At 62.6% G+C, this 57,671-nt stretch carries 53 protein-coding genes, 1 tRNA gene, 1 rRNA gene, 1 pseudogene and 1 riboswitch (1 of these 57 running past the window's edge); of the genes and pseudogenes, 19 read left to right on the top strand and 37 right to left on the bottom strand.

Annotated features, from left to right (window positions below; all coding sequences use genetic code 11):
• The 5 genes from ACFWEM_RS08745 to ACFWEM_RS08725 all read left to right on the top strand — a co-directional run.
• On the top strand, positions 1-133 hold the 3' portion of the coding sequence (locus ACFWEM_RS08745) for a universal stress protein (RefSeq protein WP_378532889.1). Its footprint begins 299 nt before the window's first position; the window shows 133 of its 432 coding nt (coding positions 300-432); its start codon lies off the left edge, out of view; the stop codon is at positions 131-133.
• A gap of 44 nt (positions 134-177) precedes the next feature.
• Positions 178-1,428 carry a saccharopine dehydrogenase family protein gene (locus ACFWEM_RS08740; RefSeq protein ID WP_378532887.1) on the top strand — a complete coding sequence of 417 codons (1,251 nt, stop codon included), beginning with the start codon at positions 178-180 and terminating at the stop codon, positions 1,426-1,428.
• Between the two features lie 152 nt (positions 1,429-1,580).
• Positions 1,581-3,764: a malate synthase G gene (locus ACFWEM_RS08735; RefSeq protein ID WP_378532885.1), complete on the top strand. Its 2,184-nt coding sequence runs from the start codon at positions 1,581-1,583 to the stop codon at positions 3,762-3,764.
• Positions 3,765-3,922: 158 nt separating this feature from the next.
• Positions 3,923-5,617: a substrate-binding domain-containing protein gene (locus ACFWEM_RS08730; protein WP_378532883.1), complete on the top strand. Its 1,695-nt coding sequence runs from the start codon at positions 3,923-3,925 to the stop codon at positions 5,615-5,617.
• On the top strand, positions 5,617-6,765 hold the full coding sequence (locus ACFWEM_RS08725) for a metallophosphoesterase (RefSeq protein WP_378532881.1): 1,149 nt from the start codon (positions 5,617-5,619) through the stop codon (positions 6,763-6,765). Before ACFWEM_RS08730 ends, ACFWEM_RS08725 begins: the two co-directional genes overlap by 1 nt.
• Before the next feature lie 22 nt (positions 6,766-6,787).
• Here the strand turns inward: ACFWEM_RS08725 and gcvP are convergent, their stop codons facing one another.
• From gcvP to ACFWEM_RS08670, 11 genes and pseudogenes are all read right to left on the bottom strand, one after another.
• Complete coding sequence (gene gcvP, locus ACFWEM_RS08720) at positions 6,788-9,646, bottom strand: aminomethyl-transferring glycine dehydrogenase (protein ID WP_378532879.1); 2,859 nt, start codon at positions 9,644-9,646, stop codon at positions 6,788-6,790.
• A 53-nt stretch (positions 9,647-9,699) separates the two neighbouring features.
• Positions 9,700-9,829, bottom strand: a riboswitch (glycine riboswitch).
• 256 nt (positions 9,830-10,085) lie between these two features.
• A pseudogene (locus tag ACFWEM_RS08715) lies at positions 10,086-10,628 on the bottom strand (MerR family transcriptional regulator); the annotation flags it as partial.
• A 347-nt stretch (positions 10,629-10,975) separates the two neighbouring features.
• Positions 10,976-11,449, bottom strand: a complete 474-nt coding sequence (locus tag ACFWEM_RS08710) for a bifunctional nuclease family protein (RefSeq protein WP_003946194.1) — start codon at positions 11,447-11,449, stop codon at positions 10,976-10,978.
• A gap of 93 nt (positions 11,450-11,542) precedes the next feature.
• Positions 11,543-12,280, bottom strand: coding sequence for a MerR family transcriptional regulator (locus ACFWEM_RS08705; protein WP_378532876.1), 738 nt, complete (start codon positions 12,278-12,280; stop codon positions 11,543-11,545).
• Positions 12,280-12,774 (bottom strand): glycogen accumulation regulator GarA, encoded by a 495-nt coding sequence (gene garA, locus ACFWEM_RS08700; RefSeq protein WP_003946166.1) that lies wholly within the window; start codon positions 12,772-12,774, stop codon positions 12,280-12,282. Before garA ends, ACFWEM_RS08705 begins: the two co-directional genes overlap by 1 nt.
• Before the next feature lie 211 nt (positions 12,775-12,985).
• A complete protein-coding gene (gene gcvH, locus ACFWEM_RS08695) occupies positions 12,986-13,390 on the bottom strand; it encodes a glycine cleavage system protein GcvH (protein WP_317552772.1) in 405 nt (134 codons plus the stop codon).
• 44 nt (positions 13,391-13,434) lie between these two features.
• Positions 13,435-14,214, bottom strand: coding sequence for a DUF881 domain-containing protein (locus tag ACFWEM_RS08690; protein WP_378532874.1), 780 nt, complete (start codon positions 14,212-14,214; stop codon positions 13,435-13,437).
• 3 nt (positions 14,215-14,217) lie between these two features.
• Positions 14,218-14,568 carry a small basic family protein gene (locus ACFWEM_RS08685; RefSeq protein ID WP_003946178.1) on the bottom strand — a complete coding sequence of 117 codons (351 nt, stop codon included), beginning with the start codon at positions 14,566-14,568 and terminating at the stop codon, positions 14,218-14,220.
• A 13-nt stretch (positions 14,569-14,581) separates the two neighbouring features.
• A complete protein-coding gene (locus ACFWEM_RS08680; protein ID WP_378532872.1) occupies positions 14,582-15,448 on the bottom strand; it encodes a DUF881 domain-containing protein in 867 nt (288 codons plus the stop codon).
• Positions 15,445-16,044 (bottom strand): CDP-alcohol phosphatidyltransferase family protein, encoded by a 600-nt coding sequence (locus tag ACFWEM_RS08675; protein ID WP_030537518.1) that lies wholly within the window; start codon positions 16,042-16,044, stop codon positions 15,445-15,447. The genes ACFWEM_RS08680 and ACFWEM_RS08675 overlap by 4 nt, the downstream gene beginning before the upstream one ends.
• A 109-nt stretch (positions 16,045-16,153) precedes the next feature.
• Positions 16,154-16,768, bottom strand: a complete 615-nt coding sequence (locus ACFWEM_RS08670) for an NUDIX hydrolase (protein ID WP_378532870.1) — start codon at positions 16,766-16,768, stop codon at positions 16,154-16,156.
• Between the two features lie 139 nt (positions 16,769-16,907).
• Between ACFWEM_RS08670 and ACFWEM_RS08665 the strand changes: the two genes are divergently transcribed.
• On the top strand, positions 16,908-19,043 hold the full coding sequence (locus ACFWEM_RS08665) for a bifunctional lysylphosphatidylglycerol flippase/synthetase MprF (protein WP_378532868.1): 2,136 nt from the start codon (positions 16,908-16,910) through the stop codon (positions 19,041-19,043).
• Between the two features lie 4 nt (positions 19,044-19,047).
• A complete protein-coding gene (locus tag ACFWEM_RS08660) occupies positions 19,048-21,315 on the top strand; it encodes a DUF2254 family protein (protein WP_378532867.1) in 2,268 nt (755 codons plus the stop codon).
• On the opposite strand, the gene ACFWEM_RS08655 is transcribed toward ACFWEM_RS08660, so the two are convergent.
• From ACFWEM_RS08655 to ACFWEM_RS08635, 5 genes are all read right to left on the bottom strand, one after another.
• Positions 21,277-22,566, bottom strand: a complete 1,290-nt coding sequence (locus tag ACFWEM_RS08655; RefSeq protein ID WP_378532865.1) for an alpha/beta hydrolase — start codon at positions 22,564-22,566, stop codon at positions 21,277-21,279. The genes ACFWEM_RS08660 and ACFWEM_RS08655 overlap by 39 nt on opposite strands.
• A 65-nt stretch (positions 22,567-22,631) precedes the next feature.
• Positions 22,632-25,115 carry an aminopeptidase N gene (gene pepN / locus ACFWEM_RS08650; protein ID WP_378532863.1) on the bottom strand — a complete coding sequence of 828 codons (2,484 nt, stop codon included), beginning with the start codon at positions 25,113-25,115 and terminating at the stop codon, positions 22,632-22,634.
• 48 nt (positions 25,116-25,163) lie between these two features.
• Positions 25,164-25,964, bottom strand: a complete 801-nt coding sequence (thiD, locus tag ACFWEM_RS08645) for a bifunctional hydroxymethylpyrimidine kinase/phosphomethylpyrimidine kinase (protein ID WP_378532861.1) — start codon at positions 25,962-25,964, stop codon at positions 25,164-25,166.
• A gap of 93 nt (positions 25,965-26,057) precedes the next feature.
• On the bottom strand, positions 26,058-26,672 hold the full coding sequence (locus ACFWEM_RS08640; RefSeq protein ID WP_378532859.1) for a class F sortase: 615 nt from the start codon (positions 26,670-26,672) through the stop codon (positions 26,058-26,060).
• A complete protein-coding gene (locus ACFWEM_RS08635; RefSeq protein ID WP_378532858.1) occupies positions 26,669-27,397 on the bottom strand; it encodes a hypothetical protein in 729 nt (242 codons plus the stop codon). The genes ACFWEM_RS08640 and ACFWEM_RS08635 overlap by 4 nt, the downstream gene beginning before the upstream one ends.
• Positions 27,398-27,739: 342 nt before the next feature.
• Between ACFWEM_RS08635 and ACFWEM_RS08630 the strand changes: the two genes are divergently transcribed.
• Together ACFWEM_RS08630 and ACFWEM_RS08625 are read left to right on the top strand one after the other, a co-directional pair.
• Positions 27,740-28,183 carry a hypothetical protein gene (locus ACFWEM_RS08630; RefSeq protein WP_378532856.1) on the top strand — a complete coding sequence of 148 codons (444 nt, stop codon included), beginning with the start codon at positions 27,740-27,742 and terminating at the stop codon, positions 28,181-28,183.
• Positions 28,184-28,204: 21 nt separating this feature from the next.
• Positions 28,205-29,026, top strand: coding sequence for a class II glutamine amidotransferase (locus tag ACFWEM_RS08625; protein WP_378532854.1), 822 nt, complete (start codon positions 28,205-28,207; stop codon positions 29,024-29,026).
• 85 nt (positions 29,027-29,111) lie between these two features.
• Here ACFWEM_RS08625 and ACFWEM_RS08620 read toward each other — a convergent pair whose 3' ends face one another.
• Positions 29,112-29,669 carry a QsdR family transcriptional regulator gene (locus ACFWEM_RS08620; protein ID WP_378532852.1) on the bottom strand — a complete coding sequence of 186 codons (558 nt, stop codon included), beginning with the start codon at positions 29,667-29,669 and terminating at the stop codon, positions 29,112-29,114.
• Between the two features lie 275 nt (positions 29,670-29,944).
• On the opposite strand from ACFWEM_RS08620, the gene ACFWEM_RS08615 reads away from it, so the two are divergent.
• The 8 genes from ACFWEM_RS08615 to ACFWEM_RS08580 all read left to right on the top strand — a co-directional run bounded on the left by ACFWEM_RS08615 (position 29,945) and on the right by ACFWEM_RS08580 (position 37,577).
• Complete coding sequence (locus ACFWEM_RS08615) at positions 29,945-30,856, top strand: ABC transporter ATP-binding protein (protein ID WP_378532850.1); 912 nt, start codon at positions 29,945-29,947, stop codon at positions 30,854-30,856.
• Positions 30,856-31,830 (top strand): oligopeptide/dipeptide ABC transporter ATP-binding protein, encoded by a 975-nt coding sequence (locus ACFWEM_RS08610; protein WP_378532848.1) that lies wholly within the window; start codon positions 30,856-30,858, stop codon positions 31,828-31,830. The genes ACFWEM_RS08615 and ACFWEM_RS08610 overlap by 1 nt, the downstream gene beginning before the upstream one ends.
• 130 nt (positions 31,831-31,960) lie before the next feature.
• Positions 31,961-33,493, top strand: a complete 1,533-nt coding sequence (locus ACFWEM_RS08605) for an ABC transporter substrate-binding protein (protein ID WP_378532846.1) — start codon at positions 31,961-31,963, stop codon at positions 33,491-33,493.
• 32 nt (positions 33,494-33,525) lie between these two features.
• Complete coding sequence (locus ACFWEM_RS08600) at positions 33,526-34,536, top strand: ABC transporter permease (protein ID WP_378532844.1); 1,011 nt, start codon at positions 33,526-33,528, stop codon at positions 34,534-34,536.
• Entirely contained in the window at positions 34,533-35,393 is an 861-nt protein-coding gene (locus tag ACFWEM_RS08595) for an ABC transporter permease (RefSeq protein ID WP_378532842.1), read from the top strand. Before ACFWEM_RS08600 ends, ACFWEM_RS08595 begins: the two co-directional genes overlap by 4 nt.
• A 65-nt stretch (positions 35,394-35,458) precedes the next feature.
• Positions 35,459-36,343, top strand: coding sequence for a hypothetical protein (locus ACFWEM_RS08590; RefSeq protein ID WP_378532841.1), 885 nt, complete (start codon positions 35,459-35,461; stop codon positions 36,341-36,343).
• 176 nt (positions 36,344-36,519) lie between these two features.
• Positions 36,520-37,200, top strand: a complete 681-nt coding sequence (locus tag ACFWEM_RS08585) for a hypothetical protein (protein ID WP_378532839.1) — start codon at positions 36,520-36,522, stop codon at positions 37,198-37,200.
• 35 nt (positions 37,201-37,235) lie between these two features.
• A complete protein-coding gene (locus tag ACFWEM_RS08580; RefSeq protein WP_378532837.1) occupies positions 37,236-37,577 on the top strand; it encodes a hypothetical protein in 342 nt (113 codons plus the stop codon).
• Here the strand turns inward: ACFWEM_RS08580 and ACFWEM_RS08575 are convergent, their stop codons facing one another.
• Positions 37,578-38,033, bottom strand: a complete 456-nt coding sequence (locus ACFWEM_RS08575) for a hypothetical protein (protein ID WP_378532835.1) — start codon at positions 38,031-38,033, stop codon at positions 37,578-37,580. It lies immediately after the preceding gene.
• A 338-nt stretch (positions 38,034-38,371) separates the two neighbouring features.
• On the opposite strand from ACFWEM_RS08575, the gene ACFWEM_RS08570 reads away from it, so the two are divergent.
• Positions 38,372-38,797, top strand: a complete 426-nt coding sequence (locus ACFWEM_RS08570; RefSeq protein WP_378532833.1) for a hypothetical protein — start codon at positions 38,372-38,374, stop codon at positions 38,795-38,797.
• Positions 38,798-39,016: 219 nt separating this feature from the next.
• Entirely contained in the window at positions 39,017-39,178 is a 162-nt protein-coding gene (locus ACFWEM_RS08565; protein ID WP_206029197.1) for a hypothetical protein, read from the top strand.
• 62 nt (positions 39,179-39,240) lie between these two features.
• Here ACFWEM_RS08565 and ACFWEM_RS08560 read toward each other — a convergent pair.
• The 19 genes from ACFWEM_RS08560 to rrf all read right to left on the bottom strand — a co-directional run bounded on the left by ACFWEM_RS08560 (position 39,241) and on the right by rrf (position 57,472).
• A tRNA-Pro gene (locus tag ACFWEM_RS08560) sits at positions 39,241-39,314 on the bottom strand.
• A 102-nt stretch (positions 39,315-39,416) separates the two neighbouring features.
• A complete protein-coding gene (der, locus tag ACFWEM_RS08555) occupies positions 39,417-40,844 on the bottom strand; it encodes a ribosome biogenesis GTPase Der (protein ID WP_003946199.1) in 1,428 nt (475 codons plus the stop codon).
• Positions 40,841-41,521, bottom strand: a complete 681-nt coding sequence (gene cmk, locus ACFWEM_RS08550; protein WP_378534491.1) for a (d)CMP kinase — start codon at positions 41,519-41,521, stop codon at positions 40,841-40,843. The genes der and cmk overlap by 4 nt, the downstream gene beginning before the upstream one ends.
• 11 nt (positions 41,522-41,532) lie before the next feature.
• A complete protein-coding gene (locus tag ACFWEM_RS08545) occupies positions 41,533-42,954 on the bottom strand; it encodes a pseudouridine synthase (RefSeq protein ID WP_019748584.1) in 1,422 nt (473 codons plus the stop codon).
• A gap of 77 nt (positions 42,955-43,031) precedes the next feature.
• Positions 43,032-43,760: an SMC-Scp complex subunit ScpB gene (scpB, locus tag ACFWEM_RS08540; protein ID WP_378532832.1), complete on the bottom strand. Its 729-nt coding sequence runs from the start codon at positions 43,758-43,760 to the stop codon at positions 43,032-43,034.
• The gene (locus tag ACFWEM_RS08535) at positions 43,757-44,578 is read right to left on the bottom strand and encodes a ScpA family protein (RefSeq protein ID WP_046379919.1); all 822 of its coding nucleotides are present in this window, start codon (positions 44,576-44,578) and stop codon (positions 43,757-43,759) included. The genes scpB and ACFWEM_RS08535 overlap by 4 nt, the downstream gene beginning before the upstream one ends.
• A 50-nt stretch (positions 44,579-44,628) precedes the next feature.
• On the bottom strand, positions 44,629-45,642 hold the full coding sequence (locus ACFWEM_RS08530; protein ID WP_003946138.1) for a ParA family protein: 1,014 nt from the start codon (positions 45,640-45,642) through the stop codon (positions 44,629-44,631).
• A gap of 143 nt (positions 45,643-45,785) precedes the next feature.
• Positions 45,786-46,709 carry a site-specific tyrosine recombinase XerD gene (gene xerD, locus ACFWEM_RS08525; protein ID WP_230817918.1) on the bottom strand — a complete coding sequence of 308 codons (924 nt, stop codon included), beginning with the start codon at positions 46,707-46,709 and terminating at the stop codon, positions 45,786-45,788.
• Between the two features lies 1 nt (position 46,710).
• Positions 46,711-47,343 carry an NUDIX hydrolase gene (locus tag ACFWEM_RS08520; RefSeq protein ID WP_322002489.1) on the bottom strand — a complete coding sequence of 211 codons (633 nt, stop codon included), beginning with the start codon at positions 47,341-47,343 and terminating at the stop codon, positions 46,711-46,713.
• Positions 47,344-47,349: 6 nt separating this feature from the next.
• Positions 47,350-49,110 carry a CTP synthase gene (locus ACFWEM_RS08515; protein WP_003946139.1) on the bottom strand — a complete coding sequence of 587 codons (1,761 nt, stop codon included), beginning with the start codon at positions 49,108-49,110 and terminating at the stop codon, positions 47,350-47,352.
• A 156-nt stretch (positions 49,111-49,266) separates the two neighbouring features.
• Complete coding sequence (locus ACFWEM_RS08510) at positions 49,267-50,220, bottom strand: copper transporter (RefSeq protein ID WP_378532831.1); 954 nt, start codon at positions 50,218-50,220, stop codon at positions 49,267-49,269.
• Positions 50,217-51,401: a putative cytokinetic ring protein SteA gene (gene steA, locus ACFWEM_RS08505; protein WP_378446107.1), complete on the bottom strand. Its 1,185-nt coding sequence runs from the start codon at positions 51,399-51,401 to the stop codon at positions 50,217-50,219. The genes ACFWEM_RS08510 and steA overlap by 4 nt, the downstream gene beginning before the upstream one ends.
• An 86-nt stretch (positions 51,402-51,487) precedes the next feature.
• Positions 51,488-53,266 carry a DNA repair protein RecN gene (recN, locus tag ACFWEM_RS08500; RefSeq protein WP_003946143.1) on the bottom strand — a complete coding sequence of 593 codons (1,779 nt, stop codon included), beginning with the start codon at positions 53,264-53,266 and terminating at the stop codon, positions 51,488-51,490.
• 2 nt (positions 53,267-53,268) lie between these two features.
• Complete coding sequence (locus ACFWEM_RS08495) at positions 53,269-54,216, bottom strand: NAD kinase (protein ID WP_378446109.1); 948 nt, start codon at positions 54,214-54,216, stop codon at positions 53,269-53,271.
• On the bottom strand, positions 54,213-55,052 hold the full coding sequence (locus ACFWEM_RS08490; RefSeq protein WP_378532830.1) for a TlyA family RNA methyltransferase: 840 nt from the start codon (positions 55,050-55,052) through the stop codon (positions 54,213-54,215). The genes ACFWEM_RS08495 and ACFWEM_RS08490 overlap by 4 nt, the downstream gene beginning before the upstream one ends.
• Position 55,053: 1 nt before the next feature.
• A complete protein-coding gene (locus ACFWEM_RS08485) occupies positions 55,054-55,296 on the bottom strand; it encodes a hypothetical protein (protein WP_378532829.1) in 243 nt (80 codons plus the stop codon).
• A 76-nt stretch (positions 55,297-55,372) separates the two neighbouring features.
• On the bottom strand, positions 55,373-56,356 hold the full coding sequence (locus tag ACFWEM_RS08480) for an HAD-IIA family hydrolase (RefSeq protein WP_378532828.1): 984 nt from the start codon (positions 56,354-56,356) through the stop codon (positions 55,373-55,375).
• A complete protein-coding gene (locus ACFWEM_RS08475; protein WP_317552734.1) occupies positions 56,353-57,294 on the bottom strand; it encodes a hypothetical protein in 942 nt (313 codons plus the stop codon). The genes ACFWEM_RS08480 and ACFWEM_RS08475 overlap by 4 nt, the downstream gene beginning before the upstream one ends.
• A 61-nt stretch (positions 57,295-57,355) precedes the next feature.
• Positions 57,356-57,472 (bottom strand): 5S ribosomal RNA (gene rrf / locus ACFWEM_RS08470).
• Positions 57,473-57,671: the final 199 nt, after the last annotated feature.

Genomic DNA, 57,671 nt, shown 5'->3' with positions numbered 1-57,671 from the left:
CGATCTCCTGATCGTCGGAACGCGCCGGATGTCCCCCATCGGCAAGTTCCTGCTCGAACGCCCACTGCAGCGCCTGTTGCTCGAAGTCGAGGCTCCGATCCTCGTCGTCAAGGAACCCCTCCCCGCCGAGTGACCGCGGTCACATCACTTTCCGGTACTCGTTTGTAGGCTGGCTCCATGACTGGAACCTCGCCCGCCCGAGAACTCGACATCATCGTCTACGGAGCGAGCGGCTTCGTCGGAAAGCTACTCGCCGACTACCTGGTCAAACACGCGCCCGAAGGCACGAAGATCGGCCTCGGCGGCCGCTCACTCGAGAAGTTGGCAGCCACCCGCGCGGATCTGGGTACCGCCGCTGCCGATCTCCCCCTGATCATCGCCGACGCCGACGACGCAACCGAACTGAAGGCACTCGCCCAGCGGACCCGGGTCGTCGCCACCACGGTCGGTCCGTATGCCAAGTACGGCCACGCTCTTGTTCACGAATGCGCTGCCGCCGGAACTCATTACGTCGACCTCACCGGCGAGGTGCTGTTCCACCGCGAAAGCATCGACGCCAACCACGACCTGGCCGTGTCGACGGGTGCCAAAATCGTCCATTCCTGCGGATTCGATTCCATCCCTTCCGATCTCGGAGTTCACGTCCTGCACGAGAAGGTCGCCGCCGACGGCGCCGGCGAGCTCACCGACACCACCCTGGTGGTCACGGCCCTGCGCGGAGGCGTGAGCGGTGGCACGATCGATTCGCTTCGCAACCAGATCGACGTGTCGAAAGACGATGCGCGCCTGCGGAAACTCGCCGCCTCGCCGTACTCGCTGAGCCCCGATCGTGATCGGGAGCCCGAACTCGGACGCCAGAGCGACGTGAGCGTGGTCGACGGCAAGAAGATCGATCCGTCAGTGAAGGGGTGGAAGGCACCGTTCGTGATGGCGTCGTACAACACACGAGTCGTCCGTCGCAGCAATGCGCTCCGAGAGTGGGCGTACGGCAAGAAGTTCAAATACAGCGAGGTGATGAGCGTCGGCTCTTCCGTCGTGTCTCCGGTGATCGCGGGCGGAGTGGCGGTCGGCCTCGGTGCGCTGGTCGCCGGACTCGCCCTTCCCCCGACGCGCTTCCTTCTCGACAAGGTATTGCCTGCTCCCGGAGAGGGCCCGAGCGAGAGCACCCAGAAGAAGGGGCACTTCACGCTCGACGTGTTCACCACGACCACGACCGGCGCTCGATATACATCACGAGTGAAGGCAAAGGGCGACCCGGGATACAGCGCGACGGCGGTGATGCTCGGGGAATCTGCGTTGTCGTTGGCGAAGGACCACAAGGATCTCCCACAGCCCACTGGCGTCCTGACCCCCGCGACAGCGCTCGGCGACGTCCTGGTCGAGCGTCTGCGCAAAGCCGGTTTCGAGATTTCCGCGCGCAAACTCTAGACAGAACGAATTTCACTTGATCGTTTCAGCTCTTCGCGCCCGATTATCGCAGCTCAGGGCGCGGACAGCGGTGGGAATACTCCCAGGTAACATTGATGTTGGTTCATGGCATCCATATGTGGTGCTCCGCTTTCGGAAAAGTGAGGCTATTCATGACTGAGCGCGTTCAGGTCGGCAGTCTTCAGGTTGCCAAGGTTCTCTACGACTTCGTGGTCGAGGAGGCTCTTCCCGGCACCGGTGTAGACGCCGAAACGTTCTGGGCCGGCGCCGACAAGGTCATCACCGAGCTCGCACCGAAGAACCGCGACTTGCTTGCCAAGCGTGACGATCTGCAGGCTCAGATCGATCAGTGGCATCGCGATCACGCCGGCGCTCCCATCGACGCCGCCGCATACAAGGCGTTCCTGCAGGAAATCGGCTACCTCCTGCCGACGCCTTCCGAGTTCTCGGTCACCACCACGAACGTCGACACGGAGATCACCTCCACGGCCGGCCCGCAGTTGGTCGTCCCGATCCTCAACGCGCGCTTCGCACTCAACGCGTCCAACGCCCGCTGGGGTTCGTTGTACGACGCGCTGTACGGCACCAACGCCATCTCGGAGGAGAACGGCGCCGAGAAGGGTTCCGGCTACAACAAGGTCCGCGGCGACAAGGTCATCGCCTGGGCGCGTGAATTCCTCGACGCCGCAGCACCTCTCGCGTCGGGATCGCACGCAGATTCAACCAAGTACATTGTCGACGGCAGCGAACTGAAGATCACGTTGGCAGACGGCAGCGTCACCACGCTCGCCCAGCCGGAGAAGTTCGTCGGCTACCTCGGCGAGAAGGACGCACCGACGAGCATCCTGCTGCTCAACAACGGATTGCACGCCGAGATCCAGATCGACGCCTCGTCCCCGATCGGCAGCACCGACGCCGCCGGCGTCAAGGACGTCGTTCTCGAATCCGCCGTCACCACCATCATGGACTTCGAGGACTCGGTCGCCGCTGTCGACGCCGACGACAAGGTTGTCGGTTACCGAAACTGGTTGGGCCTCAACCGCGGTGACCTGTCCGAGGAGATCAAGAAGGGCGCCAAGTCCTTCACTCGTACGCTCAACGGCGACCGTAAGTACACCGCCGTCGACGGCAGCGAACTCAGCCTGCACGGTCGTTCACTTCTGTTCGTCCGCAACGTCGGTCACCTCATGACCAACCCCGCGATCCTCGACGCCGACGGCAACGAGGTTCCCGAGGGCATTCTCGACGCTTTGATCACCAGCACCTGCGCAGTCCACGGCCTGTCGATCAGTGACACCAACGGCCCGCTCGACAACAGCCGCACCGGCTCGATCTACATCGTCAAGCCCAAGCAGCACGGTCCCGAGGAAGTTGCCTTCACCACCGAACTGTTCGGCCGCGTCGAGCAGGTCCTCGGCCTTCCGGAGAACACGCTCAAGGTCGGCATCATGGACGAGGAGCGTCGTACGACGGTCAACCTCGCTGCCTGCATCAAGGAAGCCGTCGACCGCGTGGTGTTCATCAACACCGGCTTCCTCGACCGCACCGGCGACGAGATCCACACCTCCATGGAAGCCGGCGCGATGGTGCGCAAGGCCGAGATGAAGAAGCAGAAGTGGATCGGCGCCTACGAAGACTGGAACGTCGACACAGGACTGGCCTGCGGTCTGCAGGGCAAGGCTCAGATCGGCAAGGGCATGTGGGCCATGACCGAGCTGATGGCTGACATGCTAGAGCAGAAGATCGGCCACCCCAAGGCCGGCGCCAACACCGCGTGGGTCCCTTCGCCGACCGGCGCAACGCTGCACGCGACGCATTACCACCGCGTCGACGTGTTCGCTGTTCAGGACGGACTGAAGGGTAAGCCGCGCGCGAGCGTCGACGACATCCTGACCATCCCGCTCGCTCCCAGCACCGACTGGACGGACGCGGAGAAGAAGGAAGAGCTCGACAACAACTGCCAGTCCATCCTCGGTTACGTCGTCCGCTGGATCGACGCCGGCGTCGGCTGCTCCAAGGTTCCCGACATCCACGACGTCGCGCTCATGGAGGACCGCGCCACGCTGCGCATCTCGAGCCAGCTGCTCGCCAACTGGCTGCGTCACGGCATCGTCAGCGAAACCGACGTCGTGACTGCGCTCGAGCGCATGGCACCGGTTGTCGACCGTCAGAACGAGGGCGACGCCGAGTACCGCAACATGGCACCTGATTTCGATTCCAACATCGCTTTCCAGGCCGCCAAGGAACTCATCCTGGAAGGCGCGAAGCAGCCCAGCGGATACACGGAGCCGATCCTGCATCGCCGTCGCCGTGAGTACAAGGCTGCCAACGCCTGATTTCACCTCCCTGAACTCGAAGCTGAACCCGAACAGCCTCGGCACCGCTCCGGTGTCGAGGCTGTTCGCGTAGGCCCCGAAGATTCGTCACTAGACTGGCCGAGGACACAAGTCCGTTCAAGAGACATTCTTCGAGTGACCGAGTTAGGGCAAGGTACGTGGGCGAACATCGCGGCGGGTCAGGCGCCAGAGGTATCAGCAAGGGGCCGATTCTCGTCGTCGTGCTGATCGCCTTGATCGTGGCGGGCTTCTTCGGGTGGAAGGCCCTCAGCAACCGGATCGACGATCAGGGGCAGCAGGCAGCGGGCACGTGCGTCGAAGGTAACAAGACACTCGACGTCACTGCGGATCCCTCCATCGCACCGCAAGTCGAGGAATTGGGCAAGCGGTACACCCAGACCTCGCCGGTGGTACGCGATCACTGCATCGCCGTCGCGGTACACGGTGCACCGTCCTCGTCCGTCTCGACGGCACTCGAGGCTGGCCCGGCGGCAGCCTGGGACGACGCGGCCCTGGGACCGCGTCCCTCGCTGTGGATCCCGACGAGTTCGTTCGAGCTCACGCCGTTGGCCGGCAAGGCGGTGATCAACGGTGATCCTCGCTCGCTTGCGAGTTCCCCGATCGTTCTGGCCGTCAGCCCCGAGACCGCGGCAGCATTGAACAGCGCGGCGTCGGCGTGGAAATCGCTGCCATCGGATGTGACACTCGCCCTGCCGGTCGGTAGTACCGAAACCTCCATGGCGGCACAGGCAATCGCCGCCGACGTCGCCGATGCGGGTACCGGTCCGGTCACGACGGATCAGGCAAAGTCCGCTCAGGTCAACAGTGCGCTCAGTGCGCGTGCTTTGCAGTTCCAATCCTTGCCTGCTCCTCCCGCATCCACCGCCGAAGCCCTCGGAGCCTTGAGCGCCGGAACACCGGATTCGGTGAAAGCCGTTCCGGCAACGGAACAGTCGATAGCGCAGAGCGCGAACCCGGCGATGACGACGTACTCCCCCGCCGGCGCAACGCCCGTCGCAGACTACCCGGCGGTCATCACCTCGGGGAGCGGGATCGACGAAACCGCGTCGCGCGCAGCGGCGCAGTTCGCCGATTTCATGCGTGAGTCCAGCCAGTCACAGCTGTTCGTGGGCGCCGGTTTCCGGGTCGAGGGTCAAGAACTTCCCGATCTCGGCGCGGTGTCCGCAGCCAAGATCTCGTCCACGTTGACACCGGCTTCCGCCGAAACCGCAGCGGCACTCGGCGACATCGTCGCCAACCCGGTCTCTCCGCGTAGTGCCACCATCCTGATGGACACGTCGGAGTCGATGGGCACCGACGACGGTGGCACTACCCGCTTGGCGAACGTTGCCGCGGCGGTGAACACCCAATTGGGTCGCAGCCCTGACGCTTCGGACATCGGCCTTCGCGAGTTCAGCACGGGCACCGACGGAAAACCGTCCGAGCGCATCCTGGTTCCGGGCGGTTCACTGTCCGAGCCGAATCGGCGTGCCACGATCACCGATTTCCTCAACGGGCTTCGGGCCGGCGGAAAGACATCCAAGTACCCGGCGCTTGCCAGCTCCTACAAAGCCGCCGTGGACGGTTTCGACGCGGGGCGAGTCAACTCGGTGCTGCTGATCACCTCGAGTACGCCTGACGAATCCACCACGACGCGGGCCGAACTGCTCAGCGCGATCGCCGCTGCGGGCAATCCGTCGCGTCCGGTGCAGGTCGACGTGATCGTCGTCGGTGCAGGCAACGACGTCTCCACGCTCCAAGACGTGTCGGACAGGACGGGCGGAACTTTGGTTCGCGTCGATTCGACGTCCGACCCGGCACTCGCCGCCGCAGTGACAAAGATGCTGTCCTGATGGGGCGCGTTGCGGTTTTCGCGGTTCTCCTCGCTCTTCTGACGTGGTTCCTGCACCGCAGGCTCGTTCGTGCCACGGGCATGCCGAGACGATGGGCTCGCCTGACAGACACTGCGCTCGTCATCTTGGCGGTCTCGACGGTCATCGGGGTCGGCAGCGGCGAAGTCTTCCCGACCTCGTGGGCGCGACCTGTCGGATTCCTCGGATGGGTCTGGCTGGCCTCCTGGCTGTACCTGATTCCAGGACTGCTCGTGATCGGTCTGTTCGCCGGGATCAGTAGTCTGCGTGCACGCCGAACGGACACAACCGCCGAGGTCGACCCGTCCAAGCGTCGTACGTTGCAGTTGGCCACAGCGGCAGTCACTCTCGCGGCGTTGGGCACCGCCGGGTACGGCGTCTACGAGGCGTCGAACCCGAAGGTCTCCCGAATTCGGGTGCCCCTGGCACGCCTGCCCGAGGGCTTCAACGGATACCGGATCGCCCTGATCACCGACCTGCACGTGGGTCCGGCCCGCGGGGTCGACTTCACTCGTAAGGTGGTCGAGATCGTCAACGCACAGAACGTCGATCTGATTGCGATCGGCGGGGACCTCGTGGACGGCACCGTCGCGAAAGTTGCACCCGATCTTGCTCCGCTCGCCGATCTTCGGGCGCCGGACGGAATCTTCGGGGTCAGCGGCAACCACGAGTTCTACGCCGACGACGGCGGCAAGTGGCTCGACGTCTGGGAAACCTTGGGGATCACCACGCTTCGCAACGGCCGCGCCTCGATCCAGCATGACGGCGACACCATCGACGTCGTGGGCATCCACGACTACACCTCACCGGCCCCGTACGAGCCGAATCTGACAGCCGCCCTCGCGGGCCGCGATCCGAATACGTTCGCCTTGCTTCTCGCGCACGAACCCCGCCAGGCGATCGAAGCGTCCGAGATGGGTATCGATCTGCAACTGTCCGGGCACACCCACGGCGGGCAGATGTGGCCGCTGCGCTATCTCGTTCCGTTGCAGCAGCCGTCAGTGCAGGGTTTGGACAAGGTCGGAAACACCGTGCTGTACACGACGCGTGGCGCCGGGGCCTGGGGCCCTCCGGTACGCGTCGGCGCACCGCCGGAGATCACCGTTCTCGAACTCGTACGCGAGAGGTGATGATCTCCGGCGGGCACACGCCTTAGTTGCCCGCGAACGCTTCGATCGGCGGGCAGGAGCAGACCAGGTTTCGGTCGCCGTGTGCACCGTCGATACGACGCACGGACGGCCACACCTTGGGGCGAGCCTTGCCACGCGGGAAGACTGCGATCTCACGCGAGTACGGGTGATCCCACTGCGCTGCAATGCTTCCGGCGGTGTGGGGAGCACCGCGAAGCGGGTTGTCCTCCACCGTCCACTCGCCGGCGCCGACGCGATCGATCTCGCCGCGAATGGCGATCATCGCTTCGCAGAACTCGTCGATCTCTTCGAGGTTCTCGCTCTCGGTGGGCTCGACCATCAGTGTGCCGACCACGGGGAAGCTCATGGTCGGGGCATGGAATCCGTAGTCGGCCAGACGCTTTGCCACGTCGTCGACGGTGACGCCGGTGTCCTTGGTCAACCCGCGCAGATCGAGGATGCACTCGTGCGCGACCATGCCGTTCTCACCGGTGTAGAGAACCGGGAAGTACTCGTCGAGTCGACGCGCGATGTAGTTTGCCGACGCGATGGCTGTCAGGCTGGCGCGGCGCAGGCCCGCAGCTCCCATCATCCGGATGTAGGTCCAGGTGATGGGCAGGATGGACGCACTGCCGTACGGCGCTGCCGAGATCGTGCCTCCACCACCGAGTTCGGGGGCCATCGGATGTCCGGGCAGGAACGGCGTCAGGTGTGAACGCACACCGATCGGGCCGACGCCTGGTCCGCCGCCGCCGTGCGGGATGCAGAAGGTCTTGTGCAGGTTCAGGTGGCTGACGTCGCCGCCGAAACGTCCCGGACGAGCAAGGCCGACAAGCGCATTGAGGTTCGCGCCGTCGACGTACACCTGGCCGCCAGCGTCGTGTACCGCTGCGCAGATGTCGGAGATCTCGTGCTCGTAGACACCGTGCGTGGACGGGTAGGTGATCATGATCGCGGCGAGACGCTCGGCGTGATCGGCGATCTTCGCACGCAGATCGTCGACGTCGACGTCACCGTTGGGACGGCACGCGACAACCTCGACGCGCATCCCGGCCATGACAGCCGAAGCCGCGTTGGTGCCATGAGCACTCGAGGGAATCAGGCAGGTGTCGCGGTGATCGTCGCCGCGGCTGAGGTGGTAGTTGCGGATGGCGAGCAGACCCGCGTACTCCCCCTGGCTGCCGGCGTTGGGCTGGAGGCTCACGTTGTCATAGCCGGTGACCGCGACCAGCCAGTCTTCGAGATCTTTGATGATCTTCAGCAGACCGGGCGCATCCGACGTCGGCGCGAACGGGTGGATCGCGTTGAACGCGGGCCAGGTGATGGATTCCATCTCGGCGGTCGCGTTGAGCTTCATGGTGCACGAACCCAGCGGGATCATGCTGCGATCGAGCGCAATATCCTTGTCGGACAACGCGCGCAGGTAACGGAGCATTGCCGTTTCCGTACGGTAACGGGTGAAAGCTTCGTGCTGCAGGTAGTCGGAGATGCGCTCCTGAGCAGCGGGAACCGAGTTGCCCTCTGCTTCGATGGCGACAACGGCGTCTTCGATGCCGAACGCGTCGAGCACTGCGAGAACGTGATCGGCGGTGGTGGCCTCGTCGCAGGAGATGCCGACGTGATCGGCGTCGACCAGACGCAGGTTGATCCCGGATTCCTTGGCCGCAGCGACAACGTCGGCCGCCTTGCCCGGAACCTGAGCGAGCACGGTGTCGAAGAACGAATCGTGGACAACGGTCACGCCGCCTTCGCGCAGGCCGTTTGCCAACGCGTGTGCGCGGGCAGCGACGCGCAACGCAATCGCCTTGAGCCCCTCGGCGCCGTGGTAGCTCGCGTACATCGCAGCGAGGATGGCGAGGAGCACCTGAGCGGTACAGATGTTGGACGTCGCCTTCTCGCGGCGAATGTGCTGCTCACGAGTCTGCAGCGCGAGGCGGTATGCCTTGTCTCCGTCGGCGTCGATCGAGACACCGACCAAGCGGCCGGGTAGCTGACGCGCATGCTTGGAGTGCACGGCCAGGTAACCGGCGTGCGGTCCGCCGTACCCCATGGGAACGCCGAAACGCTGGGTGGTGCCGAAGCACGCGTCCGCACCGAGTTCGCCCGGCGAGGTGATGAGCGTCATCGCAAGGAGGTCGGCGCCGACGGCAACAAGTGCGCCGCGCTCATGAGCTTCCGCGATGATCGAGGTGTAGTCGACGACCCGTCCCGAGGCTCCGGGAATCTGGGCGATGACGCCGAAGAAGTCACCTTCGGGAAGACCAGCGGTGAGGTCTGCGGAGACGATCTCGATGCCGAGCGGCTCGGCGCGAGTCTCGATGACGGCGAGGGTCTGCGGGTACAGATCGGCGTCGACGACGAATCGCGGGGACTTGCTGCGGTTCGCGCGGCGCAGGAGCGTCATGGCTTCGGCGGCTGCGGTGGCCTCGTCGAGCATCGACGAGTTGGCCAATTCCATGCCGGAGAGATCGGCGACCATGGTCTGGAAGTTGAGGAGGGCTTCGAGGCGGCCCTGGCTGATCTCCGGCTGGTACGGGGTGTACGCGGTGTACCAGGCCGGGTTCTCGATGATGTTGCGCAACAACACAGGCGGCGTCAACGTGTCGAAGTATCCGAGGCCGATCATCGACGTCGCGACGGTGTTCTGGGCGGCGAGAGCGGTCAGTTCGGCGAGTGCCTCGTGCTCTCCGACCGGCAGCGGAAGAGCGTCGAGACCGGCAGCGATGCCGTCCGGTGCAGCGTCGAGGATGACGGAAGGAACGGCCTTGGTTGCCAGTTCGTCGAGTGAATCGACCCCGACAAGTTCGAGGATGCGCGCGAGTTCCGCGGCGTTCGGACCGACATGGCGGTCGGCAAATATACGGCTTGCAGCGTCGATCACGACAACTCCCAGACAGATCGGAGGATCAGGACACACACCGACCTGCGGTGTGTTCCTCCCCCTCTGTCGCATGCTCGATTCCCGAGCGCCTGAGAGATTCGGTAGTGACCCGCCAAACGACGGAAGCCACAGCCTTTCCCCGTCGGCGGGTGGGTTTTCCCACCGCTTTCCAGAGGCGTCGGAGCCCGTACGGTCCTTGGTGCCTGAGAGATTGACGGGGAGGTATTGCTCCTTCGGCGCCCTGATCCCGCTCACCACTGGCCTTTGAAACAAACGCTGCAACAAACGCTGCAACAAACACTGCAGCAAAGACTGCAACAAAGACTAGTTCGGTGAATCGGTATCCGAGGCTCTCCCGTACGCCGGCGACGCAGGCCCAGTCTAGTAGACCGAGGCGCCTACCTGCACCGTGGCATCCTCCAAAGAGATGTGACGTACGTTATCCGGTTTTGCGGCTGGCGCGATTCTTGCGTCGTGAGGCCAACTCGTCTTCCGGGTTGGGGTCACTTTCACCGCCGTCGGCGCGCTCGGCCGGGAAGTCGGCGATGGTTCCGGTGAGTTCACGCATGGCGCCACTGACCGCGATGCCGAACACACCCTGCCCACCTTGAAGAAGGTCGACGACCTCTTCGGGAGACGTGCATTCGTAGACGGTGGTGCCGTCGGAGAAGAGCGTGATGTTGGCAAGATCGCGCACGCCGCGCTTGCGCAGGTGATCGACGGCAACGCGGATGTTCTGCAGTGAGATTCCGGTGTCGAGCAGACGCTTCACGATCTTGAGGACGAGGATGTCCTTGAAGGAGTACAGACGCTGACTACCGGATCCGGCAGCGCCGCGGATGGACGGCACGACCAACGACGTCCGTGCCCAGTAATCGAGCTGGCGATAAGTGATCCCGGCAATCTGGCAAGCGCTGGGTACTCGGTATCCGACCAGGTCGTCGGGGATGGAATCGTCCGGGAACAGGCCCGGCTGCAGCTCTTCGGAAGACATTTCTGCAGTCGGATCGGCACTACCGGTTATGTCCGTTCCGCGCTCATTCGACTGTTCTTCCACTGCCGTCTCCCTCTCGCTTCGCCATCATGTAACCAACCTGTGCTATCAGCAGTCACGAGAATCCCGTGCCGACCGAACTTTCAGATGTGAATCCAAGGCAGGTAATTCCATGAGTGGACTTACCCAGAGTACGCCTCGATCGACAAGGCGAGAAGATCTCCACCGCACGCAACGGTAGGACCAGGAGGGTGCGCGGTCAACGCAACACGCCGACCGAGACTCAACCTCTACTTGAGAGTTGAAGACTAAAGTCCGTAACCAGTCAAAACAGGCTAGCCATCAGTCGCTTTGAAATCGTCCGGCGAGATGGTGTCGAGGAATTCCTTGAACTTCTCGACCTCGTCTTCGCGCTCGTCGGGAATGACGAGACCGGCTTCGGCGAGAACGGCCTCCGACGCGAAGATCGGAACGCCGATGCGCAAGGCCAACGCAATCGAATCCGACGGACGTGCCGACACGGTGGTCTGCTCGTCGAAGACCAGATCCGCGTAGAACGTGCCCTCTTGCAGGTCCACGATCCGCACTTCCTTCAGACTCCGACCGAAGGATTCGATCAGAATCTTGATCAGGTCGTGAGTCAGCGGACGCGCCGGCTCAACTCCCTGTTGTTCGAGAACAATCGCGGTAGCTTCGGTTTGCCCGATCCAGATCGGCAGGTACCGATCGCCGTCGGACTCCCGCAGCAACAGGACCGGCTGATTCTGAGGCTGCTCGACACGAACTCCGATCACACGCATTTCGCCCATCGAGCTTGCCTCCAACCTGACGTGATCCAGTAGACCGACTCCGATGCGGTCGTACTGAAATTCTATTCGAGTGAGCCCCGCTGATCGAGGAACTCAGCGATCGAGACTTCCCCAAACCGCCGATTTGACCAGACACGTGTGCAAAGTCAGTGACAGGGCAGCCAGTTCCCGGACCATTTCCTCGGCGCGATCACGCGCTCCGGCGTCACGACCTTTGGCAACCGGTCCGGCGATTTGAGTCACCAGTCCCGCTTCGCGGTCAGCAGCCAACTTGAACGCCCGCAGATGGCGGACCTCCAAGCCGTACTCGGACATCGCTTTCGCGGTGCGCGCCAATGTCACGGCGTCCTCGTCGAAGAAGCCCGCCGCGCCGGGAACGACCAAACCGGTGCGGATCAGATCGGTCAGAAACCGATCGTCGATGTCGGCGCGCGCGAGAAGATCCTGACGACCGACTCGAACTTCACGGTCGACACGGAAAGCTTCCGGCGAGACATCGCCCGAAGCAATCGACAGGACGCGGGCACGACGAGGCGGAGGAACTTCCGCACTCACCGTCGCCGCGCCGCTGTCGATCGCTTCGAGTTGTTCTTTGATCACTTTGAGCGGCAGGTACTGATCGCGTTGAGCGGTCAGCACGAAGCGAAGACGCTCGCAGTCCTCCACGGAGAATCTGCGGTATCCCGACGGTGTCCGTTGCGGGCTGATCAAGCCCTCGGACTCGAGGAAACGGATCTTCGAAATCGTCACGTCGGGAAAATCTGGACGCAACCGATCCAGCACGGAACCAATCGACATTCCGGGCTGGCTCTGCTGCCGCACTGCCGTCATTAGCTACCCGCACCTGCTGACGACTCGCCGACCTGCGAACCGCCGGCACGAGGGCCGGTGAGGAACACCAGACGGAACTTGCCGATCTGAACCTCGTCACCGTTCGCGAGAACTGCCGAATCGACAGGCTCACGGTTGACGTAGGTGCCGTTGAGGCTTCCGACGTCGACGACGTGGAAATCTGCATCTTCCTGACGGAACTCGGCGTGACGACGGCTGACGGTCACGTCGTCGAGGAAGATGTCGCTGTCCGGGTGCCGACCTGCCGACGTCGTCGGCTGATCGAGCAAGAAGCGGGATCCTGCATTCGGTCCCCGCTTGACCACCAGAAGTGCGGCTCCGGCGGGAAGACCTTCCACGCCCGAAACCGGCTGCTCGGCGGCCGGTGCTGCAGAGGAGGTGTTGTCGAGCTCATTGAGGAAGTCCGCACGGAAAACCGAAGTGGTCTCCGCCGGCGACTCCCCATAGCCCGCGTCGTTACCGTTCTCGCTCACTGTTTCTCCTCCTGGGTCAATCATCCAGATCATGAATCACTGGACTACGCAGTGCACTTTCTTCACGAGCATCTTTCACAGTCACGTTCGATACGGCCCTGCGCCCCGACTCGGCACATGCGTACCTAACGACCGTACCCTGCGCAGACCGCCGTGTGCAGCGAGACAGGCCGCGACACAACACGAGTTGGCCGGTCCACGCGTAGGTTTTCTACTCGGACGTCAGTCCGTTGTACGCCTCCGCGTCCAGAGTTGCCGCGAGTGCGGCATCGAGTGTGGCTTCGTCGGCAACCTCGAGCTCGACCAACCAACCCTTGTCGTACGGATCGGTGTTGACGAGGTCAGGCTGTCCGTCCAATTCACCGTTGGCTGCAAGAACTTTCGCAGTGAACGGAGCAAAGATGTCGGAGACGCTCTTGGTCGACTCGACCTCACCGAGCGATTCACCGGCGGTCACGTCTTCGTCGACAGCGGGAAGCTGGACGAACACGACGTCACCGAGCTGCGACTGAGCAAAGTCGGTGATACCGACTCGAACTGAGGTCGGGCCGGTCCGCTTCACCCACTCGTGCTCCGCGGTGTAGCGCAGATCGGTAGGTGTATCGAGCTCACTCACAGTGGCTTCCTTTCACAGGCCGTCCGAAAGTCGGACGCAAAAGATCAATTTCCAGGTTGAGCGTATTGGCGCGGATTCAATTGTCGCAAGACGGAGATCGTGACCTGCTGCGATTGCTCGACCGAGGAAGTTCCGCCGTTGCGTGCGACGTTGTCGAAGACGCCTCCGGGGATGTTCAACGCTGCTGCCAACGTCGGCGGATCCCCGATCGCGGTCACAGTGTACGGCTGCTCGATCCGGGTTCCGTCCAATTCGATTTCGCCGCCGCGCCCACTCACCCACGAGTTCACGCCGATACGAATGGGTTCGCCGCTAGCACCTGCGATCGAGATGGCTTCGGCACCGGCAGCACGCAATTCCTGGATGAGATCGAGAATCACTTCGGAGCCGACGCCGCCCGCCGGATCTGTCAGGGTCATCGTCACGCCCGGTCCGGTCGCAGGAGCGGTCCCCACTTGAATGGAGAGCGAAGTCAGCCGCGCCCGCGCCTCGTCCAACGCTGCTCCGGTGTTGCCGCCGGCTTCCAAAGTGGCAAGCGATTCCTGAAGATTGGCAACTTCCTGCCTCAGCGCGGCTTCGCGCCGATTCAAGTTGTCGAGAACGACCAGCAGGTCGGCAGGGCGCGCGGCGTCGAGTGAATCTCCGGCCACGGTGCTACGTACCTGTGTGGCAATCGCGACACCGAGCACACCCAGGAGCACGGCCGCGAGGATGGCGAAGACGACGTTGGTGCGATGTTTCGACGGTGAACGCAGCTCGTGCCGACCTTCACTCGCGGTGGTGACGGGTGGTTCTTCGGGTTCGGTCGTGGAGTGATCCGCCATGACTCACGCTCCGAACAGTCGGCGTCGCAATGCCGCTGCGTTGCCGAAGATCCGGATACCCAGCACGACGACGATCGCCGTCGAGAGTTGAGTACCCACACCCAACTGATCACCGAGCCAGACGATCAACGACGCGACGAGCACGTTGAAGACGAAGGAGACCACAAACACCTTCGCGTCGAAGATCTCGTCGAGATACGCGCGTAGTCCGCCGAAGACGGCGTCGAGTGCCGCAACGACCGCGATCGGAAGATACGGCTGGATCACGTCGGGCACCTGCGGGCTGAAAACTACGCCCAGGACGATGCCGACGACCAGTGCTGCGAGTCCGTACAGGGCGGAACCGGCCTTCATCGAACTCCTTCTGTCACTTGGGTTCTGTGGGTTCTGTTGCCACCCGGACGGCGCGCGGCGTCGCGGGTGGCAGTGTCAACGAATCGTCTTCGGCCACCGCGAAACCGACTCCGTACAGTTGCGAGACGCTCGACATTCTCCCGTAGGCATCGCTGACGACGAACTCTCGCTGCAGTGCACGCGTGTCGCCGATCGCCTCGACGCGGTACGGCGAGAAGACAGGTTGGTTGTCGACGAGCATCGCGCCGCCGGCCTGACGGATGGTCACCGTCGGCCCGATTCGCACGCCGCCGACGGCAATTGCCTCCGCGCCTCCCGCCCACAGCGCGTTGACGACGGTTTGCAGATCTCGATCGAGGACGACGGTCTTGCCGCCGACGCTCCGCTGCGACGCGTCCGAGAGGTTCGGGCGTCCGGCCGGGTCCGTCAGCGTCACCACCAGTCCCTCACCGTGGACAGCGTCCGCCCCGGCACCGGATTCGACCGCGCGCAGTTGGTCGAGGACGGCGCTGCCGCGTGCATCGCCTTCGAGCGCCACGCCGCGGGCCGCGTCGACGTCGCCGCCGAGCGAATCACGGGAGGCAGCCAGCGAATCGATTCGATCCTCCGCGTCACGGACCTTGGCCACTAGTTCGCTTCGAACTTCTTCGGTGCCGGTCACCTGCTTTGTCGCCTGAACTGCGGAGACCGTGACGATGAACCCGATCAACAGTGCGCCGAGGGCCAGCCACGGCCCGGTCTTCGAGGACGTGTTCTTGGTGTGCTCGTGTTGGCGTTCGAATGCAGTTGCTTCGTAACCCGGGTCGAGATGTTCGGTCATGAGCGACCGAAGCAGCGACGGTACCGGGTTACGACGGACGTCCTCCCCGGTCGACTTCATCGGGGCACGACCTCGTGCGTTCGCGCCACGTCGACGGCCTTGAGCACGTAGATCGCTGCAGTCCACACGTACAGGACGGTTCCCCAGATCAGGAAAGCGAAACCGAAGGCATGGGTGAACGGTCCGATGGCCCAGTCTCCGTGCCCGGCAAGGATCAGCGGCAGCGCGAACATCAGCAGGAAGGTCGCGGCTTTACCGAGATAGACGACCTCGGGTGGCGGCAGGCCACGTCTGCGGTAGATCGGCAGCGTCAACGCGAGCAGAAGGTCTCGGCCGATGAGTATCGCCGCAACCCACCAGGGAATGAAATCGCGGGCGACGAAGGTGACCAGCGTCGTCACGACGTAGAGGCGATCGACCAGCGGGTCGAGTAGCGCTCCCAGACGCGAGGTCTGTCCGAGCACCCTGGCCAGCTTGCCGTCGAGCCAGTCGGTGAACCCGCTGAGCATCAGCAGCGCTAACGCCCACCCGTCCGAGTGTGTGACGAGCAGCAGGTAGGCGAACAGCGGAAGGGCGAGTAGACGCACGATACTGAGCACGTTGGGAACAGTGAGAATCCGATCCGTGGGGATCGGTTCTTGTTCGCCAGAGTTCACTGCACACACCTCGCGTCGTTCGATTGCCGTGCGGTCAGCTTTCCACAGCGGGGCGCACTATTCGCCGAGGCACCGAAGCCCGAACGACCCCGAGCGTGTCGAGCTGCACTCATCGCCAGGCGAACACCGGCTGTTCGAGGTTGTCGATGCGGGTGTGCCGGCCGTTCAACACCTCGCGGAACTGATAGATGACAGCTCCGGTCGGCGCATGGATCAGGCTCGTTCGGAACGGCCACTGGATCACCGGGTTCGGTGATTCCTCGATGGTGACGAATCGCGAGTCCACGTCGAGCTCCTCCGACGTTACGGCGTACACCTGGGCCACCTCGTCCGGATTGGGTACCAGTCCCCCGACGTCCTCGCCGGACCAGACGACAAAAGGACGGATCACGAATCCCGAACGGGTGACGTAGTCGTCGAGCCGGCCGATGATGTTCGACTCGGGAACTTCGACGCCCAACTCCTCGGACAGTTCCCGAAGCGCTGCTTGTTCGGACGTCTCACCCGGATCGACGCTTCCGCCTGGCAACGCGAACTGACCGGGGTGAGCTCGCATCTTGCTGGGCCGCTTGGTTACCGGAAACACCGGTGTCCCGTCCGCGTTCCGCATGACGACGATGACCACCGACGCAGAACGCCTTCCGTCCAATTCGACCGATCGAGGTTCGAAAGCGGCAAGTGAAGCGACAACGTGGTCCCGATTCAGTAAATCTCCGTTCACCATGGCTCGACAGTAGCGCCATGAGTCCGAGACCCCCAGTCAGTCTGCTCCATTTTGACCGCTTCGCCTGATTATCGGTCGGTATTCCTGTCATGCTGAACTGGCAGAATCCACCGTGCGGCATGGCGAGAAGAGAACCTCGATGGCTGAGCAGTCCCAGACCCCCACCCCGCAGACCGAGGAGAGCGCACCGGGTGCGCCGAATCGGGCCTCTCGCTTTGCTTCCGACGCACTGAGCGTCCTGCGGCGCGTGCCGTTCACTTCGATCGTCGTCCTCACCATCACCGTCGTCGGGATTGCGACCGGCGCTTTGTGGAATCACGTCCGCACCTACTCGTGGTTCGACGACATCGCCTACGGAGTCCCTGCCTTGCAGGAAGGCAAGTGGTGGACACTAGTCACGGGGTGGTTCTTCGGATTGACGCCCGGTCAGTATGTTTCGATCATCATCGTTTTCGCCTTCGCGGTCGGTTGGTGCGAATGGCGCCTGGGAACCAAGAACGCGGCCATCGTCACGATCAGCGGTCAGTTGGCGGGTGAACTGGGTGCATCGCTCCTCCTCTGGGCGGGCAGCCACACCGACTGGGATTGGGCCCGCAACCTCGCCACCCACCGCGACGTCGGTGTGACCACCGCAATCATCGCCGCTCTCGCCGCAACCACGGCAACACTCCGCTCGCCCTGGCGAATGCGAGTGCGCGCCATTCTGTGTGCGTACATTGCGATCGCGTTCCTCTTCGAAGGCCGCCTCGCCGACGTGCAGCACCTCATCGCGGTCGCGATATTCCTGCCGGTGGGCGAGAAGTTCTTCGGCGACGGAGAGCGCGGGTTCATCCCCCGAACGCGACGCGAGATCCGCCTGCTCGGATTCATCGGTCTGCTCCTGATCGGCGTGGTCGAGATCGCCGTCTGGCTGTTCCCCGGAAGCGGACCGTTCGGGCCGACGGAAGCCGAAACCGGTTCCGGCTGGACCGCATTGGTCGACGTGATCATCGTTGCACTGATCGCGGATCAGTTGCGACGAGGACGCCGCTGGGCCTGGTGGGTTGCCGTCGTGTTCGGTTCACTGACGGTTTTGGCCACCGCCCTCGTCCTCGGTTCGGTCATCTTCTTCGACTACGAGAGCGCCGGCGCCGTCACGGTCGGAACCGCGCTGCTCTGGCTTCTCGAACTCATCTTGTTGATCAAGGGCCGTCACGCTTTTCACGTACCGATGCGGCGCAAGATTCGAGGCGGGCCGTTGTCCGGGAACGATCCGCGCGCCGCCGCTCGGGAACTGCTCAAGCAGCACGGCGGCGGAACCATGTCGTGGATGACGACGTGGGACGGCAACAATTACTTCTTCGGCGAGTCGGGTGACAGCGTCGTTGCATTCCAACGGCACGTCGGCGTCGTCGTAGTCCTGGCCGATCCGATCGCGAGCCCCGACCGACTTGCCGCAGCGGTAGACGAATTCACGACGATGTCCGAGGCCAACGGCCTCACCCCCTGCTTGTTCTCCGTGGGGAAGGAGACAGCCGATGCCGCCGCCCGGCGCGGCTGGCGCACCGTTCAGGTCGCCGAGGACACGATCGTCGACCTGCCGGAATTGCAGTTCACCGGCAAGTCTTGGCAGGACATCCGCTCGGCGCTCAACAAGGCCAAGAAGGACGAGATCACCTTTCGGATGACAACACTGGCCGACGAGCCGTTCTCCGTGCTGGCTCAGGTGCGCGCCATCTCCGAGGAATGGGTGGGCGACAAGGGACTACCCGAGATGGGGTTCACCCTCGGAAGCGTCGAGGAGGCGCTCGATCGCGACGTCCGGGTCGGTTTGGCCGTCGACCCGACCGGCAGCATTCACGGCGTCACCTCGTGGTTGCCGGTGTACGGCGAAGGCGGAGTGGTCCAGGGTTGGACACTGGACGTCATGCGTCGACGCCCCGACGGGTTCCGCCCGGTGGTCGAGTTCCTCATCGCATCGTCGGCCCTCGAATTCAAAGAACAAGGTGCCCAATTCGTCTCACTGTCCGGAGCACCACTCGCCCGCAGCGACGACGGCGCCGACGCCGCATCCATGGACCGCCTGCTCGACATGCTCGGAGCCGCGATGGAACCGCTCTACGGCTTCCGGTCTCTTCACGCGTTCAAGAAGAAGTTCAAGCCGAGGTACGAACCCGTTTTCCTGTGCTTCCGCGACGAGGCCGACCTGCCTCGGATCGGAATCGCACTGACGCGTGCCTACCTGCCCGACGCGACGGCTCCTCAGCTGATCAAGCTCGCCACCAGCAAGAGTTGACTCCGTGCGGTCCTGGTTCGAGCACACAGTCGTCGACACCGGCAGGCTCCCACTGTTCTTCCTCCTACTCGCCTTTGTCCTGACGTTCCTGTTCATCCGCTTCAGCGTCCGAATGATCCGGGCCGAGGTCTCGTGGTGGCCCGGCAATGTCACGCCCGGTGGAATGCACATCCACCACATGGTTTTCGGCTTGATGATGATGCTCGTGTCCGGCTTCGCCTTCATCGCTCTGGCCGACTATCACACCCCGATCGCCAACTGTGTTCTCGCGTCGGTCTTCGGTATCGGCAGCGCGTTGGTCCTCGACGAGTACGCACTCGTGCTGCATCTGCGCGATGTCTACTGGGCCGAGGAAGGTCGCTCATCCATCGACGCGGTGTTCGTTGCCATCGCGATCTCGTTCCTTTTCCTTCTCGGAGTCCACCCCATAGGGTTCGCGGGAGAGTTCGACCCGTACGAGCAAGACCGCAGCCTGGCGACGTTGATCAGCGTTGTCGTCGCGATCGTGATCCAACTCGGACTCGCCGTGATCACGTTGATGAAGGGCAAACTCTGGACCGGCCTGATCGGGCTGTTCTTCACCCCACTTCTGTTGGTCGGAGCAATTCGGTTGAGTCGCCCGGGTGCGCCGTGGGCTCGCTCGCGATACCGCGACAAGCCGGCCAAGATGAGCCGGGCAGTCGCCCGTGAACAGCGCTATCGCGAGCCGATGATTCACGCGAAGATCTACGTTCAGGAAACGGTGTCGGGAAGTTTCGGTTCCACTCCCCCGCCCCCACCACCGCTCCCCGTCGTCGACACCACAACCCCCACGTCGAAGGTCGGATTGTCGCGACGGCTCTCGGACATGATCCGCTGGCGCCGAACTCGCCGACGACTACGAACAGTCCCCGTCTGGCGCCTCCCCGTGATCCTCGTTGTCCTGTCCGTCGTCACCGCGAACATCCTCGTGGGGATCGACGGAGATCTCGTCAGCAACGGCGACGTCGGTACCATTTCCGAGGGCGTCGACGCCGGGGCGACTGCGACGTTGCTCAGCGTCATCGCCGGCGGGATGATCACTCTCACCGGTCTGGTGTTCACCGCCATCACTCTCGCCATGCAGTTCGGTGCCTCGCAGATTTCGGTGCGGGTCGTCCCGATGCTCGCGCAGCAGCGAGTGATGCGGTGGTCGATCGGCATGTTTCTGGCGACGTTCGTATTCTCCCTGATCATCGCGCTCGATCTGGCGCTTGATTCGGAAAATTCTTCTCCGACCATCTCCACGGCGATCGCACTACTTCTGGCGTTGGCCAGTGCGATCCTGTTCATCGCGTTGGTGGCGAAAGTCGGGTCGATTCTCAATTCCAGTCGGTTACTGCGTTGGATAGCGGCCCAGGGTCGCAGCGCGACAATCCGCGCCTATCCGTTGTACGAGGACTTACCCTCCGGCGCACCGAAACCCAGTCAGCCGCTCCCCCTCCCCCAACCGCGCGAGTCCGCAAACTCCGAGAACACCGACGCACTGGTGATTCGCCTGCGCCACCTCTCACCCGACGGCCGGATTCTGCTGGCGATCGATCTCGCACGACTGCAGCGGTTGGCCAGCCGCTGGGACGTCTCGGTCGAGGTCGTCCCCAGCATCGGCGAGTTCGTCGCCCAGAACGCGCCCCTCTTCGAGGTTCGCGGCCCGTCGCTGAAGGTTCGTCCGGACACATTGATGTCGTGCCTGATCTTCGGCGACACGCACAGCCCGGTCGTCAGCCCCGGTGCAGCGCTGCAGTCGATCGTGGACATCGCACTCAAGGCGCTCTCACCTGCCATCAACGATCCGGGCCGAGCCGTCCAGGCGCTCGATCACATCGAGGATCTTCTCGTCCTGCTAGCCCCGAGAGTCCGCTTCGACACATCAACCTCGGATCTCACACTGATTCGGGGGCAGCAACGCACGTGGGCTGACTACGTGTCGGTCGCCACCGACGAGATCCGCCACTTCAGCACCAATTCCGCACAGGTCCAGCGGCGTCTACGCGCGGTATTCGCCACCCTGCTGGCGGCCTGCCCGCCGGACCAGCACCCGCCACTACTCGAGCGCGTCGACGCGCTCGATGCGCAGTTGACCCGTGAATGGACCGGTGCGCTCGACCTTCGGCTCGCGAGTGTGGCAGATCCGCAGGGATTGGGTTCCGAAGCCGGGGCAACCGGACGAATTCACCCGCTGATCATCGGATCCTCGGAACTTCCGGACGATCGTTCACCCGGGCAGACCGAGTCGCGTTCCCAGCCAACCTAATTGACTCGCCAAACCGGCAGACCACACCTGGAAGCTGTGTCCACCGTCGACCTCGGCGTACTGGACGTCCATTCCTGCAGCCTTGGCTGCTTCGTAGAGCGTCTGCAGCCCTGGGCGGTAGTCGTTGTCCTGCTTACCGACGACAAACACTCCGGCGCTGTCGGGAAACTTCTTCTCCCGGAGCAGATCCTGCGGATTCACTGCCACGAACGCGGCTTCGTTGCCGCCGAACGCGGCATCGACCGTCTGCTTCCGGTCACCGAGGGTGGGCTCGATCTGACCGGACAGGTCCAGGAAAGTCGGATACACGGCGGGGAAGTTCGTCGCCATCTGGAATGCGCAGGTTCCGCCGTAGGAAAGGCCCCCGATAGCCCACTTCCTCGGGTCGGGATCCACCTGCAGGTTCGCGCGGACCCAGTCGGGAACATCACGCGATAGGTACGTCGCGACGTTTCCGAGTTGGGAATCGACGCAGAGCGGGTTCGCCAGTTCCGATCCGGTCCCGTCAGCTACGACGACGACGGGAGCCAAGCCCGAATGCGCAGCGGCGTAGGCGTCCATCGTCTGGACGAGGCGGCCACCCTGCAGCCAGTCCTCGGGCGCGCCTGGTTGACCGGCAAGCAGTACCAACACCGGCAACTCCGGTCGCGGGTTGGTGAAATACGCGGGCGGTAGGTAGATCTCGGCGTCACGGGCGCTGAATCCGGAAACCGTCCCCGCAATCGTGACCGTGCTGACCTTGCCGGCCGACGGCATGTCCGCCGGCGCCTTCCATTGCGATACCGGAACTGCGCCGTCCTTGCCGTCGTCCAAGTCTGCAAGCGAGACCTGCTCCGCGTCCGAGAGTCCCAGCGCTGTTCCCACAGTCGGGTACGACTGGAACTGCAGATTCACGTGAGCCGCGCTCGACACGACCACCAGCAGTACGGAGACCACGGTGAGCACGCGGCCGTCGATTCGCGTCGCGGCAAAGGTCCTCGAAACACCCAGCAGCACACCCAGAATGCCCAGCCCGATCCACACGTAGACCGGACGGGCAATCGGATCCGGGAACGGATGCCACACCTTCTCGATCAGCCAGTACAGCACCAGGGTTATCCCGATTGCCGCGACGATGCAGACGGGAATCGAAATCAGGACGTGACGCCTCGACCTCGAAAACATGAGCCACAGTAGTGCCAGAATTCCGAGCACCGTCACCACGGGTGGGACGGGGCCCGTGACCAGCGACAGATCCGTGATCTTGTGCACGTCGTCTCCCGTCGCAGCCCTGCCTAGACAATATCCAAGAACAGGACATTTCGGAGCTGATGGCCTCAGATCACCGCGTTCGACGCCTGTGCACGCAGATCCCGGGCCAGGTGATCTCGCCGCTCGAGAACCAGCCTCCGCAGCGACGCGGGCGCACCTTCATTGGCCTGGATCCAGGCATCGACCGCAGAAGTATCTTCGGCTGCCGGAAAGAGCCCGTTCACCAACCGTCGCGCAATCTCGATGCTGCGTTCCGACCACCACTTCCCCAGAGACGAGAAGTACTCGTCCGCATATCCCTCGATCAGTGACGCGTCCGTGCCCGAACGGAATCCGGCGATCGTCGCATCCAGGCGGTCGTTCGAGAGTGCGACATCGGTGGTCGCCGACGCCCAGGCAGCCTCCTTGGTCGCGGCATCGGGAATCGACGCCACAGCGCGGACGTACGCCGTTCGACCCGCCGACGTGCTGTCCTTGCTCAGCTCACCGTCGAAGTCGCTCACACTCGCATGGCCGGTCGCGGACAGGGCGATCCACAATGCCCACCGCAGATCAGGATCGAGAGCCAGTCCGACCGGCCCCGGGCAGGTGCCGTCGAGTATCGACCGCAACTCGTCGGCGCGAGCATCGTTGACCGCTGCAGCGGCCGACAGAGCCCGTGCCCAGGCCAGCTGTCTTCCGGACTCCGGTTCGGCTTCGAACACCGCCTTCCAGGTCGTTTCCAACCAGCCTGCACTTACATTGGGCCGCAAGCTTTTCGGAACGTAGTGAAGAACCGCGTATTGGGCATCGGTCAGGATCGAGCTGAGAATTGCAAGATCTGTCTCAGCGGGAGCGAATCGTTCCACCATGTCGAGGTACCGGAACACCGAGAGCTGCGCATCACGCACCGAGTTCCACAGCGACGACCAGATCACCCCGCGCGCAAGCGGATCGCTCACACGGTCCAGGGATGCCTCGACCGTGGACAGAGATTCCGCGTCCAATCGCACCTTCGCGTACGTGAGGTCTTCGTCGTTGAGCAGTGTGAGCGCTCCGGGCGGAAGATTGACAGACGTCCGGGATTCGGTGATGTCGAGTTCGACGCGTTCGGTGCGAACAAGATCTCCGGACTCGTTGTAGTCGTAGATTCCGACTGCGAGCCGATGCGGCCTCGGGTCCGTCTGGACCACATCGGTTCCGTCGAGCGACAGCGTGGACACCCCGGTGGTCTGCAACCAGATTCGGGCCCATTCGCGCACATCGCGCCCGGAAGTCTCCGCGAGCACATCGAGCAGATCGACCAGCGTGGTGTTCCCGTACGCGTGAGCCTTGAAGTACCGGCGTGCCGCTTCGAAGAACGCGTCACGCCCGACGAACGCCACAAGTTGTTTGAGGACACTGGCACCCTTGGCATAGGTGATTCCGTCGAAGTTCAGCTTCGCGGCTTCGAGATCGACGATGTCGGCGACGATGGGATGCGTGGTCGGCAGCTGATCTTGGAGGTACGCCCACGCCTTCCGCTTGATGGCAAAGGCGACCCAGGCATCGGTGAAGCGAGTGGCTTCGGCGCTGACCAGCGATCCCATGAAATCGGCGAAAGATTCCTTGAGCCACAGGTCGTCCCACCAGACCATGGTCACGAGATCGCCGAACCACATGTGCGCCATTTCGTGCAGGATCGTGTTCGCGCGACGCTGATGCTGCTCGTCGGTTGCGGTGCCGCGGAACACGTATGCCTCGGTGAAGGTCACCAGTCCCGGGTTCTCCATGGCGCCGAGGTTGTACTCGGGGACAAAGATCTGGTCGTACTTGCCGAACGGATACGGATAGTCGAAGTGCTCGGCGTAGAAGTCCAACCCCTGACGGGTGATGTCGAAAACGTTGTCTGCATCGAGGTGTGGAGCCAACGACGCCCGGCACAAAGCGCCCAACTCGACAGTGAGTTCGCCGCGACTCCACGACGAGGCCACACGGTGATACGGCCCGGCCGCGATCGCGGTGATGTAGGTCGAGATCGGCAGCGTCGGGGCGAAAGTGACGCGTTGTGCACCGTCCACGGAGAGGGTCTGGGTCGCGGGCTGATTCGACAGGACTTCCCAGCCGTCAGGTGCTGTCACCTCGAACGTGAAGGGCACCTTGAGGTCCGGCTGCTCGAAGCAGGCGAAAACACGTCTGGCGTCGGCGGGCTCGTACTGCGTGTACAGATACGTCTGATCGTCGGCGTCGTCGACGAATCGGTGCAGCCCTTCGCCGGAACGGCTGTAGTGGCCGTGAGCTGCCACGCGAACGACGTTCGATCCGCCGAGTCCGCGCAGCACAATCCGGGATCCGTCGTACTCCACCGGAATCGACGCACCGTCGACCTCTACGGAATCGACTGCAGCACCGATGAAGTCGAGCCACGTGGACTCCGCCGACGACGTCAGATCAATTGTCGCGACGGTCGAAAAGGTCTTCGACGCGGAGTCCGCCGCCGATCGCAGATCCAACTCCACCCGGTACCCGGTGACGTCAATGATTCGAGATCGTTCGGCGACTTCGCTTCGATTCAGGTTCGCAGTACTCACGCACTCGATCCTGCCAGGCCGCGCACGGCGATGTGAGCCGCAGTGTGTCTATCCCTTGAACGCGCCCTGCCAGACGGTGTCGAACGGCGTGTGTGCCGAGACGCGGCCTTCGATGCCCGCCGTGACGAACTTCTTCGCCAGAGCGACGGCTTCTCCCACGTCGGCGCCCTTTGCCAGTTCGGCGGTCACCGCGGCGGCCAGCGTGCAACCGGCGCCCGAGACGCGCTCTTCGCCGACCTTGGGGGCAGAGAGAACCGTCACGTCGGTCCCGTCGAACAACACGTCGACAGCGTCGCCACCGGCGAGTTCGACCCCGCCCTTTGCGAGCACGTACTTGGGTCCCAGGTCATGGATACGACGTGCGGCATCGATGAGGTCGTCGACGCTCTCGATGCTGTCCATTCCGGCGAGGGTGCGTGCCTCGAAGAGGTTGGGTGTGACGACAGTGGCGAGCGGCAGGATCGAATCACGAAGTGCCGTATCGGTATCGAGAGCCGCACCGGGCTCCTGGCCCTTGCAGATCAGGACCGGGTCGAGGACGACGTGGCGCCAGGGCTGCCGACGCAATCCCTCTGCCACAACCTCGATGGTGGCGGGCGTGCCCAACATGCCGATCTTGACGACGTCCAGATCGTGAGCCGCAGTGGCAGCCTCGATCTGATCAGCGATCACGTCAGGAGCGATGGGCACGAAGCGATGACCCCAGTTGTTCTTGGGATCGAACGAGACGATGCACGTGGTGGTCGCTACGCCGTAGACGTCCAATGCCTGGAACGTCTTCAGGTCGACCTGCAGGCCGGCACCGCCAGTCGCTTCGGACCCAGCGATGACATAGGCGAGGTCAACCACAGCACAATCTCCTTCTTCGGACTTTCGAAACGCGCGTGGATGGCCACGAACGCGGGGCCCAGTTTATCAACCGGCCCGACGTCGAGTTTTCGCCTATGCGGCCACCGGGGTCCCCCACGCGACGTCGTTGTCCTCGTACCCGAACGGCGGACCGACGAATTCGCCACCACAGGTGATCAGAGCGATGGTCTCGGGTCCGTCGAGAGTGTTCAATCGCTCGACCGGCAGCTCGCCGTCCTTGCCGTAGTGATCGACCGCATCGATGCGGTAGTTCCAGACCTGTCCCCCGGCGCCCGTCACGGTCACGATCGAGCCGATGTCCAAGGTGGAGAACTTCTTCCCGAAACCGTCGCCTTGATAGATATCGTTGATGTGGCCGGTGATCACCACGGTGCCCGCGCCGGAGCCGGGAAAGGCCGAGTCCGCCCACCATCCGATCTCGTTGACGTCCTCGGGCGGAACGAGCGAGCCGTCCGTCGTCGTTTTGATCGGCAGGATGTCAGCGGTGCTGTCGCCTATGCGCAGCGTGCTCGGGACATCCGGACTGTCGACTGAGGCGCGAACTGCCGGCGGCAAATCTTCCTGGCCGGTCGCGAGGACTCGAGTCGGCGAGTTCCCGTCGTCGGAACATCCGCCGACCAGGAACATCGTTGCCACTGCCGCAGCGACGCATGTCCGACGGATCACAGATCCGTGTGTCGCTGTCACGGACGAGAAGTCGGGCCGGACGGGACCTGGGAAATCGGAACGCGGTTTCCGACGTCGCGACCGGGAAGCGCGCCTCCGTTGTCCCCGACGCCCCCGCCGGAACCGTTGTCGCCGTCACCACCGCCGTTCCCGCCACCACCTGGGCCTGGACCGGGGCCGGGGCCGGGACATTCACCTCCCGGATCGGTAGTGTCGCCGCTCAAAACGATCTTGACCGCAGAGAGGTTGACTGTCCGATTCTGGGCTACCTGACCCGGAGTGGCGACATCGAAGGCGAGCTTGGCACGTACGGGGATGACCGAACCGTCGTCAGCGTCGGTGACCGTTGACCCTGACCGGCCGAGATCTTGGGTCAACGTCATTCTGGAGATCAAATCCTGATCTCCGGTCAAGCCGGCGCCGTCGATCCGAAGCGTGCCTCGGACGGGACTTCCGTGGGCTCTGATCGTCACCGACGCGCGAAACTCGAGGATGTCTCCGGGCACGGTTCGCCATGCCTCGATCGAGTTGATTTTCGTTCCCGGTGAACCAGTCGAGATGTCGTACCAACCGTCGATCACGGCCGGATCGAGTGACATCGAATTTTCGTTGATTTCCGAGTTGCACGCGCGGGTGAGCGCGACGGGGGCAGCCGATCCCACCGCGGGGAGTGCTGTCGACACAACGGTCGCCAAGACGAAGGCCGTCGCGGTGATGCCCGCGGTACGCCTGCCGAAGATCGTCATTCTCTCGCTACTCTTTTCCGCGGACCGTAGCTTCCGGTCAATTCAGTCAAAATACCAGTACAGCTGGACAAATAGGTCGAATTCCGTGCCGAATTATTCTTGTTTTCTGTGAACTTCGGTTACGAGCAATTCCTCCGCACACGCGTTCCGGCAAGGGATACATCGCATCCACAGGGGCCAGAAGTTACATTTCACCCGCACGTCGGAGCAGGACGCACTGATTTCTCACCGCATTGGACAGGTATTTCCGTTTCATAGCGGTCAGCCGGTGGAACAACGATCACTACAACGAGCGTGCCGGGCACGTGTCCGGTCGCCCCCACCGAATCAAGGGAAACCGTCATGTCGGATACAACGTCAGTCAAGCAGGGTTTCGCGGTAGGAACATCGATCGGGGCAGCCGTCATCTTGGTGACGGTCGGCATCGTGCAGTTCTTCCAGGGACTCGCTGCCGTCGCCGAAAACGAAGTGTTCGTAGTCGGGATCGACTACGTCTATCAATTCGACCTGACGACGTGGGGTTGGATCCATCTCGTGCTGGGCGCGCTCGTCGCTCTCGTCGGGCTCGCACTGTTCACCGGAGCGGCCTGGGCGCGAGTGTCGGCCGTCGTGATCTGCGCGATCTCGATCATCGCGAACTTTTTGTGGCTGCCGTACTACCCCTGGTGGTCGACTCTCATCATCGCGCTGAACATCGTCGTGATCTGGGCGGTGTCGACGTGGAAGCCAAGCCATTCGACAAACGCCGCGGCGCACACATCGTCAACGCCGACTCGATCTGCTTGAGTTGAAAGTATGTGCAGGTGGATGGCGTATTCGGGAGAACCGATACTCGCCCATGACTTGCTGTTCCGACCACAGCACTCGCTGATCGACCAGAGCCTGCATTCTCAACTCGGGGCCACGACGACAAATGGCGACGGCTTCGGAATCGGCTGGTACGGGGAAGGCCCACAACCGGCAGTGTTCAAGAGCATCGAACCCGCGTGGAACGACTCGAACCTGCGCGAAGTCACCTCTCAACTGCGGACCCCTCTGCTGTTCGCTCACATCCGCGCCTCGACGGGAACTGCAGTGCTGCGCAGCAACTGTCACCCGTTCCGGCACCGGCAATGGTTGTGGATGCACAACGGTTCACTACACGGATTCCACGACATGAAACGGGAATTGGTGACTGCCATTGATCCGTCGCTCTTTCCGGATCTCGAAGGATCGACGGACTCGGAAACTCTGTTCTTCCTCGCGCTGACGTTCGGCCTGACCGACGATCCGTTCGAAGGTGTCGCGAGGGCCGTCGGATTCGTCGAGCACACGGCTCGCTCTCAGGGAATCGACAATCCGGTTCAGATGACCGTCGCGACGTCGGATGGCATCTCCACCTGGATCTTTCGCTATTCCAGCGAGCACCAGTCGAGGTCGTTGTTCTTCTCCACCGAGATTTCCACGCTGCGCAAGCTCCATCCAGAGGTGGAAGCACTGCACCATCTGAGCGAGGAGACCCGAATCGTCGTCTCCGAGCCTCTGCGCGACCTTCCTGGCGCCTGGAACGAGGTTCCCGAATCCGCCGCAGGCGTCATCCGGCCCGGACGGGACGAGATGCGGACCTTTGTGCCGATCCCACCAGCCTGAGTGGGTCATGCAACCAAGCATAGCTGTGAAATAGCTTGCATTCGAAGCGCTTTCACGAAAACTGAGAAAACGGAAACTCGGCACACTAGTCACGCGAGAGGATGAGCCGGAAAGCCAAGCGAGCCTTCTCCGTATCCGGAGTGCCACCGGTGAGCAAATCGTTGTAGATGAACGACTCACCCACGCGAACCAGCAGATATGCCATGTCCTCGACGGGCAGGTCGGGCCGAATCTGCTCTGGTATTTCAGCCTCGATCAGCCTTCGCACGGATTCGACCATCGTGCCCTGAATCGGCCCCAGTCCAGTTGTGAGTATGCACAACGCCTTTTGCGGTTCGCGAGTCAAATACGTCCGGAAGAATTCGGTCTCGATTGTCGCCCGTGCATGGTAAGTGAGGACGTCGACAACCCTTGACGCTCCGCTTCCACTGCACTCCTCGAGGCCCATCCGCCATGTTCGGCGCGCCAGCGAATCGAGCACGTCACCGGTAATTGTGTCGCGATTCCCTGCACGCCGGAACAACGTGGTCCGATCCACCCCCAACTCGGTAGCCAAAGCGTTCACATCGAGCGGTTTTCCGGCTGCGAACTGTCGGCGGGCAGCACTCAACGCTTCCGCGCGGATGTCACGTGTCTCGGCCATGGAGTGAATGTATCGCTGACGACGTGCTGGTCGGTAGCCGGAGAGGATCAGCCGGCGCCATCGACGGCAATCGTTGCAACATTCATTGACTTTGTTGCAGGTGAGTGTTTATGGTTCCCCGGTACGTGATTCCAGTCACAACAGTTCAGTTGTTTACGGAGGAATGCGATGAACGATCACACGTGGACGACCCGACGATGAGCCCACTTCTGCAAGTACGAGACCTCACGGTTGACATTGGGACAGAATCGATTTCGAACAGACTCCTCGACCGAGTGAGCTTCGAGTTGGGGCCGGGCGAAATCACCGGCCTCGTAGGCGAGAGCGGGAGCGGAAAGACACTGACCGGACTCGCTCTGCTCGGTCTCTTGCCCCGTACGGCAACAACCAGCGGAAGCATCCGTTTCGAAGGACAGGAACTTGTGGGTCTGCCCGCCGCCGAGTTGAGGAAAATACGCGGTCGCGACGTCAGTATGGTCTTCCAGGACCCGAGCTCGGCTCTCAATCCCTCCGTCAGCATCGGTCGCCAGATCGTCGATGTGTTGAAGGCCCACCGCGACATCACGAAAGTCGATGCGGAGGACGTAGCTACAGATCTTCTCCACCAGGTCGGTCTGGCCGACCCGAGCAGAACCTTGAAGTCGTACGGGTACGAGCTTTCTGGCGGGATGTGTCAGCGGGTGATGATCGCGATGGCCCTGGCATGCGGTCCGAAGTTGCTGATCGCGGACGAACCGACAACAGCGCTCGACGTCACCATCCAAGCTCAGATCGTCGATCTCCTTCGAGAACTGGCCGAACAGCGCGATCTTGCCGTGTTGCTGATCAGTCACGACCTCGCGGTTGTCGCCGAGGTCGCGGATCGAGTCATCACCATGTTTCGCGGCGAGATCGTCGACGTCGCGCCGCGAGACGTGCTGCTTCGCCAGCCCGCGCATCCCTACACGTTCAGCCTTCTCGAGGCCGCACGCTCGACATTCGAAGAAATCTCCTCCCAATCACCCAAGGCGCGAGGCGATTTCACGACCAAAGCCCTTGCTCACAGCGTCGGTTGCCGATACGTCGCCCGGTGCAACTACTCCGAGGAACTCTGCATATCCGATCATCCACTTCTGATCGGGTCATCGGAATCGGCAACAAGATGTCACCGCAGTTCCGACCTCGAGTTACTCGGACTGGTGAGCTGATGAGCAACACCGACATCATCGTCGATGTTCGGAATCTGGCCGTCGAGTACGGAAGAGGCCGAAAAACTCTTCGAGCAGTCGATGACGTCAGCTTCTCGGTGCAGAGGGGTGAAACCCTTGCAATCATCGGCGAATCAGGGTCAGGAAAGTCGTCGACAGCTCACGCCCTCGCGGGTCTGGTGGCTACGGCCGCAGGCTCCATCACGATGAATCTCGACGACCCGGCGTTCGGGAAGGGCGGATCTTCCCATCTCATTTTTCAAAACCCTACGTCGGCCTTGAACAATCGGATGACCTCATGGGCTTGCGTAGCTGAGCCGATGGTGCCAGGGCGTCTGCGCATCCCACAGTCCTTGCGGCCGAAAGCCGTCGAGCTGTTGCGTCGGGTCGGTCTCGGCGCCGAGCTTGCCGACCGCCTCCCGACCCAGCTCTCCGGCGGCCAACGCCAACGCGTGACCATCGCTCGTGCACTTGCCTCCAAGGCGCCACTGATCCTCTGCGACGAACCTGTTGCCTCCCTGGATGTTTCGCTTCAGGAAGAGGTGCTGCAACTTCTTGCCGATCTCCGAGAAGAACATGACCTCACGTACATCTTCATTTCGCACGATTTGGGTTCGGTGGCCCGAATCGCCGATCGCGTCGCGGTGATGTACCTCGGCCGAATCGTCGAGATCGGACCGGTTGCCACGGTCCTGAGGACTCCATCTCACCCCTACACGCAGGCACTTCTCGCCGCGGCCCCGCACATCGAACTCGAGCGGCGCAGTCGTCGGAAAGCATTGGTGCGGGGCGAGTTACCCGACCCACGGAATCCACCCTCGGGCTGTCGATTCCGCACCCGCTGCCCGTTTGCGATGGAGCGCTGTGCGTCGGAAGCGCCGTCACTTCGCGCGGCCTCGAATTCCGCACACAGCTCCGCCTGCCATCTATCGTCCCCGGCCACATCGACCGGAATCTCCAACCCGCCGCGGTAAATGCGTGCCGCGTCAGTCTCCCCATTCCGAGAAGACCAAAGCGAAAGTCCACCATATGAATCGACGTCTGTCTTTGCGATCCCGATATCCGATCACACGCTTCCAGAATCATGGGAAAAGTGACCCGCGTGTGCTGGTAGCTGCCGTCGCACTTTCTGCTCTCGTGCTCAGCGGCTGTTCGAGCAGCGCCACCGGTACCGCCGGCAGTACCGGACCTGCCGATCCGAACGCCGAACTCAAGGTCGCGACATCGCACGTTCCAGCTTCACTCGACCCGTGTGCGGGAAACATCGGATACGACATCGACTACTTACAGTTGATGTATGCACCACTGATCGATGCTGAACCTGCCACCCAGAAACTGCGGCCCGGAATCGCCAGCGAGTGGGGTTTCTCCGGACCGGACAACCTCACGTTCGAGATGACGTTGCAGAACGGCTTGACCTTTCACGACGGTACAACTCTCGATGCAGCAGCAGTCAAGGCAAGCATGGAACACTGTTTGAGTCTCGGAATCGTTTCCGTCCCGACGATCAAGAGCATCGAAGCAACGTCCCCAGATCACATCACGATCTCGTTGAGTTCACCTACCTCCGGCTTACCAGGCTGGCTCAACGGCAGATTGGGAATGGTGGTCTCCCCCACTGCGCTGGCAGCAACAGGGGCAGACTTCGCCAACAAGCCTGTAGGCGCAGGGCCGTACACATTCACCAGCGCAGTCCCGAACAGTTCATACACATTCAGTCGATTCGACGACTACAAACCGGCGGGTCCACCCAGCCCTCAGCTCGCCAAGATCCAGATCCAGGTGATCTCCAATCCCACAGCGCTGACAAATGCCCTGACATCGAACGCTGCGGATTTTGCATACGGGCTCACACCGTCGAGTGCTCCGATCCTCGAACGCAACCCCAACCTGAACGTCAGTCACGACCCGAGACTCGGAGTTGCGCTCGTCGTGATCAACAACAAGAACCCCGTGGTCAACGATGTCCGCGTTCGTCTGGCGATGCAATACGCGCTCGACCGCAAGGCAATTGCGCGAGCCGCACTGGACAGCACGGAAGGAACTGCGGCGTTCGGTCAATATCCTCCCGGTTCGCAGTTCTACGACGAGCAAACCGAAGACGCATGGCCGTACGACCCGGAGAAGGCCAAATCGCTGCTAGCGGAGGCGGGGTATCCGAACGGGGTCACCGTGCGCGGACTAGCAGGCAACCTACCGCCGTACTCGACCAACGCGGTCCTTGTCGGAGAACAATGGGAGAAGGTCGGCATCAAGGTCGACTTCGTCGAAATGAGTGGACCTCAGGCGATTACGGAGTTCGTCGCACACAACAGCGCGGACGTCTTCAGCGTGGGATGGCCCACGCGAGCATCCGCACCGCTCAATTTCGAAGCCTCTCTGGGTTCGCGATCGTACTTCCGGCAAAATTCCGTCCCCAACGAGGAGTTGGAGAAGCTAATCGCACTGCTGAACAACACGTATGACGAAACCGCTCAGCTCGACATCGTCAAACAGATCAATCAAGTCGTGATCAAGTCCGCTGAGTACGTACCGTTGTACTTCACTCCCGACGTGGTCGCTTACACGAAGAACGTCCACGGGGCCGTTCCTGCTCTGAACGGATCCCCCAATCTCACATACCTCTCGAAGTCATGACAGCGACCGTCGTATCACACGAGAATTCGGTGATGCCCGAACCTGAGAGCGTTCCGACTCGAAACTCTCACCGATCGCCCGTCAATCCATATATACGGATGATCGCCGTCCGGTTCGCGCAAATCATTCCGACCGCGGTTATCGCCAGTTTCATAACCTTTGCCCTTATCCGGATAATCCCCGGTGGACCAGCCGAGGCACTTCTCGGTCCGAACGGCAGCGATGAAGCGATCGCGGCACTCAACGAGCGCCTCGGATTGAATCAACCTCTGCTGGTCCAGTACTGGAACTGGGTGGTGTCGGCTCTGCACGGAGATCTGGGAACGTCGCTACAGAACAGCGCCCCCGTCGGCCCACAGATCCTTGCGCGGCTGCCGGCGAGCGCCGAGCTCGTTGTACTCGCACTGTTACTCTCCACCGTCGTCGCCATACCGCTCGGTGTGTGGACCGCGACGCGGCAGGGACGACGCAGCGATGGCCTGACCCGCACGGTTTCAGGGATCGGACTCGCGGTGCCGGACTTCTTCCTCGCTATCGTGCTGGTCGATGTCTTTGCCCTCGGCTTGGGAGTTCTACCGGTGCTCGGCTGGGTTACTCCGGGCGACGGTGTGATCGACAATCTGAGCCATCTCGTCCTACCTGCAACGGCACTCGCTGCCGGCGCAGCATCGATTGCGGTCCGGCAGACCAGGGCCGCGATGATCGAGACGCTGTCCGGTGACTACGTGCGAACCGCGCGTGCGATGGGTATCGACGAGCGGAAGATCGTGTGGCGCTACGCGCTACGAAACATCGTTCCCACCATTGTCACAGTCTATGGATTGCTCGCCGTGGCGATGCTGGGTGCGACGGTCATCCTCGAGCAGATCTTCGTGCTACCGGGCCTCGGCAGCGCTTTGGTCATCGCGATCGACACGCGAGATTATCCGATGCTTCAAGGCATCGTGTTGCTGTTCGTCGTGATCGTGCTTCTCGTGAACATCCTGGTCGACGTCGTCAACAACATGATCAGCCCGCAATTGAGAAAGGGAACGATCTCGTGAGCCAACTCGTAGTGACCAGTGCAGGCGAATCTCGTTCCAAGTGGCCTCGTTACCGACTGACGCCCGGATTATGGCTCAGCTACTGCTTTCTCGGAACGCTGATAGCGGCGTCCGTCTTGGCCTCGTTCGTGGCTCCGCACAGTCCGACCGATCAGAACCTGACCAACACGTTCGCCGGTCCGAGTGCACAGCACCTGCTTGGCACTGACGGCTTCGGTCGTGACGTGCTCAGTCGATTAATCTGGGGAGGACGCTCCGCCTTCTTCGGCGTCGCGATCGCTGTCGCTGTCAGTCTGCTGTTGGGAATTCCGTGGGGGTTGATCGCCGGATACTGGCCACGCTGGATCGGCGCGTCACTCCTCCGGGTGGCGGACGCATTGCTGGCATTCCCAGGTTTGGTTCTCGCAGTGGCTATTACCGGTGTTCTGGGGCCGAGCCTGATCACGTCGATGTCAGCGCTCGGAGTCGTCTATGCACCCACAATTGCAAGAATTCTGGCTGCCGGGGTCAGCGAAACGAGGAACCGAGACTTCGTTCTGAGCGCGCGACTCTCAGGATGCCCGCCGCACGTAGTGCTCCTGCGTCATCTTCTTCCGCACGCAATCGGGCCGGTTGTCGTTCAGGTGACCGTGCTCACCGGCCTGACTTTTCTCGCGCAGGCGGCACTCTCATTCCTGGGGTTGGGAATACAGCCCCCCACTCCGAGTTGGGGCGGTGACTTATCCGATGCGTACCTGCACATCTTGAGTGCACCACAACAGATTCTCCCCTCCGGCATTCTGATTTCATTGGTCGTCCTGGCCGTCTACCGAGTGGGTGATGCCGTCCGGGACCGCATGTATGTCAGAGGGAGATAGCCGGCGTAGAACAACCATCCGACTCTACTGTTCGAAGACCACACCACCAGCATGAAGGATTATCGATGACCTCGATCGCACCAGAAACCGCGCGCCGCGTCTTCCGTGGAGCCGAACCGATACACGGCATGATCTACTTCACCCCTTTCGGCGCGGAAGCCTATGCTGCACTGGGCTTTACGCATCCTCGAATGGGGTACTTCGCTTCGCGGTCCGCACCCATGGGTGCAGTAGCGGCAGAAGTCACCATCGCTACCTTCTTCAACTTCAACCCCGAACTGGTACACGCGGTCCTGCCGAATGCCTGGACGATCGCCACCCACGAACAGATCTTGGCCGCTCGACTCGACGCTGTCGACCGTTCGCTGCGCAAGGCATGGGGAGAACATGTCGACGGCGCCGAGGTTCGAGAAGCCGCCGAACTCGCACGTCGAGCAGCGGAGCGCGCATGCAACAGACCGCAAGGTCGGCCGCTGTTCGGTGGACACGCATCCCTACCGTGGCCAGAAGAGCCCCATCTCGTGTTGTGGCATGCCCAATCCTTGCTCCGGGAATATCGCGGTGATTCTCATGTCGCCCTACTTCACACCGAAGGGCTCAACGGTGTCGAAGCGCTGGTAGTTCACGCCGCAACCGGTGATGTTCCTGCTGCTGCTCTGCAAATGAGCCGGGCATGGGACAACGATCAGTGGGCGGAAGGCGTCGAAAGTGTGCGGGCGCGTGGATGGCTCGAAGACGGCCCCGAGCTTCACCTGAACGAGGTGGGTCGCGATCGCCGGCAGAGGGTTGAGCATCAGACCGATGTGCTGGGGTCGTACCCGTACGAGGCGATCGGAGAGACCGGATGCAGTCGACTGATCGAAATCTCGGAACGTCTCTCCGGTGAAGTGATCGATGCAGATCTCGGATTTCCGGCAGCACTGGCAGCACGTCGCCGATTGCGTGCGTGACAGCAGGTCGTGAGTGTCGGACGTGGCTGGTGGTGATACGACGAGGGTGTCACCACCAGCCCCTTCACACGATTGTCGCCGAAGTCGGCTGCGCCCCGAATCTGCACAGTGAGAAGGCATCCGGATGAGACTGCCGTTGGGCCGAATTCGCGCTCCGTTTAGGTGATGATGGCTTGATGTGGAAACAGACATTCGGGTTTGCTTTGTTCGGGGCGGCCGTTGCCTTGGTCGCCGCGTCGCTGACACAGGGGTCTTCACAGGCATCGGCCACGATCACCCTCTTTTCGGGTGGCACGACAATCTCGGGCTTCGCGGGTGAACCGCAATGGAACTGGCCGATAGAGGCTGCGGTGATCGGCGCCCTTCTGGGCGCGCTGACCGGGTTCGTGCTCCTCCTCGCGGGCGTGCGAATCTCCGGAGGCCAGGACAATCGAATGGTCCGAACTGTGGTGGCAGGCCTCGCAGGCGTCGCGCTTGGGCTGACGCCCCTGTTGGTCTTGATCGGCATGGCATTCACCGGGTCGGTTGATATGGGATGGTCCCCGCTCCTGGTCTACGCCGTCAGCGGTCTTCTGGCCTATGGCCTTTCGGTCGCCGCCGTGTTCGGAGTTCTTCGCGCTGCCGGGGATCGACTTACTGTTCGCACCACACGAGCGGTGGCGGTGATACTTCCGGTAGGGGCGTTGGCGGCGACTGCTGCAGGCGTCGGTACTGCGTGGAAGCTGGGCTTCTCCACCGCCGCTCCCACCTGGATTGCAGTCGTACTGCTGGTGGTGCTCGTATTGGCCGTGACGTTCGTTGCGGCCCGGGCGTGGGCTCTACGGATGCAGCCTCACGACTTACCAGAAGTCGTATAAGCAGTGGACCGGTTGATTCCGACGGGCGCATCGAGATGAGGGGCGAGCGAATCTTCGCGGGACTCGTCGTCGGCCTTCTGCTCGGGCTGTTCGGCTATCTGCCGTTGGTACTCCTGTGGCAACACTTCGCAGATTTCCCGCAGCCGCAGCTTTATCCGAACCGTTCGTTCACGTCGTTCGGCCCCAACCCCCCACCGCTCACCTACTGGATAAGTTGGGCGGCGCCTGCCGCCGTGTTCGTCATTCTCGGACTTATGACTATTCCCAGCCGCATCGGCAGGCAATTCGCGTTGCCATTGGTGCTCGCGTTCCTTTCTGTGGCGGCAATGGTGGCGTGGTTCTGGATCTCGATGGAACTGTTCTTCAGCCCCGACTGATCACTCACTCGATCGCGTATTGCGAAGCCCGCCGCGAGCACGCGCAGTGGCGCGCTTGTTCTGCAAGGCGATCCCCTGATGCACCGCAGCAAGTACCAATGCCAGCACTGCCGCAGGGAGACTCCCCACCATCGACAGCAGAGACGGCATACCAGAGCTGAAAGCGGTAAAGAAACCCACCACTGCAGCACAAAGCATTGTCGCCGAGACGATCCAGGAAACGAATGGTCGCGGGATCACGGCTGGAATGACGCACACGGCCACCGGTAAGGCGAGCACCAAGAAGAGCTCTCGTCCGAAATAGTCATGAATCGAGCGGTAACAATCAGCAGAACTGAGCGGGCCGAGGCCTATTTCGCAATCGGTGATCTCATACAGCGGCCACTGTGCCGTCGCGGATCCTAGAATCCCGGTGGCAACCGCCAATACAACCCACGCGATCCGAATCCCCGTCATACGAAGAGATCATGCCAGTAACGAACATTGCGCTCCGGAGCAGAAAGCGATTACAACTCGAAAGAGGCGGAGATTACCTCTCGCGGTGGGACCGTTCTCAACGCGAGCGGCACACCATGTTCGACGTGCTCAACTCACGGGCTGGGTATCGAGCTTGATCGGAGCATCTGCCATCGTCGACAACTATTGGGAGACAGCACCTCTCTTGAGTGCGGGTATCGCAGTCGCTGTACTCGGAGTAGTTAACGGCCTGCCGAGTTTGATTGTCACCCTTATGCACAATCGACGTTCGCAAAAGGCTTGAAGTTTTCGACCACGTTTTGTGGAAGGGTGCTTGCATGGCAACACAACCGCATGGCCAGTCGATAACCCCGGCGTGGAAAGTATTCACGGCCATCGTTTTTGCAGGTGTTGTGGGCGCTGCCGTGACGTACTTCCGAGACGGGTCCACTTTGGCGATTATTGGCGGGATGGTCATCCTCGCGATTGGTCTGCCGCTTACTGTCTGGTCTATCCTGCGAATGCTGCGTGAGAATCGAGGACATCGCCTTCATTGGTGGAGAACACCGCCGGTCAATCCAAGGAACGTCGACCTGTCTCGTGCCGTCGGCATTCCGACTACAATTTTCGGTGCATTGACCATCTGGCTGAATACAGCAGGTTCGGCGCCCTGGTGGGTGGCAGCAATCTTTACCGCCATTCTGATCGCGCTCTTCGGAGCAATCGTTGCCGTCCACAATATTCGCCTCAGTCAGCGAACCTGAGCTAGCCTTCCGCCCATGCCGGTTTCTGCGGATGCTCGCGAGCGCCTTCGGTCTTACTTGGATCCAGATGACGAGATCCGGTACGTATTTCCAGCGGACGTTCTGATGAGCGCGAAACCGAGTGTGTTTGTCGTGATAAGCCGAAAGGCGATCACCGTCTTCTCGACGAGCTTTCGATCCAGAAAAGTGCCGAGGTCGATCCTCACCCAGTTTCCGAGAATGACCGTCCTCGGCCCGGTCGATACTGCGTCCACGCCGCACTTCACTGCGGCGGGCATAACGTACGAGATCGACGAAGAATATGTTGCAGTCGTGAACGCTGCCGACGCGGAGATCACGTCACCGCAGGACTTCCCGCGCGATCCGTTGCCGAACCTCTGAAGGCACAAACAAAAAAGGCAGTTTCTCATTTCTGAGAAACTGCCTTTTTGATCTAACTTCGGTCGGGCTGACAGGATTTGAACCTGCGACCACTTGACCCCCAGTCAAGTGCGCTACCAAGCTGCGCCACAGCCCGTCCCACGCCCTTGTTTCGGGCGCTTGGAAAGATTACATCAGGGACGGGCCGAAGTACCAATCGGCTGGTCAGAGCCGTTTCAGTACCGAATTGGACGCAGAATCAGCGGCCCTTGCGGTCACGCTTCTCGCGCACTCGGACGGATACGCGGATCGGGCTACCGTCGAAGTTGAACTCTTCACGCAGACGCCGCTCGATGAAGCGGCGGTAGCCGGCCTCGAGGAAGCCAGTGGTGAAGAGAACGAATGTCGGCGGGCGCGTGCTTGCCTGCGTCGCGAACATGATGCGAGGCAGGCGACCACCACGCATCGGCGGCGGTGTTGCTGCCACAACTTCCTTGAGCCAGGTGTTCAGGCGACCCGTGGGGATGCGCTTGTCCCAGGACTCCAGAGCCGTGTCGAGCGCAGGCACGAGCTTCGCCACTGCGCGACCGGTGTGGGCGGAGATGTTGACTCGCTGAGCCCACGGAACGCGGACCAGATCGCGGTCCACTTCCTTGTCCAGCATGAGTCGACGGTCCTCGTCCACGAGGTCCCACTTGTTGAATGCGATCACCAATGCACGACCCGTGTCGGCCACCATGCTCAGAACACGCAGGTCCTGCTCGGTGATCGGCTCGTGCGCGTCGATCAGCAGGATCGCGACCTCAGCGGCCTCGATCGCACTCTTCGTGCGCAGCGACGCATAGAACTCGGCACCGCTGGCATGGCTGACACGCTTGCGCAGACCAGCCGTGTCGACGAAACGCCAAGGGCGCCCGCCGAGTTCGACGATGGAGTCGACCGGGTCGACGGTGGTGCCGGCAACATTGTGCACGACGGACCGCTCGTCACCGGACAGCTTGTTGAGCAAGCTGGACTTTCCGACATTCGGCTTTCCGACGAGAGCAACACGACGCGGACCGCCGCCGGGGATACCTTCACGCGGGGTTTCCGGCAGCTTCTCGAGAACCTCGTCGAGCAGGTCGCCGGTACCGCGGCCGTGCGTCGCACTCACGGAGTACGGCTGACCAAGGCCCAAGGACCACAGCGCTGCAACCTCGGACTCGGTGCGTCCGTCGTCCACCTTGTTGGCAACGAGGATGACCGGAGTCTTCGAGCGGCGAAGCACGCGAGCGACAGCTTCGTCCGTCGCCGTAGCGCCGACAACAGCGTCGACGACCAGGAGAATGGCGTCAGCCGTTCCCATGGCCAACTCGGCCTGCCGGGCAACGGCCTGCTGAAGACCCTTTGCGTCGGGCTCCCATCCGCCGGTGTCCTGGACGAGGAAGCGTCGTCCGGCCCAGTTCGCCTCGTAGGAGACGCGGTCACGGGTAACGCCGGGGATGTCTTCGACTACCGCTTCACGACGGCCGATGATGCGGTTGACGAGCGTCGACTTGCCGACGTTCGGTCGACCGACAACAGCCAAGGTCGGGACGGCAATGTGCGCTTCGCCTTCGCCGTCCGCTTCGAGATCGGCGTAATCCCACTCCGATTCCTCGGACCAAGTTCCGTCACCGGCATATTCGGTTACCAGATCGTCGCTCACTGCACTGCTCCAGTTCTGTCGCTGACCACCAACAGCAACTTGGCGATCACATCTTCAATTCCCAATTCGCTCGTATCCACCAGAATGGAGTCGTCGGCAGGGCGCAACGGCGACACTGCCCGAGTCGAATCGAGATGGTCACGGCGCTGCACATCAGCCAGCACCGCTTCGTAATTGTCTTCACGGCCTTGGCCGACGTTCTGCGTATTGCGCCGTGCCGCACGGGTTTCCGCCGATGCGGTCAAGAAGATCTTGACGTCTGCATCGGGGAGTACGACGGTTCCGATGTCGCGACCTTCCACGACGATCCGGTCTGCGCTTGCCGCCAACTCACGCTGAGTGGCGACCAGCAGGTCGCGAACCTCGGGTACGGCCGACACTGCGGAGACAGCCTTGGTTACCGCGTCGCCGCGGATCTCCTCGCTGACGTCCGTGCCGTCGAGATGCACCTGCTCGCTGCTCGGATCGGTACCGATGGACCACGGCAACGCCGCAACGGCGGCCGTGATCGCGGCGGAATCCGCCAGATCGATTCCCTGACGCAGCACGTGCAGGGTCGCGATCCGGTAGATGGCTCCGGTGTCGAGGTAGCGAGCACCCAAACGCTGCGCCAACGCGCGAGAGACGCTGGACTTGCCGGTTCCGGACGGTCCGTCCATCGCGACTACCAGCGGCATGGACGAATCGGTCACAGGCCGACCGCCTCGTACAGTCCACCGACCTCGCTACGTCCGAGGACGCGCTGCGTTCCCGGACGCTGATCGCCGAGAGCGACAACTCCGACGTTGGTGCGAACCAGACGGACAACGGGGTGACCGACGGCATCGAGGAGACGACGCACGATGTGCTTGCGACCCTCGTGCAGAACCAGCTTGACGAGCGTCTTGCCCTCGTTGATCTCGAGCACTGTGAACGCGTCCACCTTGGCCGGACCGTCGTCGAGGGTGACACCGTCGCGCAACTGCTTGCCGGTGCTGCGCTCGACAACGCCGTGAACCGTGGCGAGGTACGTCTTCGGAACCTCGAACGACGGGTGCATCAGGCGGTGAGCCAGATCGCCGTCGTTGGTGAAGAGGAGCAAGCCTTCGGTGTCGGCGTCGAGACGGCCGACGTGGAAGAGTCGCTGACCCGACTGAACGCGCTCGGAGACGATGTCACCGACGCACGGACGACCGAGATCGTCGGACATGGTGCACTGCCAGCCACGCGGCTTGTTCATCGCGAGGTAGACGAGGTCCTTCTGCACGACGACGCGGACGCCGTCGACACGAACCACTGCGTTCTCGGGGTCGACACGCAGACCCTGCTCGACCACGATGCGGCCGTCGACCTCGACGCGACCCTGGTCGATCAGTTCTTCAGCTGCACGGCGTGATGCGACGCCGGCCTGAGCCAGTACCTTCTGCAAGCGGACGCCGTCGCCCTTCGGCGGGCCGTCGTGCTTGGTGATCTCGGCGTGCTGATGACGTGCCGGTTTGGCGTTGGACACCAACGGGTTCTGCGAGACGACGCGCTGCGGCTTCTCGGTCTTCGGCTTGCCACGCTTGTTGGTCGCCGGCGGTGTGGGAGCTGCCGGGCGCTTGCGCGGAGGTCCGTCGAACTTGGATCCACGAGGTGCGTTCGACCATGCGCCGCCGCGAGGAGCGTCGGGGCGTGCGCCGCGCTGATCGTCACTACGACGGTCGGCGCCACCGCGCGGTGCCCGACGGGCGTCTACGTGGGGAGTACGGCGGTCGTCGCTGCGCGGTCCGCGGCGATCGTCCGTGCGCGGGCCGCGCCGATCGTCGTTGTAACCACCACGGCGGTCGTCGGTGCGTGCGGGGCGGCGATCGTCACTGCGCGGCGGGCGACGGTCATCACTGCGCGGCGGGCGACGGTCATCATTGAATCCACCGCGACGGTCGTCCGTGCGGGGACGGTCGGATCCGGCGTTGCGGTCGTATCCGGAGGTACTGCGGGAAGTGTTGCTGCGTCCACCACGGGGCGCTTCGCTACGTGCGCCGCGGGGGGCGTCACTGCGTCCACCACGAGGTGCATCGCTGCGTGCGCCGCGGTTGTCGCGGGAGTTGTTACGGTCCGGTGTGCCATCTCGGCGAGCGGGATTGTTCACTTTTTTCCTGTCAGTTTTCTACTGTTTCCCGAGCGTGGTCGGGTCTTTCTCGGTGCTGACGACCGCCGGAATTCCCGTCAGTCGTCGACTTCGGTGTCCACTACGTCAGCGGGCACGTCTGCCTTGTTCATTCTCGCAAATCGCGGATCGGATTCCAGGCTTTCGCTGATGTCGTCGATGAGATCGACATCAGGCAAGAGCGGGGCCAACTCCGGGAGCTCGCTCAGCGAGGCCAGGCCGAGCCGTTCGAGGAACAGTTCGGTCGTGGAGTACCGTGTCGCGTTGGTTTCCGGGTCAGGCCCGGCTTCCGCGATCAGTCCGCGGGCAAGGAGGGTGCGTACCACCCCGTCCACGTTGACGCCTCGTACCGCACTGATCCGCGCACGAGTCAACGGTTGACGGTATGCGACTACGGCCAAAGTTTCCAATGCCGCCCTGGTCAATTTGGTGCGTGCGCCGTCCAATAGCAGCTTTTCCACATACGGGGCAAACTCTTGTCGCGTGTACAGACGCCATCCGTCGCCCGCGTAGCGCAGGTCCATTCCGCTGCCGCGAGCGGTCAATGCGGCCGACATCAACGTCAGACGTTGTTCGACGCGCTCCGGTGCGGTACCGGTGACAGATGCGAGTTGGTTCACTTCGGCCGGTGAGTCCACGACGAGCAGAAGCGACTCCAGCACTGCGTCGAGTTGATCGTCGTCGAGGTCGAAATCGGGGGCAGAATCTTCGGAAACCGCAGCGTCGTCAGTAGGCTCGATCATCTCGTCTAGCTGCGAAGATTCCGATTCCGTCGGCTCGGCGTTCATCCGTAGTCCTCCTCTGTGACCGGCGCGGCCGGATCGTCTCCGGTCCAACTCACCATCAGCGGTCCGAGGGCTTCGGGTTGCTCGAACACGATGACCTGCCGGCGATACAGCTCGAGCAACGCGAGAAATCTCGCGACTATCTCGACGGTGATCTCACACTCGGCAACGAGGTCCCCGAAGGGTGTCCACTCCCCTATGCCTCGCTCGCGCAGCAACTCGAGAATTCGCTCGGCCTGCTCGGGTATCGAGATATTGGACACATGGAGGTGATCGAGGCCCACCGTCGGCACCGGACGCGGTGTGAACACCGTCGCCGCGATCTCCGCAAAGCGCTGAGGGTCGACGCCCAACAACACCTCGGGCAGGAGTTCGGTGAACTGATCCTCGACGGCAACCGACCGCGGATAGCGCCGCAGTGCGGCTTCCTCCAACTCACCGAACAGCGCCGCAACTTGTTTGTACGCCCGGTACTGCAGCAGTCGCGCGAAGAGAAGGTCGCGGGCTTCGAGAAGCGCCAGATCCTCGGCGTCCTCGACCTGCCCGGCGGGCAACAGCCTTGCGGCTTTCAGGTCCAGAAGCGTGGCCGCGACGACCAGAAACTCTGTCGTCTGATCGAGACCCATCGCACTGCCGAGTTCCTTGGTGTACGCGATGAAATCGTCCGTGACGGTGTGCAGGGCGACTTCGGTGACATCGAGTTGTCGTTGATTGATCAGGTTCAACAGCAGATCGAACGGGCCTTCGAAGTTTCTGAGAGTGACTCGGAAACCGGCAGCCTTGGCTGCGGTCTGAGCGTCGGTCGGCACGTTCGGGTCGATCGAATCCGGCTCGACTTCGACCGAATCTTCTTGCGATGCAATCAGTTCCACTAACGACCAGACCGGTGAATGACCTCGCGGGCCAATGCTCGATATGCCTCGGCCCCAGCCGATTTTGGCGCCCACGTCGTGATCGGCTCACCGGCGACGCTGGTTTCGGGGAATCGAACGGTGCGGTTGATCACCGTGTCGTAGACGACGTCGCCGAACACCTCGACGACGCGCGCCATCACCTCACGGGCGTGCAGGGTCCGAGCGTCGAACATCGTGACGACGATGCCGGCCAACTCGAGCTTCGGATTGAGACGGTCGTGCACCTTTTCGACGGTGTCGTTGAGGAGTGCCAGGCCGCGCAGGCTGAAGTACTCGCATTCCATCGGAATGATGACCGAATCGGCGCAGGCCAGCGCATTCACGGTGAGCAGGCCAAGCGACGGCTGGCAGTCGATGAGCACGTAGTCGTACCGATCGAGAACAGGGTGCAACACGCGCCCCAAGGTCTGCTCACGCCCGACCTCGGTGACCAATTGGATCTCGGCGGCCGAAAGGTCGATGTTGCTGGGGAGCAGGTCGAGGCCGTCTACCCGAGTGCGCATCAACACATCGTCGATGGACACACGTGGTTCGACCAGAAGGTTATGGACGGTCAGTTCCAGGTCATGATGCTGAACGCCCAGTCCGGCAGACAACGCGCCTTGGGGGTCAAGATCCACCAGGAGCACTCGACGACCGTATTCAGCCAACGATGCACCCAGGTTGATGGTCGACGTCGTCTTGCCGACGCCGCCCTTCTGGTTGCACATCGCGATGATCATCGCGGGCCCGTGGTGCGCCAACGGTGTCGGTTGGGGTACCTCGCGGACCGGGCGGCCTGTCGGGCCGAGTTCTTCCGCGGAAACGGTGAGGGTTTCCGCAGGTGGAGAGGCTACTGGCGTCGTATCTATTTCGAACATCGCCTCTGGTTCGGAGGGTACAGCTGGTGCTGATTCGTTCACGCGCTCGAAGAGTTGGGCATTGACATGCGGCGGCGCGGACTCCGCCGCTGGTGGCTGCGATGTCGACACGGTCCGATGCTCCCCTACTCTTTCGGCGGTTGCTCTCGGCGCCGGCAAACCCCCGAAACTGCGGTGGAGGCCGCTCGCGCTCCTTGAACGCTACCGCTTACATCACCGAATGGTCTCGCAGACACGCATGAGCCAACCAACCCCTAACGGGCACGCGGGTGTGCCTGAGCCCACACTTCGCGCAACGCGGTGACGGTGACCAGTGTGTAGATCTGCGTGGTGGTTACCGAAGCGTGGCCAAGGAGTTCCTGCACGACACGTACGTCCGCGCCGCCGTCCAGCAGGTGTGTGGCAAACGAGTGCCTGAGCGTGTGGGGTGAGACGTCCGCCTTGATTCCCGCCGACGCCGCCGCATCCTGAAGAATCTGCCACGCGCTTTGACGCGACAGGCGGCCCCCGCGGGCGTTGAGAAACAGGGCAGGAACACCGCGTGTCGCCAGGCTGGGGCGCCCACGGACGAGATACGCGTCTACGGCGGCGATCGCAGGCCTGCCGACGGGGACGATCCGTTGCTTTCCGCCCTTGCCTTTGAGGAGCACGGAACGGGTTTCGGTATCGATGTCGTCGACGTCCAGATCGATCGCCTCGGTGATTCGCGCTCCGGTCGAGTACAGGAGCTCGAGCAGAGCGCGATCCCGCAGGTCGCGGGGCCCGTCACCGGCCGCACCGCCACCCGAAGCGTCCAGCAGGGCGATCACGTCGTCGAGAGGCAGGGCCTTGGGCAGCTTGCGTCCGGGCGTCGGCGGCTTGACCGTTCGGGCCACGTCAACGCTGACCAGACCTTCGGCGGCGGAAAACTTGTGGAATCCGCGAACCGCGATCAGGGTGCGTGCTGCCGAACTGGCCGCCAATGGTACGACGCCGGCCTCGGAGTCACCGAGCCGCAGATGTGTCACGAATTCGGTGACGTCGTTTTCCGTCACGCCCGCGACGTCGTCGATGCCGCGTCCGTTCAGGTACTCCGCGTACCGATTCAGGTCACGGCGATACGAAAGTAGAGTGTTGCGCGCCGATCCTCGCTCGACCGCTAGATGGTCGAGATACGAGTCCACCTGTCGGGCAAGCACTTCAGGCTCGCGACTTGCGTTCTCCGAATGCGCGCGGACGATCGGGCCACGGTGCGTCGGCGGGGCGCAGCGGCTTTCCCGTCGCACGTGCGGTGGCGATCGCGAGAATGCCCGATACCGCTGTGGCATTGACGATGTCGCCGCGTAGCGCCATGTCGACGGCGTCGGCGAGCGGAACCCGCGAAATCTCGAGATCGGCTTCTTCGTGTTCGGGATCGTCGCGCTTCACCTCGTGCAGCCCTTCGGCGAGGAAGACGCGAACCGCCTCGTCCGTGAACCCGGGTGAGAGAGCGACATCGACCAGCACCGACCATCGATCGGCGCCGAGTCCGGTTTCTTCGCCCAGTTCGCGCGCTGCCGCCTCGACCGGGCTCTCCCCCGGAGCGTCGAGCAGACCGGCAGGGATTTCCCACAACCGGTGCCCGAGCGGGTGACGGTACTGGTGAATCAGCACAAGATTGTCGCGCTCGTCCAGTGCCACGACGGCAACGGCGCCGTGATGCTCGACGACTTCCCGATCGGCACGCTGACCACCAGGCATCGCAACGGTGTCGACACGCAACGCGATGATCGCGCCCGTGTAGACCGTCTTGGAGCCGAGGGTGTCGAATTCGTGCCGACCGGGATCGCTCATGTGTGGCTAGACCTTTTCCACGTTCTCGACTGCAGCGTCTAGCGCCGTCTCGGTGGCAGCGGTGTCGATCTTCTCGTCACCGTGGACGTCGACGGGCAGGCGCTCTTCGAGCTTGTACGTCAACGCTGCTTCGACGAAGGCAGCGAACAGCGGGTGCGGGCGCGTCGGGCGGCTCTTGAGCTCCGGATGTGCCTGGGTGGCAACGAAGAACGGATGCTGCTCACGCGGGTACTCGACGAACTCGACCAGGTGGCCGTCCGGTGAGGTTCCGCTGAACTGCAAGCCGGACTTGGCAATCCGATCGCGGTAGGTGTTGTTGACCTCGTAGCGGTGACGGTGACGCTCGGAAACGTCCTCGGTTCCGTAGGCCTGAGCGACGACGGAACCCTTGGTCAGCACGGCCGGGTAAGCACCCAGACGCATGGTGCCACCGAGGTCGGCGTCACCGGCGATGACGTCTTCCTGATCAGCCATCGTCGAGATGACCGGGTGCTTGGTGTCCGGCTCGAACTCGGCCGAGTTGGCATCGTCGAGACCGACGCTACGAGCAGCTTCGATGACGACGCACTGCAGACCCAGACACAGACCCAGCAGCGGCAGCTTGCGCGAACGTGCGAAACGGATCGCGCCGAGCTTGCCTTCGATGCCGCGGATGCCGAAGCCGCCCGGGATCAGAACACCGTCGACGTCACCGAGAGCGGCCTGCGCTCCGGCTTCGGTCTCACAGGCATCCGACGGGACCCAGGAGATCTCGACCTTGGACCGGTTCGCGAATCCACCGGCGCGCAGTGCCTCGGTGACGGAGAGGTATGCGTCGGGCAGGTCGACGTACTTGCCGACCAATGCGACGCGCACGGTCTCACGCGGCTGGTGAACACGATCGAGGAGGTTGCCCCACACGGTCCAGTCGACGTCGCGGAACGGGAGACCGAGCTGGCGAACGACGTAAGCGTCGAGGCCCTCGCGGTGCAGAACCTTCGGGATGTCGTAGATCGAGGGAGCATCGGGCGTCGAGATGCAGGCGTCGACGTCCACGTCGCACATCAGGGCGATCTTGTTCTTGAGGCCCTGCGGAACGTCACGATCGCAACGAAGGATCAGCGCGTCGGGCTGAATGCCGATGCTGCGCAACGACGCAACCGAGTGCTGCGTGGGCTTGGTCTTGAGTTCTCCGGAGGGGCCGAGGTACGGCACGAGGGAGACGTGCAGGAAGAAGACGTTGTCGCGGCCGACGTCGTGGCGGACCTGGCGAGCGGCTTCGAGGAAGGGCTGCGATTCGATGTCGCCGACCGTTCCACCGATTTCGGTGATCACGACGTCCGGGCGGTGTCCCTGCAGATCCGGACCGCTCATCTCGAGGATGCGACGCTTGATCTCGTCGGTGATGTGCGGGATGACCTGAACGGTGTCACCGAGGTACTCGCCGCGGCGTTCCTTGGCGATGACCGTCGAGTAAACCTGGCCGGTGGTGACGTTCGCCTGGCCGGAGAGGTCACGGTCGAGGAACCGCTCGTAGTGTCCGACGTCGAGGTCGGTCTCGGCACCGTCTTCGGTAACGAAGACCTCGCCGTGCTGGAAGGGGTTCATGGTGCCCGGATCCACATTGAGATAGGGATCGAGCTTCTGCATGGTCACGCGCATTCCCCGCGCGGTCAACAACTGTCCCAGGCTCGAGGCGGTCAAACCTTTGCCGAGCGAGGAAGCTACACCTCCGCTGACGAAGATGTGCTTGGTGGCGGTACGCGTGTTAGTGCGTGACTGTGGCAAAGGGGCTCCCGTGACGACTGTGCAGGGCTTGGTCTGATGAAGCATGCTGGGGCCTGCCGACCCACGGGATTTCACGGTAACACCTATCGGGGGTCGGTGCCTACAACGCGCCGACTTTCCGCCCCCGATGTGACCGGCGTATCAATACCGGGGTGTTCAGTTGGTGGGTGCGCCGACGGTGACCGCCGCCGCTCCCGGTCCCGTGCCGTAGCGGCCGGCGCCGCCGTTCAACTGTTCCTGCAGCGCCAACGGCGTGGTGATCTTGCCCGCTTCCCGGTCGATGTTGTCGATGGTCGTCAAGCCCGCTGAGAGCGCCGCGTCCGCACGTGCGACGGCAACCGGACCACTGCCCTCGGCCGAGCCAGGCCGGCCGGCGAGAATCGTTCCTGCGCCGCGTCCGTCGAGAGCACCGGCGAACCGGGCGATGACGGCGCCGCGGTTACCCGTGGCTGCGTCGGATTCACTCTTGTTGTCGCCGGTGAGAACCACGGCGAGCTGAGCCGGCTTGACCGCTCCGTCGTCGTAGCTGATGAAACCGGCGCTACGCAGCGAGTCGAGCGCGAGATTCATCTCGTCCGGAGTGCTCTGCGGTTCGCTGTTCTGCCCGTTGAGAAGCAGAACCGAACCCAGCAGATCACCCGCGAGACTGCCCTGATCGACCGCACCGGTCTTGAGGGTGATGCCTGCAGGAATGACGTTGGTGACGACGGTCCGCAAGCGGTCACCGCCTGTGGCGTCGACAAACGAATCGGTGAGCGAGACACGTCCGGTCACGGCGCCGCCGGAGGCGGTGACGAGTCGGTTGACACCGTCGAGATCACCGGGATCGGCATCCGGCGTCGTGATGACGACGACGGTGCGACCAGCGAGACTGTCACGCACGACGCGACCACCGACAGCGGCATCGAAGCCGTCCGCGGAATTGAGTTGCTGCTGAAGCTGATTGGACTGTTGATTGAGGTCTTCGATCTCGTTCTGCAGGTCTGCCTTGTCGTCACGCAGACCCGAAAGCAATCCACTGGACAGCATTCCGGAACCGAGCACCACGCCGATCGCGAGTGCCAGAAAGATTGCCGCTATGGAAATTGCATGTTGACGCATCGAAATCACTTGAAGAGCCCCTGAACCCACAGCGCGAAGCTGTTCCACGTTGCGACTGCCCAGTCGAGAACTTCACTACCGGCATTGGACACGACCAGGGCGACGATCACTGCCACCAGGGCGGCAAGCACCAGGAGCGCGATCGCGCCGCCGGACACTCGACTTCGATACAGCGTTGCGACGGCCTTCGCGTCGACCAGTTTCGGTCCCACCTTGAGCCGCGTCATGAATGCCGACGGATTGCTTTCACGGCGTCCGCGGTCGAAGAATTCATCCAAGGACACCACGTTGCCGACCGTCACGATCAGCGAAGCCCCGTGATGATCGGCAAGGAGCAAAGCAAGGTCGGTCGGTGAGCAGGTCGCGGGGAACGTCATCGCCCCGATACCGAGATCCTGGATTCTGGAAAGTCCTGCAGCATGACCGTCCTGGTCTGCTGGCAAAACAACTTCGGCTCCGGACTTGAGGGTCGAGCTGGTGATTTCTTCCGGGTCGCCCACGATCAGATCGGGGCGGTATCCGGCCTTGCTCAACACGTCCGCACCTGCACCGACACCGATCAGAATCGGCGAGTACTCCTTGATGAAGGGCTTGAGGTTTTTCAGATCGGCCTCGTGTTCGGGGCCGTCTGAAACGACCACGACGTGGCGATCCTTCAAATCGATGTCGATGTCCGGGACGCCGATTCCGTCGATGAGCAACGGACTTTCGGTGCGGATGAACTCGATGGTGTTGCCCGAGAACGCTTCGAGGTGATCGACCAGGCCGGTCTTGGCCTCGATCATCCGGTCGGAGATCTCGGCCTCGGTCTGCTCTTCACCCTTGACGAGACTCTTCTCGCCGTTGAAGACCTCGCCCTCGTGCAGGCGGATCTTGCTGCCGTCCTTGACGTTCTTGAAGACGTCACCGTCAACGGCATCGATCAGAACGATGTCGTTGGCGACGATCACTTCCGGTCCGAGGTTGGGGTACCGCCCCGAAATCGACGGCGACGCGTTGACCACGGCCATGACTCCGGCTTTCACCAGAGCATCGGCGGTCCGGCGATCGATGTCGACTTCGTCGAGGATCACGATGTCTCCAGGACCGACACGGCGTAAAAGCTTCGCCGTGTTCCGATCGGCCCTGGCGATGCCACTGATCCCAGGCAAGGATTCGGTGTTACGTGAGAGCAATCCGGGCATCTTCATGGCTTCGATGATGAACCTGAAACCGCCTTGACCGGTGGAGGCGCGCCGACAACTACCACATCAGTCACACCAACACCACAGAACCTTCAATCTGTGACGCGGGCCGCATTCGCGATCTCGAGCAGTTCTTCGGCGTGTGCACGCCCGGTCTCGGTGTCGTCCAATCCTGCCAACATACGGGCCAACTCGACCACACGATCAGAATCCGACAAAGTCCGCACACCACTGCTGACGACTCCGCCCTTGTCGTCCACCTTGTCCACCACGAGGTGGGTGTCGGCAAAGGCAGCGACCTGCGGAAGGTGAGTGACGACGATAACCTGATGCGTCCGTGCGAGTTTCGCCAATCGGCGGCCGATCTCGACGGCAGCGCGGCCACCGACCCCAGCGTCCACCTCGTCGAAAACCATCGTCGCGCCGGTGTCGCTACCGGCGAGAACAACCTCGAGCGCAAGCATGACGCGCGAAAGCTCGCCGCCGGAAGCGCTCTTACTGATGGGCAACGAGGGCGCCCCACTGTGCGCGGAGAGACGAAATTCCACCTCGTCGACGCCGGCAGATCCGGCATGCAGGTCTACTCCCCCGACACTGAGCGGCGCCGAATCCTGCGGGCCCGCAGGCTGCGAACGAACCGTCACCTCGAGGCCCGCACGCCCCATCGCCAGACCGGCGAGTTCCGCGCTGACAGCCTTGGCGAGCTTTGCCGCCGCCTTGACTCTGGCGGCGCTCAGCTTGGTAGCTGCCTCCGCGGTCAGTCCAGCCGTTTCCTCGACCTGCTTGGCCAACAGCGACAACGCATCCGAGGACACGTCGAGTTTGGACAGACGAGCGCGAGCGGTATCCGCCCATTCGAGAACACCGTCGACATCGGCGGCGTATTTGCGAGTCAGAGTCTTGAGTTCGGACTGCCGCGACAGCAGCGAGTCCAGAGCACCCGGATCGGCGGGTAGCCCGGAGAGATAGGTGTTGAGGTCTCCGGCAACATCGGTGACGACGGCAATAGCGTCGGCCAAGCGGGAACCGAGGCCGTCCAGATCGGCGTCGGTGACCGACTCGATACGCGCTCGCGCTTCGGACATCAGGTCGAGCGCCGGCATGACCCCGACGTCACCGCTGGCCATGTCGTCACTCCCGGCGAGCGCAGCGTGCGCCTCTTCGGCAGCGGAGCGGAGTGAATCGAGTTCGCTGAGTCGACGCACCTCGGCAACGATCGCCGTATCCTCACCCGGCTCGGGTGCCACGCCGTCGATTTCGTTGAGCGCGAAGGTCAACTGGTCTGCCTCTTGCGCCAGTTCACGAGCTTTCGACGTGCGCTCGATCAACTCCGAACGAGCATCCAACCACTCACGACGGTGTTTGCGGTACCGCGTCAGGAGTGTCCCGATTGCTTTGTCCCCGAAGCGGTCCAGTGCATTGCGTTGCTGGTCGGGACGAAGCAATCGCAGCTGATCGTTCTGTCCGTGAACCGTCAGAAGTGGATCTGTGAATTCGGAGAGGACGCCCGCCGGCACGCTTCGACCGCCGAGATGTGCACGTGAACGCCCGTCGCTGCCAACAGTGCGTACGGCGATGATGGTCCCGTCCTCGTCGCGCTCGGCGCCGGACGATTCCAGGATTCGGACGATCTCACGCTCGGTGGCCGGTGAAACGTCGTCGGCGATGAATCGTCCCTCGACGACGGCTCGCGACGCACCCAACCGCACGCGACCGGCATCGGCTCGCGCACCGCTGAGGAGGTGCAAGCTCGTGACGACCATGGTTTTACCCGCGCCGGTTTCACCGGTCAGGACGGTCAGGCCCTCGTGAAACTGGGCGCTGGCCTCGGAGATCACACCAAGACTGTCGATACGGATCTCTGCGAGCACGATTAAGGCTTCCTTCCTCGCCATCCGGTAACCGGAAGCTCGAACTTGCGAACCATCCGATCAGCGAAAGGCGCAGAGTCCAACCGGACCCACTTGACGGGCGTGGCGCCGCGAACGACCTCGACACGGGCGCCGGCAGGCAGTTCCAACGTACGACGGCCGTCACAGAAGACCAGGCCGTCGTGGCTACCGGCGACGGTCTCCACCGCGATGATCGAATTCGGGCTCGTGACCAACGGCCGTGCGAACAGCGCATGCGCGTTGCTGGGTACGACGAGCAATGCTTCGAGTTCAGGCCACACGACGGGGCCGCCTGCGGAAAATGCATAGGCGGTCGAGCCGGTCGGAGTGGACACGAGAACGCCGTCGCAACCGAAGGCAGAAACTGGTCGGCCGTCGACTTCGAGGACAACTTCGAGAACGCCGAGACGCGAACGGTTCTCGATACTGGCTTCGTTGAGCGCCCACCCGCGGTCGATGATCTCGTCGTCCACCCGAATCACGACGTCGAGTGTCATTCGGGACTCGACGCGATACTCCTTGCGAACTACCTGTGCGAGAGCCTCGTCGAGATGCTCGGCCTCGGTCTCTGCCAGAAATCCGATCCGTCCGAGATTGATGCCCAATACCGGGATGGACGCTTCTTGCGCGAGTTCGGCGGCGCGCAGAAATGTGCCGTCGCCACCGAGAACCAGTACCAACTCGCATCCGACAGCAGCATCAGGGCTGGGATGAACAACCGTGACGTCGAGACCCGGCGCAGAGAATCCCGCGGGCTCCGTCATTGCTTCGATGCGCGAACTGTCGGCTTCGTCGACGAGGACTCGCAGTCCGATTCCCGCGCGCTCGAAGATCTTTCCGACTCGCTTGGCGGTTTCCGTGATGTCGCGTCGGCCGGGATGTGCCACAAGAAGGATCTCGCGCGACTCGCCGTTCGTGACCGCGTTCACTGGGGCCCTTCCTCTACAGCCTTGCGAATCATGTCCTCCACCGAAGGAATTCCCTCGGTGTCCGGCTCGTGATCACCGGGCGAACCTGTCTTTCGAAGCCACAGGAAATACTCGACGTTTCCCGACGGACCGGGCAGTGGGCTGGCCACCACACCTAACGTCCGCAGGCCTACCTTTGCAGCAGCCTCCGACACGTCGAGCACCGCGGAGATTCGCGATTCCCGATCTCGTACGACGCCACCGGCACCGACGCGGTCCTTGCCCACCTCGAACTGAGGCTTGACCATCGGAACCAGGTCCGCACCATCAGCAGTACAGGCGACAAACGCACCGAGTACGAGCTTGAGAGATATGAACGACAGATCCGCCACAACCAGATCGACGGTTCCGCCGATGGTCTCCGCATCAATTGCACGAACATTGGTTCGGTCGATGACGTGCACCCGGTCGTCGGACTGCAGCCGCCACACCAGTTGTCCGTAACCGACGTCGACTGCGACGACTTCCTTCGCACCGCGCGTCAGCAGAACATCGGTGAACCCACCGGTGGATGCGCCGGCGTCGAGGCAGCGTCGGCCTTCGACCGTCAATCCTTCGGACCCGAAAGCGTCTAGGGCGCCGATCAATTTATGCGCCCCTCGCGAGGCCCATGAGACTTCCTGCTCCACCTCGACGACCCGAAGCGGAGTACCGGCTTCGATCGCCGTCGCAGGCTTGGTAGCAACCGCTCCCGAGATGAGAACTCGGCCGGCGGAAATCAGTTCTTGCGCATGATCTCGCGACCGTGCGAGTCCGCGACGGACCAGTTCGGCGTCCACCCGTGCTCTACGTGCCACGTCAAGCCCTGTCCACAGAGGCGAGTGCCTGGACGAGCACCTCGTGTGCCTGTTCCAAAATATGTGCCTGCTGCGGGATCACACCTGCTCCGTGCTGATCGTTCGGATCATGTTCGATGCCGCCGAGGCGCGCCAGCAAACCGTCGACGTCAGAACGTATGCGTTCCGGATCGACGGTAGGGCGTGGCCCGGGCAACGGAGATCCGTTACTCGTGTTTCCGGGGTGCGGTGTCGGCGTGCTCATCGGGCACAACGTTAGTGCATGACTCTCGGTTACGCATACACCCGCACCCCCGCGAGTCGAACACATTTGCGAGGAATCAAGCGAGCCAGGATGCAAACAGATCCGCTACGCCGGCATCGGACGCTTCCAGGGTCTGGAACGACGGATTCGCCCATGCGAGAGGCGCAACCGCACGTAGAAGTGACATCTCGTCCCCGACAACCGGGCCGTCGACTACCAACGCCGACCCGTTCACCGAGACGGACCACTTGGAGTCCGCACCAACCAGCGATTCTACGGCCGGCTGATTGAGCGAATCCAGAGTTGCTGCAATGTAGGTGGGACGCTGCTGAACCGGAGCCCGCAAGACGTCACCCGGCGTGCTCACACCGGTGAGAACCAACAGCGAGTCGATCGAAACAGCATGTGCGCCTTCGATATCGGTGTCCAAACGATCGCCGACCACCAGAGGATGCGAACACCCGCTGCGAGCTAGTGCATCCTCCATCAGAGGTGCAGCAGGCTTACCGGCAACCAGGGGCTCCTGCCTCGTCGCAGCGCGCAGAGCCGCCACCATCGAGCCGTTGCCGAGAACCAAACCCCGTTCCGACGGCAGTGTGGTGTCCAGGTTCGCAGCCACCCACAGCGCGCCGGCCCTGATCGCCAGGCAGGCTTCGGCAAGGATCGACCAGTTGGTCTCCGTCGAATGTCCTTGAACGACAGCAACCGGGGAATCCGCGAACTCACGAACCGGCATCAATCCGACGCGCGTCACCTCGTCCGCAAGCGCGTCGGTGCCGACGACCAGAACAGCGGCACCCGGTTCGAGGCGCTCCGCCAACAGACGTACGGCCGTCTGGGAACTGGTGACCACACGATCGTCTTCGGAATCGAAACCGAGTTCGGTCAGGTGCGCCGACACTGCCGAAGGTGAGCGACTTGCGTTGTTGGTCACGTAGTACAAAGCCTGCGAACCTTGACCCAAAGCAGCCTGGGTACCGGGAATCGCATGAGCTCCGGCGTACAGCGTGCCGTCGAGATCGAGCAAAAGTACGTCGTACTGGGTACGAAGCACGGTCACTGATCTTCTCCGGTCAACTCGGCCACCCGTTCTTCAGCATCCGTGTCACCCTCGAGGTCTGCAGCTGCAGCGTTGAGGAACCACTTCAGTCCGTCTTCGATACGACCGGCTGCAACGAGGGCATCGGCGTACGCGTAGAACAAGCGAGCCGCAGCTTCACCGGTACGCGCTGCATCAAGATCCTTGGTCTGCAGTGTGACAACTGCCTGATCGAACTGTCCGAGATCCATCCGAGCACCGGCGACGACGATCCGCAACTCCGAAGCCTCGTCGCCCGAAAGCAGCGCGGCCTCGTCACTGCGACCCAGTTCGATTGCGCGTTCGGGTCGACCCAATCCGCGTTCGCAGTCGGCCATGACAGCGATCAGACCCGGTCCACCAGCCATTCGACGGGCAGCACGGAGCTCGGAGAGAGCTTCGGCCCATTCACCCGCGTGGTAAGCAGTGATTCCGGCAGCTTCACGAACGACAGCAATGCGGCCGGCACGCTGACGAGCAGCGCGAGCGTGGAGCAATGCAAGTTCCGGGTCTTCGTCGACGAGCTTGCCCGCCATGACGAGGTGACGCGCAACTGTGTTGGCGTTGTCCTTGTCGAGGCTGAGCAGATCCCGACGAACAGCCGGATCCAACTCGGTGGGCTCTACGTTGTCGGGCAAATCTGGTTCGTCAGGTCGTGCTTGCTGACGGTTGCGGTCGCCGTCGCGCCCACGAGGGGTGAACCCACCCTCGCCGCCGCGGCGCTGTCCGCCACTGAATCCGCCGCCGCGATTGCTGTTTCCAGCCCCGCCACGGTTGTTGTCTCCGGCACCACCGCGGCGGTCTCCGCCTGCAGCGCCGCGTGATCCACGCCCGTCGTTGTCACGACGGGGGCCACCTGATCGAGGCGCTCCTCCCCCACGGAAGGACCGACGCTCGTCGCCATTCTCCGACACAGTCATTCCTCTCATACAACGCACGAAAGGGGACCCAATATGTTGGGTCCCCTTTCGGTTAACGGGTGTTCGGCGGTGTCCTACTCTCCCACACCCTGTCGAGTGCAGTACCATCGGCGCTGAAGGGCTTAGCTTCCGGGTTCGGAATGGGACCGGGCGTTTCCCCTTCGCTATGACCGCCGTAACTCTATGAAACTGTCACAGTAACCAACCTATGATCCAGATCCTCCACACACCCACCACCCGTGAATATCAGGGGTGATCGATGATGGGGGAATCGAAATCAAGGTATCTGTGTGTTGTTTCAGATACCGCACAGTGGACGCGTAGCTTCTTTGTGGTAAGTCCTCGGCCTATTAGTACCAGTCACCTGCATGCATTAC

The sequence above is a fragment of the Rhodococcus sp. NPDC060176 genome (assembly GCF_042728675.1).
Taxonomy (GTDB): domain Bacteria; phylum Actinomycetota; class Actinomycetes; order Mycobacteriales; family Mycobacteriaceae; genus Rhodococcus_F.
The sequence above is the reverse complement of the archived record's forward strand: the minus strand, read 5'-3'. Positions and strand labels throughout refer to the sequence as shown.

Excerpts from the sequence above, each read along its gene's own strand:
- ACFWEM_RS08740 (WP_378532887.1), top strand. The coding sequence starts at position 178 with ATGACTGGAACCTCGCCCGCCCGAGAACTCGACATCATCGTCTACGGA.
- ACFWEM_RS08735 (WP_378532885.1), top strand. The coding sequence starts at position 1,581 with ATGACTGAGCGCGTTCAGGTCGGCAGTCTTCAGGTTGCCAAGGTTCTC.
- ACFWEM_RS08725 (WP_378532881.1), top strand. The coding sequence starts at position 5,617 with ATGGGGCGCGTTGCGGTTTTCGCGGTTCTCCTCGCTCTTCTGACGTGG.
- ACFWEM_RS08710 (WP_003946194.1), bottom strand. The coding sequence starts at position 11,449 with ATGGGCGAAATGCGTGTGATCGGAGTTCGTGTCGAGCAGCCTCAGAAT.
- ACFWEM_RS08705 (WP_378532876.1), bottom strand. The coding sequence starts at position 12,280 with ATGACGGCAGTGCGGCAGCAGAGCCAGCCCGGAATGTCGATTGGTTCC.
- ACFWEM_RS08690 (WP_378532874.1), bottom strand. The coding sequence starts at position 14,214 with ATGGCGGATCACTCCACGACCGAACCCGAAGAACCACCCGTCACCACC.
- ACFWEM_RS08685 (WP_003946178.1), bottom strand. The coding sequence starts at position 14,568 with ATGAAGGCCGGTTCCGCCCTGTACGGACTCGCAGCACTGGTCGTCGGC.
- ACFWEM_RS08680 (WP_378532872.1), bottom strand. The coding sequence starts at position 15,448 with ATGAAGTCGACCGGGGAGGACGTCCGTCGTAACCCGGTACCGTCGCTG.
- ACFWEM_RS08670 (WP_378532870.1), bottom strand. The coding sequence starts at position 16,768 with ATGGTGAACGGAGATTTACTGAATCGGGACCACGTTGTCGCTTCACTT.
- ACFWEM_RS08665 (WP_378532868.1), top strand. The coding sequence starts at position 16,908 with ATGGCTGAGCAGTCCCAGACCCCCACCCCGCAGACCGAGGAGAGCGCA.
- ACFWEM_RS08635 (WP_378532858.1), bottom strand. The coding sequence starts at position 27,397 with ATGACGATCTTCGGCAGGCGTACCGCGGGCATCACCGCGACGGCCTTC.
- ACFWEM_RS08630 (WP_378532856.1), top strand. The coding sequence starts at position 27,740 with ATGTCGGATACAACGTCAGTCAAGCAGGGTTTCGCGGTAGGAACATCG.
- ACFWEM_RS08625 (WP_378532854.1), top strand. The coding sequence starts at position 28,205 with ATGGCGTATTCGGGAGAACCGATACTCGCCCATGACTTGCTGTTCCGA.
- ACFWEM_RS08620 (WP_378532852.1), bottom strand. The coding sequence starts at position 29,669 with ATGGCCGAGACACGTGACATCCGCGCGGAAGCGTTGAGTGCTGCCCGC.
- ACFWEM_RS08610 (WP_378532848.1), top strand. The coding sequence starts at position 30,856 with ATGAGCAACACCGACATCATCGTCGATGTTCGGAATCTGGCCGTCGAG.
- ACFWEM_RS08600 (WP_378532844.1), top strand. The coding sequence starts at position 33,526 with ATGCCCGAACCTGAGAGCGTTCCGACTCGAAACTCTCACCGATCGCCC.
- ACFWEM_RS08590 (WP_378532841.1), top strand. The coding sequence starts at position 35,459 with ATGACCTCGATCGCACCAGAAACCGCGCGCCGCGTCTTCCGTGGAGCC.
- ACFWEM_RS08585 (WP_378532839.1), top strand. The coding sequence starts at position 36,520 with ATGTGGAAACAGACATTCGGGTTTGCTTTGTTCGGGGCGGCCGTTGCC.
- ACFWEM_RS08580 (WP_378532837.1), top strand. The coding sequence starts at position 37,236 with ATGAGGGGCGAGCGAATCTTCGCGGGACTCGTCGTCGGCCTTCTGCTC.
- ACFWEM_RS08575 (WP_378532835.1), bottom strand. The coding sequence starts at position 38,033 with ATGACGGGGATTCGGATCGCGTGGGTTGTATTGGCGGTTGCCACCGGG.
- ACFWEM_RS08570 (WP_378532833.1), top strand. The coding sequence starts at position 38,372 with ATGGCAACACAACCGCATGGCCAGTCGATAACCCCGGCGTGGAAAGTA.
- ACFWEM_RS08565 (WP_206029197.1), top strand. The coding sequence starts at position 39,017 with ATGACCGTCCTCGGCCCGGTCGATACTGCGTCCACGCCGCACTTCACT.
- cmk (WP_378534491.1), bottom strand. The coding sequence starts at position 41,521 with ATGCCGCTGGTAGTCGCGATGGACGGACCGTCCGGAACCGGCAAGTCC.
- scpB (WP_378532832.1), bottom strand. The coding sequence starts at position 43,760 with ATGAACGCCGAGCCGACGGAATCGGAATCTTCGCAGCTAGACGAGATG.
- ACFWEM_RS08520 (WP_322002489.1), bottom strand. The coding sequence starts at position 47,343 with ATGAGCGATCCCGGTCGGCACGAATTCGACACCCTCGGCTCCAAGACG.
- steA (WP_378446107.1), bottom strand. The coding sequence starts at position 51,401 with ATGAAGATGCCCGGATTGCTCTCACGTAACACCGAATCCTTGCCTGGG.
- ACFWEM_RS08485 (WP_378532829.1), bottom strand. The coding sequence starts at position 55,296 with ATGAGCACGCCGACACCGCACCCCGGAAACACGAGTAACGGATCTCCG.
- ACFWEM_RS08475 (WP_317552734.1), bottom strand. The coding sequence starts at position 57,294 with ATGACTGTGTCGGAGAATGGCGACGAGCGTCGGTCCTTCCGTGGGGGA.